Annotated in this window: 51 protein-coding genes, 1 pseudogene and 1 riboswitch (1 of these 53 running past the window's edge); of the genes and pseudogenes, 39 read left to right on the forward strand and 13 right to left on the reverse strand. The window is 44.9% G+C overall.

What is annotated here, in order from left to right:
* Positions 1-92 precede the first annotated feature (92 nt).
* The 3 genes from C4S39_RS07645 to C4S39_RS07660 all read right to left on the reverse strand — a co-directional run bounded on the left by C4S39_RS07645 (position 93) and on the right by C4S39_RS07660 (position 3226).
* Positions 93-794 carry a hypothetical protein gene (locus C4S39_RS07645; RefSeq protein WP_103966437.1) on the reverse strand — a complete coding sequence of 234 codons (702 nt, stop codon included), beginning with the start codon at positions 792-794 and terminating at the stop codon, positions 93-95.
* A gap of 167 nt (positions 795-961) precedes the next feature.
* The gene (locus tag C4S39_RS15770; RefSeq protein WP_258039346.1) at positions 962-1090 is read right to left on the reverse strand and encodes a hypothetical protein; all 129 of its coding nucleotides are present in this window, start codon (positions 1088-1090) and stop codon (positions 962-964) included.
* A gap of 420 nt (positions 1091-1510) precedes the next feature.
* On the reverse strand, positions 1511-3226 hold the full coding sequence (locus C4S39_RS07660; protein ID WP_103966439.1) for a PQQ-dependent sugar dehydrogenase: 1716 nt from the start codon (positions 3224-3226) through the stop codon (positions 1511-1513).
* 343 nt (positions 3227-3569) lie between these two features.
* On the opposite strand from C4S39_RS07660, the gene C4S39_RS07665 reads away from it, so the two are divergent.
* The gene (locus C4S39_RS07665; RefSeq protein WP_103966440.1) at positions 3570-4994 is read left to right on the forward strand and encodes a glutamate--cysteine ligase; all 1425 of its coding nucleotides are present in this window, start codon (positions 3570-3572) and stop codon (positions 4992-4994) included.
* A 2-nt stretch (positions 4995-4996) separates the two neighbouring features.
* A complete protein-coding gene (locus C4S39_RS07670) occupies positions 4997-6016 on the forward strand; it encodes a M14 family metallopeptidase (RefSeq protein ID WP_103966441.1) in 1020 nt (339 codons plus the stop codon).
* A gap of 65 nt (positions 6017-6081) precedes the next feature.
* Here C4S39_RS07670 and C4S39_RS07675 read toward each other — a convergent pair whose 3' ends face one another.
* Positions 6082-7197 (reverse strand): transglutaminase-like domain-containing protein, encoded by a 1116-nt coding sequence (locus tag C4S39_RS07675; protein WP_103966442.1) that lies wholly within the window; start codon positions 7195-7197, stop codon positions 6082-6084.
* Positions 7198-7299: 102 nt separating this feature from the next.
* On the opposite strand from C4S39_RS07675, the gene C4S39_RS07680 reads away from it, so the two are divergent.
* From C4S39_RS07680 to rnk, 16 genes are all read left to right on the forward strand, one after another.
* Entirely contained in the window at positions 7300-7992 is a 693-nt protein-coding gene (locus C4S39_RS07680) for an alpha/beta hydrolase (protein ID WP_103966443.1), read from the forward strand.
* Between the two features lie 273 nt (positions 7993-8265).
* Complete coding sequence (gene metK, locus C4S39_RS07685) at positions 8266-9429, forward strand: methionine adenosyltransferase (RefSeq protein WP_103966444.1); 1164 nt, start codon at positions 8266-8268, stop codon at positions 9427-9429.
* A 55-nt stretch (positions 9430-9484) separates the two neighbouring features.
* Positions 9485-9562, forward strand: a riboswitch (S-adenosyl-L-homocysteine riboswitch).
* Positions 9563-9578: 16 nt separating this feature from the next.
* Positions 9579-11012: an adenosylhomocysteinase gene (gene ahcY / locus C4S39_RS07690; protein WP_103966445.1), complete on the forward strand. Its 1434-nt coding sequence runs from the start codon at positions 9579-9581 to the stop codon at positions 11010-11012.
* 137 nt (positions 11013-11149) lie between these two features.
* Positions 11150-12010 (forward strand): methylenetetrahydrofolate reductase [NAD(P)H], encoded by an 861-nt coding sequence (metF, locus tag C4S39_RS07695; RefSeq protein ID WP_103966446.1) that lies wholly within the window; start codon positions 11150-11152, stop codon positions 12008-12010.
* A 167-nt stretch (positions 12011-12177) separates the two neighbouring features.
* Positions 12178-12867 carry a hypothetical protein gene (locus C4S39_RS07700; protein ID WP_103966447.1) on the forward strand — a complete coding sequence of 230 codons (690 nt, stop codon included), beginning with the start codon at positions 12178-12180 and terminating at the stop codon, positions 12865-12867.
* A 92-nt stretch (positions 12868-12959) separates the two neighbouring features.
* Positions 12960-13826, forward strand: a complete 867-nt coding sequence (gene folD / locus C4S39_RS07705) for a bifunctional methylenetetrahydrofolate dehydrogenase/methenyltetrahydrofolate cyclohydrolase FolD (protein ID WP_103966448.1) — start codon at positions 12960-12962, stop codon at positions 13824-13826.
* A 33-nt stretch (positions 13827-13859) separates the two neighbouring features.
* On the forward strand, positions 13860-16520 hold the full coding sequence (gene aceE, locus C4S39_RS07710) for a pyruvate dehydrogenase (acetyl-transferring), homodimeric type (RefSeq protein WP_103966514.1): 2661 nt from the start codon (positions 13860-13862) through the stop codon (positions 16518-16520).
* Between the two features lie 84 nt (positions 16521-16604).
* Positions 16605-17915, forward strand: a complete 1311-nt coding sequence (aceF, locus tag C4S39_RS07715; RefSeq protein ID WP_103966449.1) for a dihydrolipoyllysine-residue acetyltransferase — start codon at positions 16605-16607, stop codon at positions 17913-17915.
* Between the two features lie 19 nt (positions 17916-17934).
* On the forward strand, positions 17935-18621 hold the full coding sequence (gene nadD, locus C4S39_RS07720; RefSeq protein ID WP_258039347.1) for a nicotinate-nucleotide adenylyltransferase: 687 nt from the start codon (positions 17935-17937) through the stop codon (positions 18619-18621).
* A complete protein-coding gene (rsfS, locus tag C4S39_RS07725; protein WP_103966450.1) occupies positions 18618-18965 on the forward strand; it encodes a ribosome silencing factor in 348 nt (115 codons plus the stop codon). Before nadD ends, rsfS begins: the two co-directional genes overlap by 4 nt.
* 12 nt (positions 18966-18977) lie before the next feature.
* On the forward strand, positions 18978-19448 hold the full coding sequence (gene rlmH / locus C4S39_RS07730) for a 23S rRNA (pseudouridine(1915)-N(3))-methyltransferase RlmH (protein ID WP_103966451.1): 471 nt from the start codon (positions 18978-18980) through the stop codon (positions 19446-19448).
* A gap of 107 nt (positions 19449-19555) precedes the next feature.
* On the forward strand, positions 19556-20173 hold the full coding sequence (locus C4S39_RS07735; protein WP_103966452.1) for a Maf family protein: 618 nt from the start codon (positions 19556-19558) through the stop codon (positions 20171-20173).
* A gap of 111 nt (positions 20174-20284) precedes the next feature.
* Positions 20285-21739 (forward strand): ribonuclease G, encoded by a 1455-nt coding sequence (gene rng, locus C4S39_RS07740; protein ID WP_103966453.1) that lies wholly within the window; start codon positions 20285-20287, stop codon positions 21737-21739.
* A 187-nt stretch (positions 21740-21926) separates the two neighbouring features.
* Positions 21927-23144: a beta-ketoacyl-ACP synthase II gene (fabF, locus tag C4S39_RS07745; protein ID WP_103966454.1), complete on the forward strand. Its 1218-nt coding sequence runs from the start codon at positions 21927-21929 to the stop codon at positions 23142-23144.
* A 15-nt stretch (positions 23145-23159) separates the two neighbouring features.
* Positions 23160-23414 (forward strand): phosphopantetheine-binding protein, encoded by a 255-nt coding sequence (locus C4S39_RS07750; RefSeq protein WP_103966455.1) that lies wholly within the window; start codon positions 23160-23162, stop codon positions 23412-23414.
* A 428-nt stretch (positions 23415-23842) separates the two neighbouring features.
* Positions 23843-24253 carry a nucleoside diphosphate kinase regulator gene (gene rnk / locus C4S39_RS07755; RefSeq protein ID WP_103966456.1) on the forward strand — a complete coding sequence of 137 codons (411 nt, stop codon included), beginning with the start codon at positions 23843-23845 and terminating at the stop codon, positions 24251-24253.
* A gap of 15 nt (positions 24254-24268) precedes the next feature.
* On the opposite strand, the gene C4S39_RS07760 is transcribed toward rnk, so the two are convergent.
* Together C4S39_RS07760 and msrB are read right to left on the reverse strand one after the other, a co-directional pair.
* The gene (locus C4S39_RS07760; protein WP_103966457.1) at positions 24269-25456 is read right to left on the reverse strand and encodes a hypothetical protein; all 1188 of its coding nucleotides are present in this window, start codon (positions 25454-25456) and stop codon (positions 24269-24271) included.
* Between the two features lie 47 nt (positions 25457-25503).
* Positions 25504-26025, reverse strand: coding sequence for a peptide-methionine (R)-S-oxide reductase MsrB (gene msrB / locus C4S39_RS07765; RefSeq protein ID WP_103966516.1), 522 nt, complete (start codon positions 26023-26025; stop codon positions 25504-25506).
* 492 nt (positions 26026-26517) lie between these two features.
* Between msrB and C4S39_RS07770 the strand changes: the two genes are divergently transcribed.
* The 3 genes from C4S39_RS07770 to C4S39_RS07780 all read left to right on the forward strand — a co-directional run bounded on the left by C4S39_RS07770 (position 26518) and on the right by C4S39_RS07780 (position 28141).
* Positions 26518-27033 carry a hypothetical protein gene (locus C4S39_RS07770; protein ID WP_258039348.1) on the forward strand — a complete coding sequence of 172 codons (516 nt, stop codon included), beginning with the start codon at positions 26518-26520 and terminating at the stop codon, positions 27031-27033.
* A gap of 139 nt (positions 27034-27172) precedes the next feature.
* Positions 27173-27376 (forward strand): YjfB family protein, encoded by a 204-nt coding sequence (locus C4S39_RS07775; protein WP_103966517.1) that lies wholly within the window; start codon positions 27173-27175, stop codon positions 27374-27376.
* A 360-nt stretch (positions 27377-27736) separates the two neighbouring features.
* The gene (locus C4S39_RS07780; protein WP_103966459.1) at positions 27737-28141 is read left to right on the forward strand and encodes a DoxX family protein; all 405 of its coding nucleotides are present in this window, start codon (positions 27737-27739) and stop codon (positions 28139-28141) included.
* Between the two features lie 83 nt (positions 28142-28224).
* Here C4S39_RS07780 and C4S39_RS07785 read toward each other — a convergent pair whose 3' ends face one another.
* Positions 28225-28824 carry a hypothetical protein gene (locus C4S39_RS07785; protein ID WP_103966460.1) on the reverse strand — a complete coding sequence of 200 codons (600 nt, stop codon included), beginning with the start codon at positions 28822-28824 and terminating at the stop codon, positions 28225-28227.
* 293 nt (positions 28825-29117) lie between these two features.
* On the opposite strand from C4S39_RS07785, the gene C4S39_RS07790 reads away from it, so the two are divergent.
* A complete protein-coding gene (locus tag C4S39_RS07790) occupies positions 29118-29417 on the forward strand; it encodes a hypothetical protein (RefSeq protein ID WP_103966461.1) in 300 nt (99 codons plus the stop codon).
* Between the two features lie 153 nt (positions 29418-29570).
* Here the strand turns inward: C4S39_RS07790 and C4S39_RS07800 are convergent, their stop codons facing one another.
* Positions 29571-29957 (reverse strand): hypothetical protein, encoded by a 387-nt coding sequence (locus C4S39_RS07800; RefSeq protein ID WP_258039349.1) that lies wholly within the window; start codon positions 29955-29957, stop codon positions 29571-29573.
* A gap of 412 nt (positions 29958-30369) precedes the next feature.
* Here C4S39_RS07800 and C4S39_RS07805 point away from each other — a divergent pair, with 412 nt between their 5' ends.
* From C4S39_RS07805 to C4S39_RS07835, 7 genes are all read left to right on the forward strand, one after another.
* The gene (locus tag C4S39_RS07805) at positions 30370-32112 is read left to right on the forward strand and encodes a type I restriction-modification system subunit M (RefSeq protein WP_103966464.1); all 1743 of its coding nucleotides are present in this window, start codon (positions 30370-30372) and stop codon (positions 32110-32112) included.
* Between the two features lie 140 nt (positions 32113-32252).
* On the forward strand, positions 32253-32534 hold the full coding sequence (locus tag C4S39_RS07810; RefSeq protein ID WP_103966465.1) for a hypothetical protein: 282 nt from the start codon (positions 32253-32255) through the stop codon (positions 32532-32534).
* Complete coding sequence (locus C4S39_RS07815) at positions 32524-32946, forward strand: PIN domain-containing protein (protein WP_181023785.1); 423 nt, start codon at positions 32524-32526, stop codon at positions 32944-32946. Before C4S39_RS07810 ends, C4S39_RS07815 begins: the two co-directional genes overlap by 11 nt.
* Positions 32943-34226 carry a restriction endonuclease subunit S gene (locus tag C4S39_RS07820; protein ID WP_103966467.1) on the forward strand — a complete coding sequence of 428 codons (1284 nt, stop codon included), beginning with the start codon at positions 32943-32945 and terminating at the stop codon, positions 34224-34226. Before C4S39_RS07815 ends, C4S39_RS07820 begins: the two co-directional genes overlap by 4 nt.
* 84 nt (positions 34227-34310) lie before the next feature.
* Positions 34311-34586 carry a type II toxin-antitoxin system Phd/YefM family antitoxin gene (locus tag C4S39_RS07825; protein ID WP_103966468.1) on the forward strand — a complete coding sequence of 92 codons (276 nt, stop codon included), beginning with the start codon at positions 34311-34313 and terminating at the stop codon, positions 34584-34586.
* On the forward strand, positions 34573-34995 hold the full coding sequence (locus C4S39_RS07830) for a putative toxin-antitoxin system toxin component, PIN family (protein WP_103966469.1): 423 nt from the start codon (positions 34573-34575) through the stop codon (positions 34993-34995). The genes C4S39_RS07825 and C4S39_RS07830 overlap by 14 nt, the downstream gene beginning before the upstream one ends.
* Positions 34992-38114 (forward strand): type I restriction endonuclease subunit R, encoded by a 3123-nt coding sequence (locus C4S39_RS07835; RefSeq protein WP_103966470.1) that lies wholly within the window; start codon positions 34992-34994, stop codon positions 38112-38114. The genes C4S39_RS07830 and C4S39_RS07835 overlap by 4 nt, the downstream gene beginning before the upstream one ends.
* A gap of 139 nt (positions 38115-38253) precedes the next feature.
* On the opposite strand, the gene C4S39_RS07840 is transcribed toward C4S39_RS07835, so the two are convergent.
* The 3 genes from C4S39_RS07840 to C4S39_RS15295 form a co-directional block, all read right to left on the reverse strand.
* Positions 38254-38673, reverse strand: a complete 420-nt coding sequence (locus C4S39_RS07840) for an NUDIX hydrolase (RefSeq protein WP_103966471.1) — start codon at positions 38671-38673, stop codon at positions 38254-38256.
* 142 nt (positions 38674-38815) lie between these two features.
* Positions 38816-39568: a ParA family protein gene (locus tag C4S39_RS07845; protein ID WP_103966472.1), complete on the reverse strand. Its 753-nt coding sequence runs from the start codon at positions 39566-39568 to the stop codon at positions 38816-38818.
* Complete coding sequence (locus C4S39_RS15295) at positions 39565-40548, reverse strand: CHAD domain-containing protein (protein ID WP_181023786.1); 984 nt, start codon at positions 40546-40548, stop codon at positions 39565-39567. The genes C4S39_RS07845 and C4S39_RS15295 overlap by 4 nt, the downstream gene beginning before the upstream one ends.
* Positions 40549-41460: 912 nt before the next feature.
* Between C4S39_RS15295 and C4S39_RS07855 the strand changes: the two genes are divergently transcribed.
* The 3 genes and pseudogenes from C4S39_RS07855 to C4S39_RS15775 all read left to right on the forward strand — a co-directional run.
* The gene (locus C4S39_RS07855) at positions 41461-42168 is read left to right on the forward strand and encodes a septal ring lytic transglycosylase RlpA family protein (protein WP_103966474.1); all 708 of its coding nucleotides are present in this window, start codon (positions 41461-41463) and stop codon (positions 42166-42168) included.
* Between the two features lie 140 nt (positions 42169-42308).
* Positions 42309-44681 (forward strand): hypothetical protein, encoded by a 2373-nt coding sequence (locus tag C4S39_RS07860; RefSeq protein WP_103966475.1) that lies wholly within the window; start codon positions 42309-42311, stop codon positions 44679-44681.
* A gap of 216 nt (positions 44682-44897) precedes the next feature.
* Positions 44898-45189: pseudogene (locus C4S39_RS15775) on the forward strand (hypothetical protein); the annotation flags it as partial.
* Between the two features lie 19 nt (positions 45190-45208).
* Here C4S39_RS15775 and C4S39_RS07865 read toward each other — a convergent pair.
* Entirely contained in the window at positions 45209-46459 is a 1251-nt protein-coding gene (locus C4S39_RS07865) for a PepSY-associated TM helix domain-containing protein (RefSeq protein ID WP_103966476.1), read from the reverse strand.
* Positions 46460-46463: 4 nt separating this feature from the next.
* Positions 46464-48134, reverse strand: a complete 1671-nt coding sequence (locus C4S39_RS07870) for a cyclic peptide export ABC transporter (RefSeq protein WP_103966477.1) — start codon at positions 48132-48134, stop codon at positions 46464-46466.
* A 296-nt stretch (positions 48135-48430) separates the two neighbouring features.
* Between C4S39_RS07870 and C4S39_RS07875 the strand changes: the two genes are divergently transcribed.
* The 7 genes from C4S39_RS07875 to C4S39_RS07905 all read left to right on the forward strand — a co-directional run.
* Positions 48431-49537 carry a GNAT family N-acetyltransferase gene (locus C4S39_RS07875; protein ID WP_103966478.1) on the forward strand — a complete coding sequence of 369 codons (1107 nt, stop codon included), beginning with the start codon at positions 48431-48433 and terminating at the stop codon, positions 49535-49537.
* A gap of 7 nt (positions 49538-49544) precedes the next feature.
* Positions 49545-50849 carry a lysine N(6)-hydroxylase/L-ornithine N(5)-oxygenase family protein gene (locus C4S39_RS07880; RefSeq protein WP_258039350.1) on the forward strand — a complete coding sequence of 435 codons (1305 nt, stop codon included), beginning with the start codon at positions 49545-49547 and terminating at the stop codon, positions 50847-50849.
* 110 nt (positions 50850-50959) lie between these two features.
* On the forward strand, positions 50960-53155 hold the full coding sequence (locus tag C4S39_RS07885; RefSeq protein ID WP_258039351.1) for a TonB-dependent siderophore receptor: 2196 nt from the start codon (positions 50960-50962) through the stop codon (positions 53153-53155).
* Between the two features lie 51 nt (positions 53156-53206).
* The gene (locus tag C4S39_RS07890; RefSeq protein ID WP_103966481.1) at positions 53207-54172 is read left to right on the forward strand and encodes an alpha/beta hydrolase; all 966 of its coding nucleotides are present in this window, start codon (positions 53207-53209) and stop codon (positions 54170-54172) included.
* Positions 54173-54225: 53 nt separating this feature from the next.
* On the forward strand, positions 54226-55596 hold the full coding sequence (locus C4S39_RS07895) for an efflux transporter outer membrane subunit (RefSeq protein WP_103966482.1): 1371 nt from the start codon (positions 54226-54228) through the stop codon (positions 55594-55596).
* 54 nt (positions 55597-55650) lie between these two features.
* On the forward strand, positions 55651-56835 hold the full coding sequence (locus C4S39_RS07900) for an efflux RND transporter periplasmic adaptor subunit (RefSeq protein ID WP_181023787.1): 1185 nt from the start codon (positions 55651-55653) through the stop codon (positions 56833-56835).
* Positions 56832-57671, forward strand: the 5' portion of a protein-coding gene (locus tag C4S39_RS07905) for an efflux RND transporter permease subunit (protein WP_103966484.1). It continues 2295 nt past the right edge of the window; the window shows 840 of its 3135 coding nt (coding positions 1-840); it begins with the start codon at positions 56832-56834; its stop codon lies off the right edge, out of view. Before C4S39_RS07900 ends, C4S39_RS07905 begins: the two co-directional genes overlap by 4 nt.

Consider the following 57671-nt stretch of genomic DNA (forward strand, 5'->3'; position numbering starts at 1 on the left):
CAGAGTTGGAAAGAGCGTATTATTCGCAACTGAAAGTGTCAGGCATCACAGCTTGACTCAAACTAACGAGTCTCCGGAAAAATCGGGGCGGTTCAGACTGCACTGCGTCTGATTCTCTTTGTGTGAGCACCACCGGCTACGTCTTGTCCAAGCTTGGCCTTTGATTCACGAGGCGAATTCCAAATTTTTCCTAGCTCCTCGTGCGATCGGCTTCGTAATGCCTCAAAACCAAGGTACCAAGACTGTAGATTGCGCCGTAACATCTCAATCGCATCGGTTGAGACTGGTTGAAGTGCGTATGCCAATGTTCCAGCCTCTTTCGAGAATTCTGCTTCAACTAAATCAGGTGCAAAAGCACATAGTGCTGCAAGAGGTGCTAGTTCGTGGTCTTCCCAATCAATGATTTCTACCGGCACTCCTTCTTTCTCACCTTTTTGCATAAGTTCTTGCCGGAGTTGCTCAGGAACATTGCGAGTTGCAATAAGAAACCACGCTTCTAATGCAATGTCTCGAGCCAGTGCTTGGTCTATTTCACCTAGTAATTCCCGGCCACTCAGACTAGTGGTATCGCTGTACTTCTTACATTCCAACCGGAAACGTCGTCCTTGACGACCTGTTGGACCGGCATCACCGCCATGTTGAAAGCCAGATTTTGCGACCGAAATCGGTACACCGAGAAACCGACTTATTAGAGCTGCTGCCAATTTCTCTAGTTTGGAGTGCTTCTTCGGATCATTCTGCAGCTCGTTTTTTAAATCATTTTGATTTTTCTGGTCTGTTGCGCTTAGGGGCATAAGTTCTTGCTAAAAATTAAATATATCGAGCTTGCATCTTTCACGTTGCCACTTGTAATCAAATCACTGCGGCACGATCTGCTCGTCAAATGCATAAAACTTCCCTGAGTCTTCCAATTTCAAGCCGTGGATATCAACGTACCTAGTCCTCTCATGTCGGTCTTGACCTATCCGGCGTGCAGCAGCTCGGCGTTAATTTGATGTGAATTTAAATCAATAGCCAGACTTTTCATCGCAATATTGACTGTCGACTTGCTGGAACGGTAGATATAAAAACGCGCCACTATTCGCGGCATATTACCCTACAAATTCGAATCCGATGCCGCAGTTTGCGCCTGTAATTAATGTCGTTTTTATGGTTATTCCTCATCTGATTGGATTTGCACTGTTCTCCGGGCTTGCCGAACTTGAAGCTGATTCATGCCGTAATGATAGCGCGGTCCTGTCTGTTTGGTTGCAAACTGTAAAATGCCTTGAATATTGTCAGTACTACACCAGCTATAGTTTTTTGTAATAAGTCTCCGGCTCTGCTAGAGGTGATTTAATTTTATATCTCGGTACCAAGTTTTAGTATTTGAAAAAAGATTGTATGACAATGAATCATAGCCATATTCTAATTTATCGTTCAACAGGTTATGCTGAAACTTGTTATACCAATTAAGGCAGAATCGAGCTGCAGTACTTGTTCTCTCATTAATGGGATAGCATAGTTATTTTTACTTAACTCGTTCAAATTGCTTGAGTTCGAATGTCAGGTTTGACAGCTCCGGTACTTGCTGCAGCTCAACGGAATAGGTGAATATTTGTCCGTTGGTATCCGCAACATTAATAAAAGAAAGATTCAGGGCGCCAGTAGATTGATCGAAGGTGGCGCTGTCATCGCGAAAACGATCGGCTAATGTCTCAGCATCCATCAGTTCAAAACGCATTGGATCGCTTCCCGGAAGATGCTGCAAACGAGCGTGATAAATAGTATTCTCTCCACTCGTTAATGTGACTTTGACTGCTGGTATTTCAAGTAAATTACCTTCAAAGCTGGCATTGGGAACCAGTTTGTATACCGCGCCGGTGGTTCCAAATGGCGTGCCTGTAGTGTTGCCAAGTACATAAAGTTCGCCATCGCCATCTTGCCCGAAGCCAAGTATCCAGAAACCAGGTTGATCACGATCGGCCAAGTCTAATTCAAGAATTTCACTACCATCGGAATAAAAAATCCGGCCATCGGCATTACCGGTTCTGGCGGTATCGCCAAATACATATTTCCCTTGTAATGCCGGGATAGCATTACCACGATAGACAAACCCGCCAATAATGGCGATGCCTTCGTCATGATCATATTGAATCACCGGATCGATGAAGTTCCCTGCAACAGTGCCATCAGTTACAAATCCAGGGTCGTTACCATTAGGTTCAAAACGAAAACTGCCTTCTTTCAATCCCCAGCCATAATTTCCTCCGGATTGGATCAGGTTAACTTCTTCAATATCGTTTTGCCCGACATCGGCAAGCACCAGTGCACCCGTCTGCGAATCGAAAGAAAATCGGAATGGATTGCGAAAGCCATAAGCATAAGTTTCCGGCAGTATGGCACTCGAGCCTACAAAAGGATTATCAGCCGGTATGCCGTACTTTCCATTACTTGAATTATTACCTAATGGATCGATTCTGAGTAAGCTGCCCAAGGGATTGCCAGGATTTTGCCCGTTACCGTCAACACCGTGACCGATCATGGAATTCTGCCCATCACGATCGTCGGCTCCGCCGCCATCGCCAAGCGCAATATATAACATACCATCCGGACCAAAATTCAGCGCTCCGCCATTATGATTGAATTGGGGCTGATCAATGGTCAGCAAATCTCGAACCCGCTCTATTGCTGCTGGAGGATCATTTAAACTGGGAGAGACGAATCGCCACTCGGCAATGACAGAACGATGATCGGCAGTGGCGTCTGGAGGGATGGTGAAAAAATCGCTAGTATTAATTGCAATTTCTGAATCATAAGTATAAAACAATCCATTGTCGGTGTACTGAGGATGAAATGCAAAACCAAGAAAACCGCGTTCATCGTAGGATTCGTCGCCAAATGCTCCCAGCGGTACTTGATTCGAAGAAAAGAAATCGATAAGAATTTCTTTGTTGTTTGTAGTCAGATCGATACGCCATAATTTACGATCTTGATCGCTGACGTATAAATGTTCCGTCGCACCAGGAATGGGAACCGCCCAGTTGGGTGCAGTCAAACCGGCCGCAATTTGTTTCAATCGTAAGCGAATGGAACCTTTCTGAATCGGCTCCGGGATAGGGTCGTCTACACGATTTCCTGCAGAATTTACAGAAGCTTCAGCAGTATTTTGAATTGCATTGATTGCTAATCCGTCGGTTGCGATACCCAGCAACAATAAAGTTAATACTGAATAATGGAGTTTCATTTTGAGACCTCCCGTGAGTGGAATTCGGTCTTACATGTTTTTTAAATAGTCATTTTTCGAATGCCTTTAGGTTAATATGAAAACAGCAGTTTTATTATAAAAGAAAATGATTGTTACTGAGAAGCTATCGCGATCAGGTAAGAGCCTACAGCTGCAATGATGTAATTGTTAGAAGCTATCACGGATTAGAACTATGGAAGCTTCGGTTATCAAGCGGAATTACAATAAAGTGACCGTTTTTGACCTGATTGATAATCTTTGCTACATTGCCTTCAGGTGATGAAATCGTCATCTTGCTGGTATTGGTACCCGATGGATTTTCACCCTTTTATAGATTCCACATATGGGACAAGAAATTAACCAAACGCATTTTAATGAACAGGCCTTTAAAGAATATAATCGCCGTTTACTTAATGAAGCGGAATTGTTGCAAACCCAGCTAACAAAAAGATGCTTTTCGGATATTGGTGAAGTTTGCGGATATGAACTGGAGTTCTGGCTGATTGATCACAATTATTTTCCGTCTCCGATTAACCAAGCTTTTTTGACTCGCCTTAACAATCCTCTGGTGGTGCCGGAGCTTTCATGTTTCAATGCGGAACTCAATGGGATTCCTTTGCCGTTAAGGGGGGATGTGTTGATGGCAATCTCCAAGGAATTAAACCAGAACTGGTTGCAATGCCAGGAAGCTGCGCACGAAATGGATAGCGTGCTAATGATGATTGGGATCTTGCCCACTGTGCGGCAAAAGGATCTTTGTCTCAGCAATATGTCCGATCTCAAACGTTATCGTGCGTTAAACGAACAAGTGGTAATGCAGCGGATTGGCCGGCCACTTCGTATCCGCATTCAGGGGCGTGAAAATCTGGATATCAATCATCCGGATGTGATGATGGAAGCTGCTGCAACATCGTTTCAGATTCACTTACAAAGCGCTCAACGCGACGCGGTTCGTTACTTCAATGCCTCGATCATAGCAGCAGGGCCTTTGCTGGCGGCGTCAGGAAATTCTCCTTTCTTGTTTGATACCGATCTATGGGATGAAACACGCGTGCCATTGTTTGAGCAGTCGGTAGAAATCGTGGATGAAGCAAATTTGGAAAATCATCGTGTCAGCTTTGGGCAAGGCTACGCGCGAGAATCCTTGTTTGAGTGCTTTGCACACAACATCGCAACCCACCCGGTCTTGCTTCCTACGTTAATGGATACTCCGCCACAGCAGTTTGAACACCTTAGATTGCACAATGGAACCATCTGGCGCTGGATCAGACCTTTGATTGGTTTCGATCATGATGGTACTCCGCATTTGCGGATTGAACAGCGTGTATTACCCTCCGGTCCGACTATTGTCGATATGGTGGCAAATGCAGCTTTATATTTTGGCTTGGTTCGTTTCCTTGCAGATATGGGCGATGCCCCTGAATCCAGGCTCAGTTTTGAGCAGGCGCGCAATAATTTTTATGCTGCGGCACGCGAAGGATTGCATGCCCGGATGGTGTGGTGGGATGAGAGTGTAATTGATGCAAAGACATTGTTTCTAGAAGAAATTTTACCTATGGCACGACAGGGCCTAAAAGATCTTAAAATTAACAAGGTAGATATTGATCATTATCTGGGTATTATCGAAATGCGCGTTCAGTCTGGCCAGACTGGTGCCGTTTGGCAGCGGGCTTACCGTGAGAAACACCAGGCGAATAATCTACAACTTGTAGCCGCTTATCTTGAAAAACAGCGTAGCGGCGCGCCCGTGTATGAGTGGGAAATATAAGCATGCTGACCGAATTGGAAAATTTACCGGATGGCTTGCTGCAAGTTGAAGCTACAGATCTGCATACAGTTTTAGCCGGCCCCACCTTGATTCACCTTCCTGGGCGCCGGGATGCGCCATTATTTGTATCTGTTTTGCTTCATGGCAATGAAGATACCGGTTTAAAAGCGGTACAGGAAGTATTGAAGAAATATCAAAATGCCGCATTGCCACGCGCACTTTCGCTTTTTGTTGGCAATGTTGACGCTGCGCGCCAAGGCGTACGGCGCCTGGAAAGACAATTGGACTATAACCGGATCTGGTCAGCAGGAAGCGATGATATGGTTCCGGAACATCACATGACGCGAAAGGTGACTGAAATAATGGCGCAACGCGGCGTATTTGCGAGTATAGATATCCATAATAACAGCGGATTAAATCCCCACTATGCTTGTATTAATCGCTTGGATAATGCTTTTCTGCACTTGGCTACTATGTTTTCACGCATTGTTGTATATTTCACTTCTCCTAAGGGCGTGCAATCCGAAGCCTTTGCCGGTCTTTGCCCTGCCGTGACCTTAGAGTGTGGAAAACCCGGGGGGAAAAGTGGAGTGGATCATGCCGCAGTTTTTGTCGATGGTGCATTGCATCTATCCAATTTTCCAACGCATCCTGTGGCCAAACACGACCTCGATTTATTTCGTAGTGTCGCTGTAGTTACCGTGCCGGAGGCGGTGAGTTTAAGCATTGGCGCTGGTTCGTCGGATTTGTGTTTGGAAGAGTGCATTGATCAATACAATTTCCGCGAATTAAAGACAGGCACCCGATTGGGACGTGTGGCGAATGAAAGTCTAATACCACTTTGCACTCGCAACGCAACTGATCACGATATCAGCAATTATTATTTTGAGATTAAAGCAGGAGAGTTAATAACCCGGCGTCCTGTCATGCCCGCTATGCTTACGCGGAACACCAGGATCATCCGCCAGGATTGCTTGTGTTATTTGATGGAACGTTTGGAAACGCTATCCACTGAAATTTGATGTGATTTCTGTTGCGGGATCTGATCATCGAGATCGAATGCCAGCAATAAGTGATGATAAATTATCTAGAACTTGATACCCGTTCCAACAAGCTCCGCAGAAATGATTTTGTATGAAAAATTCTCAGGATCGAGATTATCCAGTGAATTTCCATCAATTTCTGCATGAGGATACATGAAGAAAGGGAATTTGCGGGAACTATTGGGGTTTATCGCTATATCTTCGGCATGATTAAATGTCAGCCAATTCATTTCCCAAGCGCCAAAGAATTTTTCTCTGAGCTGGATGATTTTTGCATCATCCAGCGTCAGGCCGCCCAATTTTAATACTTGCAGGACATCGGACGGATTGACCGGTATCCAGCCTCGCCCTGCCAGAAAGAATTCTGCACGGCAATGCTGAGATTGACTGATATCGCCGTATTGTCCGATACTCTGATGCAAATCCGAATCGTTGATGCGAATACCATACTGGTTTCTTGCCGGAATACCGGCTGCTTTTAGAAGTGCAACCAACAATGAATTGAGATCAACACATTTGCCGCTTAACTCGTTATTTTCAAGCATATATGTGACATTTCCTTCACCGCGTCCACGAGTATTTTCATCATATTGTGTATTATTGATAATCCAGTCGTAGATAGCTCTCGCTTGTTCCAATGGCGTAGAGGCATTTTTCTCCTTGATGATTGCGTGCGCGGTTTCGCGCACAATGCCATTGGTTGGCTTCAACTGGGTCGGATTAATATAATTCCTGATACTATTGGGCAATGCCTGGTTTTTATTTTCCGGATAAAGCGTCGGATCAATGGCATGATGAATGGTTTTGATAATGCAGTTGACTGTGACATGCCGCCGATCGCTTGGTTCTTTACCGTGCCATTCGGCTTTAAAAATAGGGAATGGGTCTTTACCTAAGGTAGAGAATGAAGCTTTAGTCGCATTGCCATGCCAGTTGTTACCTTGAGTAAATTGGAAAATAGTGTCAGCGTCATTGCCGTCGGGCAACGGAAGCCATAAGTGTGCGGATTTACCATGAGCCGGAAGAGCAACTTGGTAAGTTATACGATAACTGGTCCAGTTACTGTGATCGGAAGATAGTAATCGCGTCGCGATAGAAGGTGAAGCAGAAAGGGACAAAGCACTGGTGCCGAATAGTTTTATAAAGTCTCTGCGTCTCATAGCCTTCCTTTGTACTTTGTATTTTCTAATACTTAAATTTAAGTTGAACAGATTTTATCCTATCAATTTATTATGTCAACGTGATGAGGGTTATGGCTATATATGATGACAACAACTAAATTTTTACCCGCCGTTGAAATTGAAACAGCTCCTAATCCAGTCTACGCCATTATTTGGTTACATGGATTGGGTGCCGATGGGAACGACTTTGTACCCATTGTCAATGAACTAGAGCTATCAGCCGGAAAGCCGACTCGATTTGTTTTTCCACATGCACCCGAGCGCCCAATCAGCATCAATAATGGATACATTATGCGTGCCTGGTATGATATTTTTTCTTCTGATTTTAATGATCATCAAGATGAATCAGGTATCCGCAGTTCACAGGTTGCGATAACTGCTTTGATTGAAAGGGAAATGCAGCGTGGAATGCCAGCAAAAAATATTTTCTTGGCGGGATTTTCTCAAGGAGGGGCTCTGGCATTGCATGTTGGGCTGCGTCATCCTTTGCGGCTGGGTGGAGTTGTTGCTTTATCATGCTATTTGCCGCTTGCCGAAACTTTTGCAGCAGAGGTCAATGCAATGAATGCTGCGATACCGATATTTATGGCGCATGGCAGTTTTGATACGGTAATCCCTATCGCAAACGCCGTGGTTTCGAGAGAAAAGTTGTTTGCCGCTGATTATCGAATCGAATGGCATGAGTATCCAATGACGCACTCCGTGTGTGGACAGGAAATAGCTGATATCAGCGATTGGCTCCAGCGAACCATGAATGATAGTGTCGGAATATAGCTCAAAGCTAAGCTTTATTGCGCTAGTAAAACCACACCCGGATTGTCATTGTGACTGACTGAATCCAAGAGTGCAATCAGGTATACTTGGCAGGTTGTTGAAAAATATTTTCAGGAAAATCGATATTCAACAAGAGCGGGTATGAGGATTTGATAAATGCGTGTATCTTGTGATCGTTTCTAACGTTGTATCGATAATGCAGGCAGTTCTTCAATTATCCATTTTACTCAAGAAACATTTCACTATTTTTCAAAATTTTTAATTATTATAAATATGAGCGAATATCTTTTTACGTCTGAATCTGTTTCTGAAGGGCATCCTGATAAGGTTGCCGATCAAATTTCAGATGCTGTGCTGGATGCGATTCTAAGTCAGGATGCTAATGCCCGGGTTGCGTGTGAAACGCTATGCAGTACCGGCTTAATTGTATTATCGGGTGAGATAACAACGCATGCTTCCGTGGATTATAATATTATTGCCCGTGAGACGGTCAAGAATATCGGTTATACCAGTTCAAACATAGGCTTTGATTCCACAACTTGTGCGGTTTTGACCGCCTTTAACAAACAATCTCCGGATATTGCTCAAGGGGTCAATCGGTCAAAAGAAGAAGAAATGGAACAAGGCGCAGGCGATCAAGGTTTGATGTTTGGATTTGCTTGCGATGAAACCCCGCAATTAATGCCGATGCCTATTTTTTATGCACATCGTTTGGTTGAACGTCAAGCAGAGCTAAGAAAAAAAGGGCAATTGGCGTGGTTGCGCCCGGATGCTAAATCGCAAGTATCTGTAAGATATCATGATGGGAAGCCCCAGAGTATTGAAACGGTCGTAATTTCAACTCAGCATGATCCGGATGTTTCATACCAGGCATTGACTGAGGCAGTGATTGAAGAAATTATCAAACCGGTATTGCCGTCTGAATTGATCAGTAAGCAGATCAAGTATTTGGTCAATCCAACCGGACGTTTTGTAGTGGGTGGCCCGATGGGGGATTGCGGATTGACCGGACGAAAAATCATTGTGGATAGTTATGGCGGCTCGGCACCTCACGGCGGCGGCGCTTTTTCCGGGAAGGATCCGTCCAAAGTGGATCGGTCAGCAACTTATGCCGGGCGGTATGTCGCAAAGAATATCGTGGCTGCCGGAATTGCCAGTAAATGTGAAGTGCAGGTCGCCTATGCTATCGGTGTCGCGCGGCCTGTTTCGTTAATGGTCAATACATTTGGTACGGGCAAGATTGCGGATGAAAAGATTGTGCAATTGATAGAAAAGCATTTTGATTTGCGTCCTCGCGGTATTATCCATTCGCTCCATCTGCTGCGTCCAATTTACGCAAAGACCGCGGCTTATGGGCATTTTGGCCGTGAATTCCCCGAATTTACCTGGGAAGCCACGGATAAAGCCGCTCAATTACGTATTGATGCCGGGTTATAAATTTAGTTATGTTCTCTTCCCTATTGATTAATAGGTCTTAAATAGATTTTCCCCCTGTGGTGAGGAGCGCTGCAACGGTTTGTTCCGTGAGGCTCATCATGAGCGGGTATAGTTACAACGGCGCTCGTTCATATTTTTAGGAGATAATTATGAACGCTGTGCTTGATTCCGACGGTAATTCCTTTGCCGATTATAAAATTACCGACATTTCATTGGCGGAATGGGGGCGTAAAGAAATTGCGATTGCCGAGACGGAAATGCCCGGCTTAATGGCGTTACGCAAAGAGTATGCCAATCAGAAACCACTGGCAGGCGCATGCATTGCAGGTTCTTTGCATATGACAATTCAAACCGCTGTATTGATCGAAACATTGGTAGCGTTGGGTGCGGAAGTGCGCTGGGCATCCTGTAATATTTTTTCCACTCAGGATCATGCCGCTGCCGCCATTGCCGCCAGAAATATTCCAGTATTTGCCTATAAAGGTGAATCTCTGGATGACTATTGGGAATATGCGCATCAGATCTTTGAGTGGTCGGTTGATGGGCAATCGCAGGGTGCCAATATGATCCTGGATGACGGTGGTGATGCCACATTGTTGCTCATTCTGGGCGCAAAAGCCGAGAAAGATCCTACAGTAATTGCAAATCCGAATAACGAAGAAGAAATCGCTTTGTTCGCTTCGATTAAAAACAAATTGGCTTCACAACCTAATTGGTACTCAACGAATCTTGCCAGAATACGGGGGGTGACGGAAGAAACCACGACCGGCGTGCACCGATTATACGAAATGCATAAGAACGGCGAGTTGCCGTTTCCGGCATTTAATGTGAACGATTCTGTCACCAAATCAAAATTTGATAATCTTTACGGTTGCAGAGAGTCTTTGGTTGACGGAATCAAGCGCGCAACGGATGTAATGATTGCCGGGAAAATCGCCGTGGTTTGCGGTTATGGAGATGTCGGCAAAGGGTGTGCACAATCGCTGCGTGGTTTGGGTGCAACAGTATGGATCACCGAGATTGATCCGATTTGTGCCTTACAAGCGGCAATGGAGGGTTATCGCGTCGTTACGATGAACGATGCCTGTGAGCAAGCGGATATTTTTGTGACTGCAACGGGAAATTTGCGCGTGATCACGCATGATCATATGGTAAAAATGAAAGATCAGGCGATAATCTGCAATATTGGCCATTTTGATTCGGAGATCGACATCGCTTCCATTCAGAAATATCAATGGGAGAATATCAAGCCGCAAGTTGATCATGTCATTTTTCCGACGGGGCGGCGGATCATTGTGTTAGCGCAAGGTAGATTGGTCAATTTGGGGTGCGCTACTGGACATCCTTCTTTTGTTATGTCCAGTTCATTTACTAATCAGGTATTAGCGCAAATGGAGTTATGGCAGAATGGGGCGAATTACCCAAAGAATGTTTATGTTTTGCCGAAACGATTGGATGAAAAAGTTGCGCGATTGCATATAGGAAAGCTTGGAGTAAAACTTACAGAACTAACGGATGAGCAGGCGAAGTATTTGGGCTTGGATAAGGATGGCCCGTATAAGCCAGAGATGTATCGATACTAATCATTTAAGATATTGAGAGGAACAATTGAATTTTTTTGATTCGATTGTTCCTCTCTGATTGATAGAATCCTGTCAAAATCAGAATAATAACGATCGGTATCAATGGTGATCATCTTATAATCTAAAGATTTGCATCGATGGACTCACAGAAAAAATTTTCTCCGACTTTCAGTTTTGAGCTTTTCCCACCGCAAACCCCGCAGGGTATCGAAAAATTAAGGTTTACGCGCCAGCAGCTGGCCCAATTTAATCCCAAATTTTTTTCTGTAACTTTCGGTGCGGGTGGATCGACTCGTGAGCGAACGTTTGAGACGGTACTTGAAATTCAATCGGAAAAGCATGTGGTTGCGCCTCATTTATCTTGCATCGGATCAACGCAACAAAACATTCGCATCATTCTGGAAAAATATTATGAGATAGGCATCCGGCGCATTGTTGCCTTACGTGGCGATCTGCCGTCGGGTATGGCGCAAGCTGGAGAGTTTCGTTATGCCAGCGAACTGGTCGCTTTCATCCGCAAAGAATTTGGTTCGTCATTTCATATTGAGGTGGCTGCATACCCGGAATACCACCCGCAAGCCAGATCCGCACAAGCGGATTTTGAGAATTTTAAGCGTAAAATTGAAACGGGTGCAAATTCGGCAATTACCCAGTATTTTTATAACACCGAGGCCTATTTTCATTTCGTTGATTCTTGCGAATCAGCGGGTTTGAATATTCCGATAGTGCCTGGAATCATGCCGATTAACAAATTTTCTCAGCTTGTCAGATTTTCAGATACTTGCGGTGCTGAAATTCCCCGATGGATCCGCAAAAAACTGGAAGGGTATAGCGATGATAGCGCATCCATCCAGGCGTTCGGTTTGGATGTGGTAACGGATCTCTGCGAGCGTTTATTAAAAGCCGGCGCACCCGGGTTACATTTTTATACATTAAATTCAGCCAACCTAACCTCTGTCATTTGGCAACGGCTTAATCTTCAAGAATATGTTCAATAATTAACACGCCTTTACCCGATTTTGCCCATGATCAAATGCTTCCCCGGAGAAGCAGGCGTGGATTTTGCATCAGTAGTGTTTCGGCATGATCTTTTTCCTGATCGTGCAAGCCGGTATATAATAGACATCAATGTTTTGATTAAAATAAAAAAGCACGGGGTTATGAGATGAAAGAGAAAAATACCACTGCCGACAAGGCAATTGTGGACCAACCAGTGTCAGAAACCATGGCTTCAGATATTCCGACTGTGGATGCATGTATCGCACATGCCAGAGAAGTAAAGGCTGCACAGCTTGAGCTGATCGCAAGTAAGAATTATGATTTTGCGCCAGAATTTTACGAAATGACAATTCAACTGTACTTGTTCGGCGCGATGTGGAAATTTGCAGAAAATCTGGGGAATGTGGAGGGTGCGCGTGAATTGGCGTTTGCAGCTTTACTAGGGATGTTAATTCAAGACGGGCTGCATAAACAGAAGGCGCTCAAACGCATCGATTTTCTGAGGAAGATGTCCAAACTGGAAGATGATCACAATGCCTTGGCAGTGGCCATTGGTTATGAATCTGAAATGGGTGACAATAGTTTGGCTGAAATATTTGATCATTATGTTGACGATATGCAGGTTTCTGGCGCTTTCTGGCGATTGTATGACCGCGGCCGAAAAATAATGCTTTATGGCGGCTTGCTCATAGCCTTTCTGGTCATTTGGTTCGTAACCTTATTCATGCCAGGAAATAGTACGATTGCGATTCTTGCGGCGGGACTTATTGCAGCGGCGCTTTTTGTGATACCGGTATTCTTGATCGGTATCTTTATATACCGTACAAAAATTAGAAAGGCAAAACAAGCCCATTAATTGTAGAGCAGAGGTATTAATAACCTGCTTTAGGTTTTTCAATATAAAGCGTTAAATTCACCGTAATGAACCAAATTGGCTGTTGAAATTAGATGAGCGCTCAAATTCTTGATGGCAAGAAAATAGCTGAGTTGGTGCGTTCTGAATGGAAAGCCCGTGCTGACAAGCTGGCCCAGTCAGGCATCAAACCAGGTCTGGCCGTGATTATCGTCGGCAATAATGCGGCATCTGCAATTTATGTCAGGAATAAAATCAAGGCCTGTAGCGATATTGGCATTTATTCGGAGGTACATAGCTTTCCAGAGCATGCAACACAAGATGAAGTGCTGGATTGCATTCAATCGCTCAATGAGAATTCGCATATTCATGGTATTTTAGTGCAGCTGCCGCTCCCGGCGCATTTTGAGAATAATTGTGTTATAACTTCTATTGCCAGTGAGAAGGATGTGGATGGTTTTCATCTGTATAACGTAGGGGCATTGGTTACCGGGAACACGGTCTTTTCACCCTGCACTCCCTATGGTGTAATGGTGATGCTGGAAAGAAACCATATTCCAATAGAAGGCCAGCATGGCGTAGTGGTCGGGCGCAGTAATATTGTTGGGAAACCAATGGCATTCATGTTGTTAGAGCAAGGAGCTACGGTTACTATCTGTACTTCGAAAACAGCTGACTTATCGCAATTTACCAGGAGCGCCGATATTCTGGTAGTTGCAACAGGAAAGCCACGCATGATTACTGCTAAAATGGTAAAACCAGGGGCTGTGGTCGTCGATGTGGGTATTAATCGATTACCGGACGGCAGGCTCTGTGGCGACGTCGATTTTGAATCCGTCAAAGAGGTTGCCAGTTATATTACGCCAGTTCCTGGCGGCGTGGGGCCCATGACAATTACCATGTTGCTATGCAATACCATCCTGGCCGCAGAGCGAGCCCAAGCCAGCGTTAAGCAGTTTTAAGTCAATTAATAATCTTTGAAAGTGCCCTTGGAAATGGAATTACAACCTGATATTGATCCGCAGGAAACGCAAGAGTGGTTGGATGCACTGGATTCAGTGATTGCCAGTTCCGGTGGAGAACGCGCCCATTTTTTGTTGGAAAAATTGATTGAAAAAGCGCGTCGTTCGGGTGCTTATTTACCTTATAGCGCCAGAACCGCTTATATCAACACGATTCCTACAGGTAAAGAAGCACGTTCACCGGGTAATAACGCAATCGAACACAAAGTTCGTTCGTATGTTCGTTGGAACGCCATGGCGATGGTATTGCGTGCTAATAAAGAAACTAATGTTGGTGGGCACATAGCAAGTTTTGCATCCGCAGCAACCCTCTATGATGTTGGTTACAATCATTTCTGGCATGCGCCGAGCGAAACTCACGGCGGAGATTTGGTTTATGTGCAAGGACATTCCTCCCCGGGTATTTATGCGTATGCATTCTTGTGGGAAGAATTAAGCCAGGATCAATTGGATAATTTTCGTCAAGAAACGGACGGGAATGGCTTGTCTTCTTATCCGCATCCCTGGCTAATGCCTACTTTCTGGAAATTCCCAACGGTTTCAATGGGATTGGGGCCGTTAATGGCGATTTATCAAGCGCGATTCATGAAATATCTCGGCAGCCGGGGAATGGTCAACACCGAAGGGCGGAAAATATGGGCATTCATGGGTGATGGCGAAATGGACGAGCCTGAGTCGCTCGGTGCAATTTCACTGGCATCGCGTGAAAATTTGGATAATCTCATTTTTGTAGTGAACTGTAATCTTCAGCGTCTGGATGGTCCAGTACGAGGAAATGGAAAAATCATCCAGGAGTTGGAAGGTGCTTTCCGGGGTGCCGGATGGAATGTGATCAAAGTGATTTGGGGATCCTATTGGGACCCCTTATTAGCTAAAGATACTAAAGGGTTATTGCAGAAACGCATGATGGAATGCGTGGATGGCGAATATCAGAACTTTAAATCGAGAGACGGGGCATATGTGCGTGAGCACTTTTTTGGAAAGTACCCTGAATTATTGGAAATGGTTGCCAATATGTCGGATGACGATATCTGGCGGTTAAACCGGGGTGGGCACGATCCTTATAAAGTATTTGCGGCTTATGCAGCGGCGGTAAAACATACTGGTCAACCTACGGTGATACTCGCTAAAACCATTAAGGGATATGGTATGGGGGAGGCCGGAGAAGCACAGAACATTACACATCAGCAGAAAAAAATGGGAACCACCTCGTTAAAGGCATTTCGTAACCGTTTTGGTTTGGATATTCCGGATGACAAGATAGACGAAGTGCCTTATCTGACTTTTGCCAAAGATTCTCCGGAATTTACCTACATGAAAGAGCGGCGTAAAGCACTGGGGGGGGCTTTTCATCGCCGTGCAACCAAGGCGCAGCCATTGCAGGTGCCGCCATTGTCTGCTTTTGAAGCGTTATTGAAAGCCAGCGCAGAGGGGCATGAGTCGTCAACTACCATGGCTTATGTACGCATTCTGAGTCTTCTGGTCAAGGACAAAAAAATTAATAAGCATATCGTCCCCATAGTCGCCGATGAGTCGCGCACATTTGGAATGGAAGGTATGTTCCGGCAACTGGGGATCTGGTCTTCGGTAGGTCAATTGTACACGCCGCAAGATGCTGATCAATTGATGTACTACAAAGAAGACAAGAATGGGCAGATTCTTCAGGAAGGCATTAACGAGGCGGGAGCGATGTCATCCTGGATAGCGGCTGCGACAGCTTATAGTACCCATGGAATTCAGATGATTCCATTCTTTATTTTTTATTCCATGTTTGGTTTTCAGCGTATCGGTGATTTAGCTTGGGCAGCAGGGGACATGCGTTGCCGTGGTTTTTTGCTGGGAGGGACGGCGGGTCGTACAACATTGAATGGTGAAGGGCTGCAGCATGAAGATGGACATAGTCATATCGTTGCATCAACGATTCCAAATTGCGTATCGTATGATCCGGCATTTGCCTATGAGCTGGCTGTTATTATCCAGGATGGATTGCGCCGGATGTATCAGGAACAAGAGGACATTTATTATTATATTACGGTAATGAATGAAAACTACTCTCATCCTGGAATGCCCGCTGGCGCTGAAAGAGACATTCTGCAAGGAATGTATCTGTTTAAACCAGGAAGTAAGAACAGCAAAGAGCCGCACGTTCAGTTACTAGGGGCGGGAACAATATTGCGCGAGGTGATTGCAGCTGCCGAAATACTTAAGCAAGAATATAATGTTAGCGCGGCTATCTGGAGCGTCACCAGCTTCAATGAATTGAGGCGTGAGGCGCTGGGGGTTATGCGTTGGAATATGTTGCATCCTACGCAACCGGCTAAACTGTCTCATGTACAAAATTGCCTTAAAGGACACATAGGACCGGTAGTTGCTGCAACCGATTATATGAAAATTTATGCCGATCAAATCCGTGAATTTATTCCAGGACGATATTATGTTCTCGGAACGGATGGTTTTGGACGCTCCGATACGCGCGAGAAATTGCGCCGTTTTTTTGAGGTCGACCGCTTCTATATTACCGTTGCAGCACTTAAGGCATTGGCGGAAGAAGGAAAAATTCCACATCAACAGGTTGCGGATGCGATACAAAAATACGGTATTGACCCTGAGAAGCCGAATCCTGCAATAAGCTAGATTTGCAGGAAAATAGCATTAATCGTTTAAGAAGAAATACTTGCATCATTATTTCTTTCTAGTGGAGCAATTTGAGGAAAACATGTGGCTGAATTAAGAAAAGTCTTTATTCCGGATATCGGGGATTTCAAAGATGTGCCTGTGATTGAGATCCTGGTTAAAGCGGGCGATGCTGTTAAAGCAGAGGATTCGCTTATTACATTGGAATCCGACAAGGCCGCAATCGAGATTCCATCGCCTTTCAGTGGTCTGATCAAGGAAATTCTTGTCAAATCCGGGGATAAAGTATCGGAGGGCACGGCAATCTTAACCATCGAAGATTCTGGCGATACCCAAATTGAACCACCGCCTCAAGCCGCAGCAGAAGAAAATGCCCACAAGAATGTTGTCGAAGTTACGCCTGAGGTTGAGGTCAAACCGAATAATGTTCAGTCAGCGCAAAACACGCCACAACCGATATCCACTAGAGACGATATTTCTTCCAGGGCGCATGCCAGTCCATCGATTCGCCGCTTTGCACGGGAGCTGGGCGTTAATCTGGAGCTAGTCACAGGAAGTGGTCCTAAACAGCGTATCCTGAAAGAAGATGTGCAAGCCTATGTAAAAGTGGAATTATCGAAATCTGAAAATAGAAATTCAGGAACGGTATTTGATTTACCGCCATGGCCTGAAGTCAATTTCGCTAAATACGGCTCCATTGAGTCAAGAAGCCTGACACGGATTAAACAAATCTCTGGCGCCAATTTACATCGCAACTGGGTAATGATTCCACACGTAACCCAGTTCGATGAGGCGGATATTACTGATTTGGAAGCGTTGCGAAAGAAATCCAACGAGAATCAGAATAACAATAAGGTGAAATTGACTTTGCTGGCATTTGTGCTAAAGGCATTGATCTCATCATTAAAGAAATTTCCGGAATTTAATGCATCACTCGATAATCGTACAGGAAGCGAGGCCAGTTTAATCATCAAGCATTATTATCATATCGGCTTCGCAGTGGATACGGTCAATGGACTAGTTGTGCCCGTAATCAAAGACGTGGATCAGAAAGGAGTTATTGCGATTGCCGAAGAACTAACCCGGTTATCTTCATTGGCGCGCGAAGGCAAACTGAAACCCACCGATATGCAAGGCGCCAGTTTTACCATATCAAGCTTGGGTGGAATTGGCGGAACAGCATTTACACCTATTATCAATGCCCCCGAAGTCGCTATTCTGGGAATTTCAAAGGCCGATATTAAGCCGGTTTATCAAGATCACCAGTTTGTTCCGCGTTTAATACTCCCCCTGTCGCTTTCCTACGATCATCGCGTCATTGATGGCGCCACTGCAGCGCGTTTCACTGTACATTTGTCAGGGGTGTTAACAGATATGCGGCTTGCTTTACTATGATGTATCCTAAATCTTTAGATTGAGAAAGGGGGGAATTATCGATAAGTTTCCTCTAACCGGGATCTATGGCGGTACATTTGATCCTATTCATTATGGTCACCTACGTATCGCTGAAGAATTGCTCGATAATGCCGGTTTGAAGCGTATTCTTTTTATTCCTTCAGGCGTGCCTCGATTGCGGGTTGCTCCGGCTGCATCGAGAGGCCACCGTTCAGCCATGGTGCGTTTGGCCATTCAAGACAACACCAGGTTTTCTCTTGACGAACGTGAAGTTAATCGTCCCGGCATTAGCACAACGATTCAATCGCTACGTGAGTTCAGGTGCGAACTTGGTGATCATGCGGCACTTTGTTTTATCCTGGGGATTGATGCGTTTGTTAAAATAGATCACTGGGTGGAATGGAAGGAGTTATTTGCTTTGTGCCATATCATTTTGGTTGTCCGCCCGGGTTATGTTCCGATTGGCAAGAACAAGGCGTTATCTCCAGAAATAAAAAAGGAATTTTTGTCTCGTTCTGTCACCTATGCGAGCGATCTCGAATCACAATCCAATGGTTTTATTTATACCGCCCGGACATCATTACTGGAAATTTCGGCGTCGCATATACGATCATTGATAAAAAACAATAAAAGCATACGCTATTTATTACCTGAGAATGTCATTGATTATATTCAAACCAATCGGTTATACACTGGAAATTTATGAATTCTGAAAAGCTTATTACGGTCATAATCGATGCACTGGAGGAAATTAAAGCGCACGATATCGATGTAATCAATGTCACAAAAATAACTTCGATGTTTGAATACATCATTATTGCCAGCGCGGATTCAACGCGCCAGACAAAGTCTCTGGCAAGCAATGTGCAAGAAAAGGTGAAAGCTGCTGGAGGAAATGTTTTCAGTGTGGAAGGAGAGCAATCAGGTGACTGGCTTCTGGTTGACTTGGGTGATGTGATCGTGCACATCATGCTACCGGCAGTTCGCGAATACTACAATTTAAAAGCGTTATGGTGCGAGAGGAATGAATCTTCACCGGATCATGCATGATTTCTTCAGATTATGAAATGTTTTATACTCGCGGTCGGGCATAAGATACCAGACTGGGTCAATACGGGTTATCTTGAATATATCAAACGCATACCGCGGGAAATATCGGTGAATTTGATTGAAATAAAGCCGGAAAAACGTGTTGCCGGAAAACCGGTTGAACAGCTTCTTTTGGCAGAATCTCACCGTATTCGTGCAGTTCTGCCGCATCATTGCCGGATTCAGGTCTTGGATGAAAGTGGTCAACAATGGACAACGAAACGATTTGCCAATGAAATGCAAGGATGGATGGATAGCGGCGATGCGATCGCCTTTGTTATTGGGGGAGCAGATGGTTTGCATGGTGATATCAAACACACTGCCAACGAATTGATCGCTGTATCGAAGTTTACGCTGCCCCATGGGCTTGCCCGTGTAGTGCTGGCAGAGCAACTCTATCGAGCCATATCAATTATAAAAAAGCATCCTTACCACAGGGATTGAAAAACGAGAATGCATTCACTCACTTTTCTGCTGCATTTTAGATACGATGAGTAAACTGTTATTGATATCGAATTCTGCGTTTACTGATTAAAACCATATTGACTGAAATGTTTCCAGAGAACCAAATATATCTTGCCTCAAGAAGCCCTAGAAGACGTGAATTATTAAGACAGGTTGGCGTGCGATTTAATCTTCTGATGATGCGCGAAGCCTTAGGCCGCGCTATCGATATCGATGAACAGTCATTTGAAAATGAAGCGCCTACTGATTATATTTACCGGATTACACAGTATAAAGCTAGCGAAAGCTGGAAAAGGCTATTGCAACGTCGGCTGCCGGTATTGCCTGTCCTGGCCGCAGATACGATTGTTACGATTGACGGCACCATATTGGGTAAACCCAGAGATAAAATGCACGCAACTGATATGCTAAAAACTTTATCCGGGCGGTCACATCAGGTATTAACCGCTATCAGTGTTGGAATCAGAGATAATATTCAAGTAAAGCTATCGACTTCAACCGTACGATTTCGTGAAATTACCGAGCAGGAAATACACCGATACCTGGAAAACAATAATGTTCTGGACAAAGCGGGCGCTTATGCAATTCAGGGTATGGCGGCCGCATTTATTGCTGAAATATCAGGGAGCTATAGTGGAATTATGGGCTTGCCGCTGTATGAAACCATACAATTGCTAGAGGAAACTGGCATACAGGTTGTATAGTTGAAATGCCAGGATTGAATTTATCCTGCGATATTTTGCGAGGAATGCTGTAACGATCTCTGGCTTTAGAATTCAATTGACTGATTTCAATAAGAATAATATGTATCGGATATGAGTAACGAAATTCTAGTCAATATCACGCCGCAAGAAACCAGGGTAGCTATACTCGAACAAGGCGTAACACAAGAACTGCATATCGAGCGCACCAGTGGACGCGGTATCGTAGGAAATATTTATAACGGCCGGGTGAGCCGTGTGCTGCCAGGTATGCAATCGGCGTTTGTAGATATTGGCCTTGACCGGGCGGCTTTCCTACATGTGGCTGATATTCGGGATCCCAAGCCGGAAGGGGATGCTATGAAACCGATCGAGAAGCTGCTTTACGAAGGCAATAGTATCGTGGTTCAAGTGATCAAGGATGCAATAAGCACCAAGGGCGCTCGTCTTTCCACTCAGATAAGCCTGGCGGGCCGTTTATTGGTTTATCTTCCGCAAGAATCCCATATTGGTATCTCGCAGCGCATTGAAGATGACAGCGAGCGTGAGTTATTACGTGAAAAGTTGCGGCAGATTCTTCCTGAAGATGAAGAGGGTGGTTATATCATCCGGACCATGGCAGAAACTGCGGATGAAAATGATCTGCGCGCTGATTTAGCGTATTTGCATCGATTATGGCGCGACATTCAACAAAAGTCAGCGACCATTTCTGCGCCAGTATTGCTTTATCAGGATTTGGATCTTAGCCATCGCGTATTACGCGATTTTATTGATGAAGATACAGCCCGCATTCTGGTCGATTCACGTGAGAATTATCAGAAGCTGGTGAAATTTTCACAAAGCTACATGACGTGTATCGCGGAGCGTATAACTTTGTATACCGGCGATCGACCATTATTTGATTTGTATGCCGTAGAAGAAGAAATTGAAAGATCTCTGGCCAAGCGGGTTAATTTAAAATCCGGCGGATATTTAATCATTGATCAAACTGAAGCGCTCACCACAATGGATGTCAATACCGGTGGTTTTATTGGTGTGCGCAATTTCGACGATACTGTATTTAAAACCAATCTCGAGGCGGCGCAGGTCATTGCCAGACAACTGCGCATGCGTAATCTGGGAGGAATTATCATCATTGACTTCATCGATATGGAGTCTGAGGATCACAAAAATGCGGTTCTGGCTGAATTCAATAAAGCATTGTCAAAAGATCGTACACGCATAACCGTCAATGGTTTCAGTACATTAGGCCTGGTTGAAATGACGCGTAAGCGTACCCGCGAAAGTTTGGCGCATGTGCTCTGTGAAATTTGCCCAACTTGCCAAGGGCGCGGCGAAGTCAGGACGGCGCAAACCATCTGCTATGAGATTTTGCGGGAGCTACTTCGGGAATCGAGGCAGTTTGATGCAAATGAATTTAGAATTCTGGCATCACAGCAAGTTATCGATTTGTTTCTTGATGAGGAATCGCAAAGTTTGGCTCAGTTGGGTGACTTCATAGCCAAGCCCATAAGCCTGCAAATTGAGGAGTCCTACTCACAAGAACAATACGATGTGATATTGATGTAACGAATCTTTGGGTGAGAGGTTCGGGGTTTTCGATCAAATATCAAATGAGCTGTAAAATCCGGGGAAGAGTGTATTGCTGGTTTAACCCTGTTAGCGTCATATTTGACAGCCTATCAGGCTTTCAGTATATTTAATAAAACATCAAAGTATTTTGATTTCTGCCTTAAATTTTTTTGTTTGATCTTGTATGCGTATCGTTGTTACTGGAATGGGGGTTGTTTCACCGATCGGTACCGGCATCGATCAGTTCTGGAATGCAGCGATTAGAGGTACGAGCGGAATCAGTGGTATTCAGTGTTTTGATGCATCCGGCCTAAGATCCCGCATAGCCGGTCAAATTACAGAATTCAATCCAGCCATTTTTCTGACAGCAAAACAGTTGGAACAGACTGATCGGTTTGCACAATTAGCATTATGCGCGGCAATCCAAGCACTGGCGGATGCAGGCAGTATGGAAAATTATGAGCCACGGCGTCTGGCTGTAAGTCTGGGTTCCGGCATGGGCGGATTTTCAACCTTTGAATCTTCAGCAGCACGCAAGTTTCAGAACAAATCCATGCCACCGTTTACCGTACCTCGCATTATGGCCAATTCCGCGGCCGCCTGGATTGCCACAAAATATGGATTTAAAGGTACCAATCTGACGTGCAGCACAGCCTGTTCGTCTGGTGCGAATGCCATCGGCATGGGGTTGGATTTGTTGCGCACTGGAAAAGCAGATGCCGTTGTTGCGGGTGGTACGGAAGCATGCGTATTGCCCTTGACTATAGCAGGTTTCGAAGCGTTGCATGCATTATCCACCGGATTTAACACCGATCCGGCGCATGCATCACGCCCATTTGCCCAAAGACGTGACGGCTTTGTCATTGGAGAAGGTGCAGGTATATTAGTTCTGGAAAAAGAAGAACAGGCACAACAACGCGGAGCCAAAATTTATGCACAAATCGCCGGGTATGGTTGTGCTTGTGATGCGGCGCATATCGTTGCGCCTGACATGAACGGACAAGTGGCGGCAATGCAGGCTGCGATCGAGGATGCCGGAATAGCCCCTGACCAGGTGGATTACATAAACGCGCATGCAACTTCCACGCCACTGGGTGATGTGATTGAGACCAAGGCGATCAAGCAGCTTTTCGGTGTACATGCAGAGGAAATCTCCATCAGCGCGACTAAGTCGATGATCGGTCATACCATCGGTGCATCGGCAGCAATCGGCAGCATCGCCACCATCATGACACTGCATACCGGCATGATCCATCCGACGATAAATCTGGATGAGGCTGATCCTGAATGTGATCTTGACTATACGCCCAATCATGCAGTGCAAAGACAAGTACAGGCAGGTATGTGTAATGCATTTGGTTTTGGGGGCAATAATGCCAGTATCGTCTTTACAATTCCTTGATATGGGTACCGATATATGGATACAGCAGAACTTGAAAAAAAAGTGATCCGCTTTATTACGGAAAAAGTTGAGAATGCGAACGCTTTAACGATTACTGGTGCATCAAAATTTGAAGAACTTGGACTCGATTCGATGGATACGATCCAACTCCTGTTTGATGCGGAAGATGCTTTTGGCATTAGTTTTGAAGGTGAAGAAACCAAAGGATTCCGCAGCGTAGGGGATATTATCGACTATATTAGCAAGCATCCGCCGGAATCGAAACGTTGATAGAGAATTTTGTTACATGTTGATTTAATTTGAACTTCAATAAATGGCGGGAATGTCTGGTTCTGAGTTTTCTCCGTCCCTGATAAAAATACTTCCCTGTTTCTGATTTTTGCAGATCTAACCTAAGCCGATTATGATGATGGTTAATCGATTTGAAACAAGTTGAAAACTTTTTGATATTGCCGGTGCGGCTTAGGTTGGTGCGCGGGACAAATGCCGCCTTTAAGCCGGATAACTTATTGGACAGTGCCGCTTACCAGGAACGAGGGCTTCTTTTTCTACAACGATACATTCCGATTCAAAAGATTCAGTACGATAAACCTGATAATTCATTCTGATCGTCCATTGTAAAGCGGCACGGCTTAACTCAAGCGCCGGGCAATGGCCTCGGCATAATTTTTTTGTTTACAATTCAAGAGGATAAAACCATGCAGAACATGCCACCTATCATTATAACCAGCCTGGATCAGGCGCGTCTTGAGCGCTTGTTCAGTTCCAGGAACTATAGTCAACTTCCCGGAATTGATGCGCTCATTGATGAAATTGATCGCGCATCAGTCGTAGAACCCACCGAAGTTCCGCCTGATGTGATTACCATGAATTCGACGATTCGTTTTGTTGATGATACGAATGGTTCGGAGTATCAGCTTACGCTCGTTTATCCTGACGAGGCAGGCGCGCAAGATACAATCTCTATCGCAGCCCCTGTCGGAAGCGCCTTGCTCGGATTGTCTGTAGGCCAATCAATCATGTGGCAAGTTCCAGGAGGGCGGGAGCTGAATCTGCGTGTACTTGAGGTCATTCGACAGCCGGAAGCAATGGGAGAGTATCTCCGTTGAACCCGGTATTTTCATTTAAATGGAAGTCAATAAATACTCCAGTCCGGTTTGGGATAATTCCGCAAGATTAATGTTTTCCTCATTGAGAACAGTATCTGCAGCCATAATTCCAATAGAGGCAACGGTATGAATGCCTGAATCCAGCAAACCTACATAGTAGGCCTCGTCTGCCGCAGAAGGTGCAAGGCCGACCACATTCTCATATAACAGATTCACAACAGCCGTATGATTTTTTACGTTGTCGCCAAGTGCGGCATTGATTGCAAATTGCATTAAGGCTTCGTAACTCATGTCGTCATCAAGCAAGCTCAAGCCAATACCGGAAAAGGTTTCGTTTGACACTGATTCCCGGCCAAAAACAGCGCCCAGCGTTTTGGCCGTGATGCCGGCCTTGCCGTCAAGATCAAGTGCTAATGAAATATCAGCGTATTGAATGCGTTCGATTTGATTGAGTGTGTCTGTTCCGTCTATTCCCCCATTCTTGTGGATAACCGTCCAGCTTCCATCAGCATTATGATGGATGTCGTAATCACTAAAGCGGCCACGGTAAATGGCGGTGTCAGTATTTTCATTTCCATTTAACGTGTCATTACCTCCAAACCCGGTCAATGTATCCTTTCCTGTTCCTCCCGCAATCGATTCGGTTTTGTTATGATCGGCAGCGAAAGGCGTTTGGAAGCCCGCGAAAGAAATCATAAAGGTATTGGCTGTGGTTCCATTTCCATCCGCCTTGCTGAAAATCGCTCCCGACTGCAGATAGCCTTTCAAACCAGCTGTTTCAGATGAGGTGCTTCCTGCACCGACAAGATGTGCAGCTGCCAGAATTCCGGAGATTGTTACTTGATTGCCATTAAGGATCTGTCCTTCGTATTTATCAAGCTCCAGAAACTTTATTCTTTCCCATAAAATATCGTGCCAGTCCCGGATGATTATTTCCTGTATGGCGCCATTGCTGAAGTAATCCTGCTTGCTATGGATTCCATTCTTGCCTGACCAGTTGCCAACCCAATCGTTTCTGAATAAATTGTGGTCACTATGATCAATGCCATAGTATCCGAGATCAAAAAGAGCCGCTTCCCCGAATTGATATTTTCCGATATAACCAAATGGATTTTCAGTGCCATAGTTTTGCGCACCACCGGGAATACTGGACGATTCTTTGAAACCCAATTCATCAAAATAATCTTGATAGGTTTTAGTCATGATTATTTCTCGTTAAGTAAAATAGCATTGATAACACAAACAACCGATCAGCCTCTGAGCGCTGGCAATTGCTCTTCTTTTGGTACGAAATTAAGCGCAATACCATTATTACACCAGCGTTCTCCGCGAGGAGGCGGGCCATCCGTGAATACATGGCCTTGATGACCTCCGCAGCGTGTGCAGTGGTATTCCGTGCGCGGCCAGATCATCTTGAAGTCGATTCTGGTTGCTATATGCCCGGCTATCGGCTGGGTAAAACTGGGCCAACCGGTCCAACTCTCATATTTATGGGCGCTTTCAAACAACGGAAGATAACAGGCGGCGCAAATAAAGGTGCCTTCACGATCCTCATAAACCAGATTACTCGATTCCGGACGTTCGGTTGCTTCCTCAAACAGGATCTGATAGGCCTTGGGCGAGACCAGTTCACGCCATTCCTTACGAGGTTTGTTGATGGACGGAATGGGGCTGGCTGCCTCGCCAACCATCGGCGTGCGCAAACATGCCGGCATTAGGGGAAGCACGGTTGCGACAGTCAGCGTTTTAAATAAAAAGGTGCGTCGTTTCATAAAATTTCTCCAATTCAACAGAATCATCGTGCGCTCAATTATGTGCCGATGCGTTCCTTTTTCAGCCTGAAAACCCGGTTGAGCACAAATAGCATGATTACGATTTGATCGTGTTACAGCAGGAAATCATATGTTTTAATTATAATTAATAACAGAAAAAGCGTGATCAAATGAATTAAGGTTTAGTTCCTACTAAAAAAGCATTAAATTAAACATATTGATGTGGTTGCATTAAACCGGACACATTCTTTAAGCTGTTTTTTCATCACGGAACAATGTAGGTACGTCCGAACAACTTATCACCAAGGTACCAATAATAATCTCCTGCGGCAAGCGCAGTTGTCTTACTATGACGCGGTGTTGGTTGATATAATTCTCCGTTATTCCTATTCGTCAGTAAAAAATACTATGTTTATCCGTTCAAGATTTTCATCCCATAAATTTATGTTTGTAATTTTGATCGGAATCATATTTTCCGTCCTGGCATTTGGCATGTTCTATGGTACAAGTTCACAAGGCGATTCAGCCGAAACTTATCCAAAAGGTTTTCGCGGCGGTGCCTGCACCATAGAAACCGAGAATCTAATCATTGGCTATTCAGGATATTATCTCCCGGAAGGCTACGAGTCACCTGAAGATACCCTGCGGTCACCCCATGTTCCTGTTCAATGCGGGAAAGTACCCGAACCGTCGGCAGTAAATATTTCGATCGACTTGCTGTATCCGGAATCGGCACGAAATTTTCTGTTATCTCAACGCCTGGTTAGGATAGTAACTGTTGATGACATGGAAAAAGAACTCGAAATATTGTCTGCGCCCATGCAGCAGCACCCATCGGGCGTAATCACCCAGGCCTTTAAACTGAGTGAAGCGGGGCAATATATTTTGTATTTGGAAGGAAAAAATACCGAGAATGCAAGCATTCAAGTGAAAGTGCCATTAAAAGTCGGACTGGATTGGCAAGATCATTTCAAAAAGCTTTTCTCAACATTTCTAAAAAAAGATTAATCCTCGCAACCTCAAGAAATGATTCATGCCGCTATGAGCAATAAGCAATTTTAATCTGGAAGAATGAAAATCCTGAGGACTCCTAAAAGATAGAACAATACCTGCCGTAATGATCTTTATAAAAATTGGGAGAAATTTCATGGACGTAACCGGTATAGCAAGAATAGCAACTGAAATGGCGAACTTTAATACCAAAGAAGCCGTTGGTATTGCAGTCCTTAAAAAGGCCATGGATATTAACGCTGCAAGTGCTCTCGCATTAATTGAGGCCATTCCTGATAATTCTCAATCTGCACCAAACCTGCCTTTAAATCTCGGGCGAAATATAAATACGACCGCCTAATTTCGTATCCATTTCCAATGCCAGGTTGATTGGATCAAATTTGTATTCCTTTGTGTATTGCTTTCTCGTTACCATTTCTTCCTCCAGTTAATGCTATTTTCTCTTAACTGGACTGTACGGATTCATTAGACCAGGCAATCTGTCTCCTTAATTTGAGTTGGCTCATCAGCCTAGCATGCAAACGAATGGTTATTTCAGGTGCCTGCAAATTCTTCGACGGCTAAAACGCAGGGCCTGATAGGCGATTGAAAACCGTCATGTCACTTTTCAACTGAGACGCTACCGGATTCCCATCAATGTTTCTTTTTAATTATTGGTTTAATATAATTGACGATCACAAAGCTTAAGGAGAAAAATATAATGAATATTCCATTCCAAAATGATGCATTGGGGAAATTAACATTACGGCTTACCGTTGGCGTACTAATGCTATTTCATGGTGTGTATAAGGTGCTCAATCCAGGTTCTCTCGATTTTATCGGCAAACAGCTTGCCAGCGTGGATTTACCTCAGGCTTTAGTTTACGGTGTATATTTGGGAGAAGTTGTCGCAGCGCTTATGATCATTCTTGGAATTTTTTCCCGGATTGGCGGGTTGCTTGTGTTCGGCAATATGATATTTGCAATCGTGCTGGCACATCGCAGTCAATTATTCACATTAGCCGATCACGGCGGATATGCTTTGGAATTGCAGGTTTTCTTCATGCTTACAGGACTTGCAGTATTCTTTCTTGGAAGTGGCAGATTTGCCGTTAAACCTGATTAGATTTACCCCTGTCCTTCAGAACAGGTGTTCAACGAAAGTATTAAATGCTTGCCAGTCAGTTCAATAATCCTTTGAGGAAAAGGCTATTTTCTTTCAGTAGAGTTAGCTTTCTCCAATTGATGACGAAATTCATCCAATTGCCGTATTAGTTCATCACTAAAAGATTTAACCTGGTTTTCAAAAAGCGGTATTTGCTGCTCCAGCTTCTTGTTAATGACATCGCCAATTGCCCGTAAACTATTAATAACCTCTCCGAAAGGCAGGATTGAGAGATTATTGAGGGTTTTCTGATAATCTACTTTCCATACATCGTCTTCTTTCAATAAAACAGTATCGAAAGTTAACGTCTTATTGTTTTCGTGATTTTTCAGCATAACGACAGTTGCCACCTTTGCATTAGGACCATCAATGACGATCATGCCGGTCTTTTCCAGTGACGCTCCCATAATATTTTCTTGTTTAACCACAAGAGCTTGAGTTTCTCGTGCTGTGTATTTTTTGGCGGATTCGAGTTCACCATTTACCATTGCCTTCCAGAATGCTGTAGTGGTTTGTTCAGGGCTTAACGTCGTTTGACAACCGTTGAGTATGAATAATAGACCGAGAACGCCTATCAATCTTGGCGTCTTATGATTTGTGCAATACTGGCGCAAAATCTGTAATAGGCTTTTATATTTTATCATTGGAACCTCCAGGGTTACTCAAGCAACAATCTTTCGCACAGGGAATAATCTTATAACGCCACGCTATTAATAATTTTCAATTATTCTGAAGCATAGACCTGGCTAATGTTAACAGCATCACAGCAAAATATCTGTCTCATTTTATTCCACCAAAAGTAATGCCGGATGCGTGTCGTCAGCGTAAGCTGTGTCGATCACCGTTAAGAATCTGCCTGGCAATATTGGCAACATGCTTTCAGAACTTTCCACCGCAGAAAATATTTTTATCCTGAATCAGTGCGGGTATAAAAATCATGGAAGCAAAGAGACTCATTGAATATCCTAGAGGAAATAACTTCACTGTTAAAGCTGATGGTGACTATCTTGAATTATCGCCATCTGAGAAAGTAACTGATGAATTGATTAACCGTTTACGAAAATACAAACCGGCAATTGTCAACGGAAATATAACTGGATCGTTATTGGAAGTGTTTCGTTCGTTGTCTCATCAGAATACCGGTTACCTAAGCCATGTTAGCTGGTATCTGACTCATACCAGCGCGCACCTTTGGCATTCCAAAAGTCATGCGTGCTGGTTTTTTATTATGGGTTGAGTTGGCCTTACAAGCAGAACCATTAATTGCTGCCAAGGCTAAAGAACAACAAATTAGAAAGCCTGGATCTGATTTGGCAAATTTGCCCGAACAAAATCCTGTAAATACCCGTCTAGCCACAATGCCTGGCGTATCGGCATACCGGAATTTCGTTCATTTTGATTCCGCATATTCAATAGAATAATCCCAGACTACCTTATTCTCGACATTCTGGTTTGAGTATAGATAGATTTCCTTTTTAAAATCTCTGGCTTGTCCGGGAGGTATGGAAATATAAATATATTCATTGGTCTCTGAGAAAATCACGCAGTTATCTTCATTATTTACACAATCTTTCGCGATAATTTTTAACTGTACGCCACTCAAATTATATTTTTCTGAGTTATTGTAAATGCGCCCTGTCATTTGATAGTTATTTCCGATGGGATCAAAAGATATTTTTCTTAAAACTACCTCTGACGGAAGAATTCGGGTTTTGGATTTGCTCTCTTCATATTCCTGGTATTGCCAAACCATGAGACCTATAGTCAAGGAAATCATAGCAAGATATCCTGCAAATATTCTGAAACGTACAGAAACTATCAATAAGATCAATATGATAATTACTAGAAACACTTTCATAAATAATTTCTCATGAAGTAGAGCGGAGAGTTAAGGCAAACTCAAGGGTAACACTATTTCTTAAAGAAAAAACCCCAAAGTAACCACATCACCGCTAGCCGAGATTGATGCGACTGAAGGATCAGTAATTCCTCATATTTTGTTTGATCTGGTTGATGAGATAGTTGTAGGCATTAATAAGGTCTACCGTATGATTTTATTAATTCGGAAATTAAGTGTGTAGTCCTTGGATATTCTTATTTCAGTATTTTTATGTTACCTATACCATTAGGGTAAAGAGAATACCAATCAGCAGCAAAAATAATAAAAATCGGAATTAAGGAAAGGATGTATGAATCATCAATCTCTCTCAGCCTTCATTTGGTCGGTCGCCGATCTGTTGCGTGGCGATTACAAGCAATCCGATTATGGCAAGATCATCCTGCCGTTTACCGTGTTGCGCCGTTTGGATTGCGTTTTGGAATCTACCAAAGCTGCCGTGCTGGCGGAACATGAAGAAAAGAAAAAACTCGGCTTAAACGCCGATCCCTTCCTGCTCCGCAAAGCCAGGCAAAGTTTCTATAACATTTCGCCCCTGGATATGAAGAAGCTGATGGGCGACCAGGACCATATCAAGGAAAACCTGTTTTCTTATATCCACGGGTTTTCTGAAGCGGTGCGGGATATTTTCGAGCGTTTTGAGTTTTATGCCCAGATCGACAAACTGGCTAAATCTGGGCTTCTGTATCAAATCACTGAAAAGTTCGTCAATGTCGACTTGCACCCCGGTAAAGTCAGTAACAGCCAAATGGGGCTGGTGTTTGAAGAACTTATCCGCAAGTTTGCTGAAATCTCCAACGAAACCGCAGGAGAGCATTTCACCCCGCGTGAAGTGATCCGCCTGATGGTCAATCTGCTGTTTATCGAAGATGATCAAGTGCTGGCAAAAGCGGGGGTCGTCCGCACCATTTACGACCCCACCGCAGGAACGGGCGGGATGCTGTCGGTCGCGGGTGAATATCTGGAAGAACACAATCCCGAGGCCCGCCTCACCATGTTTGGGCAGGAGTTGAACCCGGAATCCTATGCCATCTGCAAAGCCGATATGCTGATAAAAGGGCAGAATGTCGCCAATATCGTGTTCGGCAATACTTTTTCAGAAGACGGCCACCCGCATAAGAAGTTTGACTATATGCTGTCCAATCCGCCCTTTGGTGTGGAATGGAAGAAGGTCGAAAAAGAAGTCCGTAAGGAATATGAGCAGCAAGGATTCAATGGCCGATTCGGGGCGGGCTTGCCGCGTGTGTCTGACGGTTCGCTGCTGTTTCTCATGCACCTGATCAGCAAAATGCGTCCGGCCAACGATGGCGGTAGTCGCTTTGGCATTGTCCTCAACGGTTCGCCACTGTTCACGGGTGGTGCGGGTTCGGGCGAAAGTGAAATCCGCCGCTATGTGCTGGAGAACGACCTTGTGGAAGCCATTATTGGCTTGCCGACCGATATGTTTTATAACACGGGCATTAGCACTTATGTCTGGATACTCAGCAATCGCAAGCTGGCGCATCGCAAAGGCACAGTGCAATTGATTGATGCGAGTGGCTTCTGGCAGAAGATGCGAAAAAGCCTTGGCTCGAAGCGTAAAGAATTATCGGATGACCATATTACCGGGATTACCCGCCTGTTCGGGCAATTCATCGAGGCCAGCGAGGGTAAAAAGCCGATTTCCAGAATCTTCAAGAACAGTGATTTTGGTTATCGCACCATCACCGTTGAACGTCCGTTAAAAGACGGGAACGGCAAAATCATTCTCGGTGAAAAAGGCAAGCTGAAAGGCAAACCGCAACCGGATTCCAGTCTACGCGATACTGAAAACGTGCCGCTCAATCAAGACGTGGAAACCTATTTCAAGCGCGAAGTGCTGCCCCATGCGCCGGATGCGTGGATAGACCATGACAAAACCAAAGTCGGCTATGAAATCCCGTTCAACCGGCATTTCTATGTGTTCGAGCCGCCGCGTGAACTGGCGGCGATTGATGCGGACTTGAAGCAATGCACGGATCGTATTCTGGCCATGATTAAAGGGCTGACGGCATGAGCGTGGCGCGGCAGTTTTGCGAAACTTGCAAGATGATGGAAAGTCTCACCACTGGTGAGACAATAACTTGTAACAACATTAATTGCGCCAGTACCGAATACACACTTTTTTAAAACTTTTCTAACTATCATGAGACATCCATGCAAACCGTCTACAAACTAAATGCCGATGAACTGAATAATGAGTTTTTGGAATCAATCAAAACCCTATTCCCTCATAAAACCATCGAAGTTGTCATTCATGAAATTGATGATGTAGACCAGAGCCCACCGAGGGTTGGCCTGCAACATGCAAAATTCTCCCCGCTTCCGGCCCGCTTGAAATTGACCCACGATGAGTTACATGACAGAAAGCCGGATTATCTGACCCTACCAGTCGATGAAATCATCATGCCATCCAGAGATGAGCGTTATGAACGCTAGGCTATTTGCAGATACCAATGTTTGGATATACGCCCATCTGCAACGGGCAAACGATCCGCGCTGCCAACGGGCTGCCGAGATGGTGAAGGTATTGCCGTTAATTATCAGCAATCAAGTAATTAACGAGTATTACAGTGTCATGCTCAAAAACAAGGCCAGCGATGCTTTTATTCAGGTCAATATCAAAAACATGCTTTGGCATTGTGATGTGTTTTGTCTCAACTTGGAAACCTTGGCTGCCGCCTTTGAGATACGGGAGCGTTACCGCTTTTCATGGTGGGATAGCCTGATTGTGGCTTCTGCTTTAGAAACCGAATGCGAGCAGTTATATACCGAAGACCTGCAACACGGACAAATAATCGAAGACCGGTTGCGGATCGTCAATCCATTTTTAGAAACGACGCAAACATGAGTTTTCCGCGTTACGAAAGTTACAAAGATAGTGGTGTTGAATGGCTGGGAGAGGTGCCGGAGCATTGGGAAATAGCATCACTATCGAGATTGTTTAGTATAAAAGCGGGAGGGGATGTTAAAACGGAGTTCTTTTCCGAATTCCAAACCGAGAATCATCCTTATCCCATTTATACTAACGCTAATAACGAAAATGCAGTTTATGGCTATACAAGCAAATGTAATTATTCTCCAAACACTATTACCGTAAGTGGTCGTGGTGAAGTTGGTTTTGCCGTATACAGAGATCATCCGTATGATGCAATTATTCGCTTGCTAGTATTGTCTCCATTTGGAACTGGCAATTGTAAATTTTTTTCGTATTTTATTAACGTTGTAATAAATTTTAGCGTTCAAAGTTCAGCGATAGGACAGCTTTCAACGCAGCAAATATCCCCTTATAAAGTAGCGTTTCCATCCTTTGAGGAACAACAATCCATCACCAATTTCCTCGACTGCGAAACCGTGAAAATTGATGCACTAATTGCCGAACAACAAAGGCTGATCGAATTGCTCAAGGAAAAGCGTCAGTCAGTTATTTCCCACGCCGTCACCAAAGGCCTAAACCCCAACGCACCGATGAAGGATTCGGGTATCGAATGCCTGGGCAAAGTGCCGGAGCATTGGGAAGTCTGTGCAATAAAACGGATGACGCTTTTAATTACTGATGGGGCGCACATATCTCCTGAAACTGGAGGTGGTGTATACGACTTTATTTCGACTAAAGATATTAGCGATAAAGGTATTGATTTTGAAGGATGCCTCAAAACAACATCCTCAAGTTATGAATACCTTGTGCGGACTGGTTGCCAGCCAATTTGCGGAGATATTTTATTTAGCAAAGATGGCACAATTGGAAGAACAGTAGTCATCAAAGAACAACGTGATTTTGTTGTAGCTTCGTCGTTAATAATTATTCGACCGGATAGCGATATTTTAGATTCCAGTTACTTCAACTATCTTTGTCAGTCATCTATTGTAGTTCAGCAAGTTGAAGGCTTTGTTAAAGGCGCAGGTTTGCCTCGTCTTTCGATTCAGAATCTACTTAAAGTATTTGGTGTGTTTCCATCATTTGTTGAACAACACTCTATCGTCACATTTCTCGACAATGAAACCGCCAAACTCGATACCCTAACCACGGAAGCCAAAACCGCCATTACCCTGCTCCAGGAACGCCGCACCGCCCTGATTTCCGCCACCGTGACCGGGAAAATTGACGTGCGTGGGGCTGGTCTCAGCTAAAACGGAAGTAAAAGCGGAAACCGTGCCTTGTTAATTTAGCCGTATTAGCTATAATACCTGTATTAGCTAATTGGAGAAAAAACCATGCGTACTATGACCTCTGTTGAAGCCCAAAACCATTTTGGCGAATTGCTGGATACAGCGCAACGCGAACCGATAACCATTACTCGCCGTGGACGTCCTGTGGCGTTTATGGTTTCCTGCCTGGATATGGAGGAACTCATGGAAATCCGTAAGCAGCGTTCCAAAGCGGTGGCGGCTTTCGAAAGTTTTTTCGCTGAAACCGATAAAAAATTAACGCCGGAAGCGGATGCCTTAACCGTTGAAGCTGTCAAGCAGTTGGTCAATGAGCTTCGCTAAACGAATTGTCATTGATACCAGCACGTTGATCAGTACATTGTTAAAACCGCAGTCAGTTCCCAGGCAAGCCTTCAATTATGCCTTGGCAACCGGAACGCTTTGCGTTTCGCCTGCTATGCTGGCTGAGTTGGAAAACGTTTTGTTGCCCGATAAGTTTGATCGTTACGTTGATCGGGAAAGCCGCCTGGGTTTTTTACAGCTTTATCATGCTGCAAGCGCTCTATTCCCGGTCACTCTTGACGAGGAAAAAATCCTGACACCGCCATGCCGGGATTCTCGCGACAACAAGTTTTTGGCTTTGGCATTGCATTGTTCGGCACAGACTGTGATTTCAAGCGATGAGGATTTGCTTATCCTGAACCCTTGGCATGAAATTGCAATTGTTAGCCCTGCCCGATTTTTGTCATGAGCGATTTACATAAGGAAATCAATTTCGAGGTTGAAATCTGTGATCATCTGGCCGCTAACGGCTGGCTGACTGCGCAAGGCGATGCGGCAAACTATGACCGCACACGGGCATTATTTCCGGCAGATGTGCTGGCTTGGGTGCAGGATACCCAACCGAAGGCATGGGAAGCACTGGTGAAGAACCACGGCGCACAGGCGGCGGATGTGTTGCTGGGGCGGTTGCGGGATTCACTCAACCAGCGCGGCACGTTAGACGTTTTACGCCACGGAATTGAACTGCTTGGGCTTAGGCAACCGCTCATGCTTGCCCAATTCAAACCCGCCTTGGCTATGAACCCGGATATTCTCGTCAAATACGCCGCTAATCGGCTGCGGGTTGTGCGGCAATTGCGCTATTCGCTGCACAATGAGAATTCGCTTGATTTGGGTTTGTTTCTGAACGGGATTCCGGTTGCTACGTCGGAATTAAAAACCAACTTCACTCAGTCGGTGGAGGATGCGATTGATCAATATCGCTTCGATCGCGAACCGCGCCCGAAGGGGCAGGGCAGTGCTGAACCGTTATTGTCTTTCCCCAATGGCGCATTGGTGCATTTCGCGGTGAGTAATAGCGAAGTGCATATGACCACGCGGCTGGAAGGAGCAGCAACGCGCTTTTTGCCATTCAACCGGGGCGATAACGGCGCGGCGGGCAATCCACCCAACGAACAAGGGTATCGCACCGCTTATTTATGGGAAGAAATCTGGGCGCGGAATAGCTGGCTGGAGATTTTGGGCCGGTATCTGGTGACGCAGAAGGACGAGAAAAAACAGATTAAGAAAATCATCTTCCCGCGTTTTCATCAGTTGGATGCAACGCGCAAGCTGCTGGCGGCGGTGTTGCAGGAAGGCGCGGGCGGTAAATACCTGATCCAGCATTCGGCGGGCTCAGGCAAAACCAATTCAATTGCATGGTCGGCGCATTTTCTGGCCGATTTGCACAATGCCGGCCATGAAAAACTGTTTGATACCGTGTTGGTGGTTTCTGACCGCACTGTGCTGGATGATCAGTTACAGGAAGCGATTTTCGATTTTGAGCGCACCGCTGGCGTGGTCGCCACGATCAAAGGGGAGGGCGCTAGTAAAAGTGCGGAATTGGCGGCGGCGCTGTCCGGCGGCAAGAAAATTGTGGTTTGCACCATCCAGACTTTCCCTTTCGCGCTTAAGGCCGTGCAGGAATTGGCTGCAACGCACGGTAAGCGCTTTGCTGTAATTGCGGATGAAGCGCATTCGTCGCAAACCGGAGAGGCTGCGGCCAAACTGAAAGCCGTGCTATCGGCGGAAGAATTGCAAGAACTGGCCGACGGCGGGGAAATCAGCACCGAAGACATACTGGCCGTGCAAATGGAAAACAGGGCGGCGGAAAGCGGCATTACCTATGTGGCTTTTACCGCGACACCCAAAGCCAAAACCCTTGAACTGTTTGGACGATTGCCCAATCCTGATTTGCCAGCCGGTGCGGACAATCTGCCTGCGCCGTTTCATGTCTATTCGATGCGGCAAGCCATTGAAGAAGGCTTCATCCTCGATGTGCTGCAAAACTATACCCCTTATAAATTAGCGTTCAAACTCGCGCATGATGGCAAAGAACTGGATGATAAAGAAGTCGAGCGTAACGAAGCCCTGAAAGGCATTATGCGCTGGGTCAGGCTGCATCCTTACAATATCAGCCAGAAAGTGCAGGTGGTGGTCGAACATTTCCGCGAAAATGTAGCCCTTTTGCTGAATGGCAAAGCAAAAGCCATGGTGGTGGTCGGAAGCCGCATTGAAGCGGTGCGCTGGCGGCTGGCGATTGATGTCTATATCAAAGCCCAAGGCTACAAAATCGGCACGCTGGTGGCGTTTTCCGGTGAGGTCAACGATAGCCAGTCAGGCAGCGAGCCGTTCAGCGAAACCAGCAGGACCATGAACCCGAACCTGAAAGGGCAGGGTATCCGTGAGGCTTTCAATACAGAAGACTATCAAATCCTGCTGGTTGCCAACAAATTTCAAACCGGATTCGATCAGCCCCTGTTGTGCGGGATGTATGTCGATAAACGGCTGGCAGGCATTACGGCGGTGCAAACCTTATCTCGCCTCAATCGCGCCCATCAGGGCAAAGATACTACTTATGTGGTGGACTTCGTGAATGACCCGGAAGAAATTCTGACCGCCTTCCTTGCCTATTACGAAACCGCAGAATTAGCCAACGTCACCGACCCGCACCTGGTTTATGATTTACGCATGAAGCTGGACGCGGCGGGTTTTTATGATGAGTTTGAGGTCAATCGTGTGGTTGAGGTGGAGTTTAACCCGAAGGCCAGGCAAAGCGATCTGGCCGGAGCGGTAGAGCCAGTCGTCGCCCGGATTTTGCATCGTTACAAAGCGGCTCAGGAAAAGCTGAAAGCGGCCAATGCCAGGGAAGATGGCAAAGCAGCCGAAGATGCCGAGAACGAAATGAACGCGCTTATCCTGTTCAAACATGATATGGGCGCATTCCAGCGTATGTATGCGTTCCTTTCCCAGATATTCGATTATGGCAACACCGCCATTGAGAAACGTTTTATCTTCTACAAAAGATTGATTCCACTGCTGGAGTTCGGACGGGAACGAGAAGGGCTTGACCTCTCCAAGGTCATGCTGACGCACCATAACCTGAAAGTTGAGGGAAAGCGGACATTAGCCCTGGTCGATGGCGAATATCCAAAACTGATGCCAATGGAAGGCGCAGGTACCGGGCAAGTTCGGGAAAAAGAAACAGCATATCTGGTGGAAATTATTGCCAGGGTGAACGATTTGTTTGAAGGTGAATTGTCCGATGACGACCAGCTTATTTATGTTAACAATGTCATCAAAGGTAAGTTGCTGGAATCGAAAACACTGGTTCAGCAAGCTGCCAACAACACCAAACAGCAGTTTGCCAACTCGCCTGACCTGTCCAACGAGTTGATGAATGCCATTATGGATGCCTTGGCCGCCCATAGCACCATGAGCAAACAAGCCCTGGAGTCAGAAAAAGTGCGCAGCGGATTGCGGGATATTTTGCTCGGCCCGGCACAACTTTATGAGGCGCTTAGGGAAAAATCGGAAGGACATCCGTGAATATTCTTATTGATACCATCCGGGTTGCTGGTTTTAGAGGCATTAAAAATCTTGAGATTTCATTACCGCGTAAACTGTGTTGATTGGTGCCAATAATTCAGGCAAGACCTCGTTAATAATGGTGCGCTTGGCATAAATTCTAAGCATGTATATTTTTTGTTAATTTTCGTTTTAGCTTTTTATTGGAAATTGACTTTAAATATTTTTTCAAACTTACCAGCTTACGTTTGCGGTCATGAATTTCCGGCCAGAACTTCAATGTACGTTTGACGTAGAGCAAAAAGATCGTTGTTTTACGCTTGTTCTTGCCACTGGGGCTTTGCAGTAACACCTGTTCTCTGAAATGTTTGTCAAGCTTGCCGAGAATGCCGGCTTCTTCAAACGCTTCCAGTGCCGCTACCTGCCGGTTACTGAGTTTTTTCTCCAGTTTCCCAGTGGGGATAATCCATTGGCGTTCCTGCCGGCTGGTAATCAGATATACCTTAAGCTTTGTTTTGCTCATGACGACAGGTACTACCGCGATGCGCTTTTTCTTATGATGTTGTTTCTTGCTAGTCATAACCCCGCTTACTTTCTGCCGCTAGATGGGCGTTTTGATAGCGTTTATTATCAGCCACAGCTATCAATACAAATCAAATAGAATTCTATCGTTATATCGAACCCATAATTCCCGATCCGGTTTCATATTTCAAGCGCTACATTTATGCTAGCTTTTTGGCGGTTTCTGAAACCTCTTCCCAAAGTTCGTGATAGGCGTAGCTAGCTTGCCTGGACTTAGCAAAAGTATCAACAGGTGCTTTGTGCACGCCCATTTTCTCGATATCCGATGAATAAGGAATGACCGTATTCAAAAATATTTTATATCTCGCAGACATGGCTTCCATTGTTGCTTTATGCAGAGATTTTTGCGCCTGAACCATCGAGAAAAAAGGAATGATCTTATCTTGCGGATAATCATTATCCTTAAAAAAAGCCATCAGTTGCTCAAAAGTCCGTTCTGAAAGCGTAGTGGGTATAACGGGAACCAGTACCATATCGGATGCAATAAATATGGATTCCGACAGATGGCTAATAGATGGAGGACAATCCAATACCACTAAGTCATATTCTTTGTTGAAGCCTTTTAATACGCGTTTCAAACGATTCTTGCGTTTATTGAAACCGGCCAGTAGCGTGTCAAAGTTACGGAAACTCAAGTGTGCCGGAATAATATCCAGATTTTCAAAGTCACTTGCTTTAATGTGTTTTACCAGGTTTTCATAAGCTTTAAAAAAGCGCTTAGCCCATTTCTTTGAGGATGGTTGGACTCTGAAATAAAAGGACGATGCACCCTGAGGATCCAAGTCGATGAGTAATGTTTTTGCCCCGGATTTGGCAGCCCAATAGGCAAGATTGACTGAAGTAGCCGTTTTTCCAACACCTCCCTTCATGCTATAGCAAGCAATCACTTTCATTTTGAATCTCCTGTTTTTGCCGCCTCAAATACCAGATCAAACTCAATGGTCATGTTTTCCGTGAAAAAATCCGCTAATGCATTCTCAACTTTAGGGCGCTCTTCTAATTTTTTTTGATGCAAGATTGCTACCAAACCACTCAACGCTTTAGACATTTCGATCCGGGTATCATCAACATAGCTGCTTAAAAATTCTATTTGGATGCAATAATCATTGTAGTTACCTAATATTGTTTGTATCTTTTTAATTTTACCGGCTATTTTTCCTGTACGTCTCTTTGGTAATAAATCAGCAAAAAATTCGATCAAGTAGCGTAGCTTCTTAAATTCAATACGTAATTCATGAATTTTTTCATCGGCTGACTGACTATCAATAGCCGCACTCATTGCCAGCATTTTATGATAGCGCTTTAACAATAATTTTTTTACCACTTGCAATACTGGTGTTGATGCCATTGGTGTCTGATAAGCGGAGTGCTGGGATAATTCTGCGGTACAGATAGCCAGATCGGCCCTGTAGTTGTCAGAAGACAAATATCCCGCCACTTTATTTTTTTCTTGTTTACGCTGTTTCTTAATTAAACTATAAAGCTCGGTTAAGCCACTTCCAAAATTTTCTGGCAACATCGCACGATAATTGTCCTGGGCCAGTAAAAATACGTCCAGATCCCGCAGCTTATTCGTTTTGCTTGCAATTGAAGAGAGTCTGGGTCTTAGCGCATCAATCATTGTTGCCGGCAATGCTTTTTTTAACAGACTGATTAATGATCTTAATTTTCGAATGTTCACTCGAAATTGATGCAAAAACTCGGTATCGGTATCTGCAATTACGCCGCCAACATGAAGTCTTGCCTGATCAAGCATCGCAACAGCCATTGCTCGCACCGCTGGTTCTGTTTGCATATCCTCGGTCAAGGGCGGCAGACTATATTGTTTTGGTTCAAGGGCATGGATAGCTTGCCCCATTAATAAAAATCTCAATCCGAAATCATTAACTTTTGCTTTAATGCAAGGTCTGAGTAACCGTACAGCGCTGGTGTAATATTTTGCATACCCGCGCAATGCCTGGAGTGTGAAATAACAGGTAATTTTGCCGCCAACCGCCGATTGTGTTAAACGACCCTTCACCACGATTTTTTGATTGTCATTGCGCAGTGAAAAATCCGTTTCAAGCAAGTTTAGAGATGCGATCGGTAATACTGCGCGTAAACCAATTAATTTTTGCAATTTATTCTTAACCGGACTCTCTGAAAATTCCCACCAGAATCTAACATCGCTTGTTGCTTTTACTTCGTCAATGCAACCAGAGTGGTCAAGGAGTTGAAACTTCTGCTTATCCACTTGGTAAAGCAAATAACCCGCGTGCCATAGATGAGCATCAAAATCATCGTAAAATTGCAGCGTCGACGCTGTAGCCGGATTAGCATCAGTATCAAATTCAGATGATATTGCCGTGAGGATGTCGGTGTTCTTGATCGCCTCGTTTAATTCCCAGGTATTTACCGGTAAAGAATTCATTTTTTAATTTCTAAATGTCCTTATATATCATTGTCAGTTTCAATTTGGATGGAAGTCAAATTGAGGTTGTAATCCTATTCAGGAAATTCATTTCCACGATGATAACGGTTTTTAAGATAAGAGGTAACTATTCCAACCTGATGATTCTTTTTATTAGAAATTAGCTGGTTACAATTCCTATGGTTGCGTGATTAATACCTGGCGAGAAAGAGTTTGGATTATCTTTTCAGGTTTGTATGCTTATAGCGCCTCATCTGTATTCCTTCTATTTGATCGTTCGAGATGTTTAAATGGTAACGCAGCTTGCCTTCTGCTAATCTTACAAAAGTTGCACTTCAAACTTGAATTCGTCGAACAATAAGCGATCGTAATATCATGAAAATAAAGTGTATCTACAGTCTTCTCACCTTACTTCTCTGCGGATGCGCAACAACGTCATGGCAGAGCGATACTTTACCTTCACCACTATCTGGCGATGAAATAGCGGTTAATCACAGTACTGAACGAATACTCGAAGCACGTGAGCAGATATTAAACGAACCTAAGCAAACAAAAGTTTCAGCCCCATCGGTTATTAGCCAGGGAAAAACAGAAGACTCGGCACAAAAGCCTCTGTGGCCATCTGAAACAGGCATCGCAACTTACTATGCCCATGATATGGAAGGGCGCACCACTGCAAGTGGCGAACCTTATGACCCTGAGCAATTGACAGCAGCTCATCGCACAATACCCATCGGCAGCAGTGTGCGGGTGATTAATCTGAAAACCAGGCAGCAAGCCATAGTACGTATTAATGATCGTTGGGGCGGCGGTGGGGACCGAATTATTAACCTATCAAAGCAGGCCTCAATTCAACTTGGTTTTGGCTCTGCTGGTACCGTGCCTGTGCAGCTTGATGTGGAATCACTTCCATCCGGTGCCCAACCAAGAGCCAGAATTCAAACATTACCGTCCCGCATCGAAGAGAGCAGTGCAAAAAATCAATCGAGATTAAAAATTTGTCAAAATGAAGCAGATATCCTTGGGTTAACCGAAAATTTCTATCGCAATCATGTGACAGCCTGTTTATCACGTCGTGAATAGAATTTTCAAAAAATCAGTTCACCCAATAATTGAAATTAGCATATATTCGTTTTATCACTAAGAGGCATGTCTGGGGCTAGCTTGATTCAACAGTGGATGCATCACATTTATTAATCAACCGATATCACAAAAAGGAAATTATGGATACTTCACATAAATGGCGTTTTTTTCGTTCCGGTGGCTTTGATCAGGTCCGCCTAGAAACGGAAGGAGATTTAAAATCTCTCGGTGAGCTTGATCCAAAGCTCTGGGCAGCACTGAGTTGCCCAACTAGCAATCTTGAATTCGATAGCAAAACACTTGAATTCATCGATGCCGATGCTGATGGTCATATCCGTGTACCCGAAATTATTGCAGCCGCTAATTGGGCGACATCATTGCTTAAAAATCCTGAAGATCTTACTCATGGATCGGATACCCTGCCCCTGAATTCTATTGATGATAGTTCTCCAGAAGGAGCTGCGTTGCTTGCTTCAGCAAGACAAATTTTGCTGAACATTGGCAAAAACGATGAACTTGCCATCTCAATTGAAGATACTGCCGATTTGAATAAGATTTATGCGAGCACAAAATTCAATGGTGACGGCATTATTCCGTCCAGCGCAGCCACCGACGCTGATACACAAACAGTCATTGAAGAAATCATTACTTGTGTAGGTGCGGAAGAAGATCGTTCGGGATTAGCCGGTGTTTCGGAAGAGAAGATCATTCAATTCTTTACGGAAGCTAATGCTCATTCGGAATGGTGGCAATTAGCCGAACATCATGCAGCCAACATTCTTCCGTTAGGAGAAGAGACTCAAGCTGCTAAGAAAGCTTTTGATAGCGTCAAAGCCAAAATTGACGATTATTTTACGCGTTGTCGGCTTGCAGAATTCGATCAACGGGCCGGTGAGCCACTCAATCCCGCAATCACAGAATATGAAGCGCTGGCCAATAAAAATTTATCTGCTGAATCCGAACAAGTCGTCTCCTTACCTGTAGCAAAAATTGAAGCGAATAAACCGCTGCCGCTTGCCGCAGGAATTAATCCTGCGTGGATACATGCGATCACTGAATTTAGAGATAAAGTTATCAGTCCGCTTCTGGGCAGTAAAGAAAATCTGAGTAGTGAAGAATGGCAACAATTGTGCAATAAGTTTTCAACTCATCAAGCATGGTTGGATGTTAAACGAGGGGCTATCGTTGAATCGTTAGGAATCAAACGCATTCGCACCATTCTGGCTGGTGGCTTTCAAGAGAAAATCATGTCTCTGATCCATAAGGATAAATCTCTTGCTTATGCATGGGATGCCATTAATTCTGTTGAAAAATTGATTCGCTACCACCGCGATCTTTTTCAGTTATTGAATAATTTTGTATCGTTCCGCGATTTTTATACGGCTCAGCACAAGGCCATATTTCAGGCAGGATCATTATATTTGGATGGCCGCAGCTGTGATTTTTGCCTGCGTGTGACGGATATCAATAAGCATAGCGGCATGGCCAATTTAAGTGGCACTTACCTTGCCTATTGTGATTGTCAACGCCGAGGTGGCGATGAGAAAATGAGCATTGCTGCGGCTTTTACCAATGGGGATGCGGATAATCTTATGGTTGGTCGTAATGGTGTATTTTATGACCGCAAAGGACAGGACTGGGACGCGACCATCGTCAAAATTATCGAACACCCGATTAGCGTGCGCCAAGCCTTCTGGTATCCGTACAAGCGGATTGGCAAGATGATTGGAGAGCAAATCGAAAAAATGGCAAGTGCGCGAGAGAAATCAGTTCAAGACCAGGCAACATCAGGTATCGCAAACACTGCACAAGCTACCGAAGCTGGTAAAGCACCTCCTGCTCCATTCGACGTCGGCAAGTTCGCAGGGATTTTTGCGGCGATTGGTCTGGCCATTGGAGCCATTGGCACCGCGATCGCAGCCGTCGTAACAGGTTTTATCAGTTTAATCTGGTGGCAAATGCCATTGGCTATTGTTGGATTATTCCTATTAATCTCTGGTCCATCAGTTCTCCTTGCTTTTCTCAAGCTACGTAAGCGTAACCTGGCTCCATTACTGGATGGCAATGGCTGGGCTGTCAATACTCGCGCTATTATTAATATTCCGTTTGGTGCGTCACTGACACAAATGGCTACCTTACCACCCGGCGCTCAGCGTTCACTCACCGATCCTTATGCGGAAAAGAAAAGTCCATGGAAGTCTTATTTCTTTATTTTGTTACTGTTAGGGAGTATCGCTTATCTCTGGCATAGCGGTTACCTGAATCACGACGTTCTGGAAACAGTACGCAAGCAATTTTCAACGAATAAAAGTGAAGCAACAATCGAAAATAAAGTTAAACCTGATACAGATATTCCGGCCGTGCCTCAATCAGATGCTGCTCCAAGTGATCATAAGCCAGCTACAAAAGATGAACCACAATCTAGTGCAGAATTTTCAGAAGTTTTACCTGATATACAGCCAACATCAGTACCAATATTAACTGCACCAGCATCTAAGCCAGTTAATCGCTGAACTTATACACGTTAACGGGATTTTTCAAGTTTATGGAGAGCAGATTGGCGCAATCTTTATAAAACTAGTTTTTTCGGGATTGCGCCAATCTTTTCATTCCACAAACTGAGGAGTGTTGTCAAATATGTAGCTTATTGTATTAGGCGGCGAGTGGGTTTTTACATGCTATGGTAATCCTCCCATTTTTAATAGGGGCTTGCAGTAGAGAGTTTTAGTTTAAAAGCTTCTGTTGGCAGTGCCGGAGATTCTTATGACAATGCGCTGGCCGAAAAATTAACGGATTATACAAGCCGGGGTCATAAGGTATCGCGGCCCCTGGCGCAATATTGACGATGTGGAGTGTGCTACCTTGGAATAGGTAGATTGGTTTAACAATCACCGGTTACTGGAGCCGATCGGAAATATTCCATCAGTGGAATTTGAAATGGCATATTATCGGCAACTAAGGGAGTCAGTTCAAACCCGGGGCGATTCACTTATCTTTCAGCTGGTTTTCAATTCCGGTTAACCAGGAGGATTCGGGTTGATCATTTTTGAGCGCGCGCCCAGCGTTTTCTTTGCCAGATAATAACGCCTGTTACTGAAAGCATAGCAACGAGTAATCCCAGCACGGAGATCATGATGCGTCCGGGCAGACCAAGGATTCGGCCGGAGTGTAGCGGAAATTGAGCGTCCAGAAAGATATCGCCTGCACTTCCGGTTCCAGGTATTTTTTCTCCTAATAAAGAGCCATCCTGGCCGTCGAAATAAAGCCACGGATTACCAAGGCCGAATTCTGCATGGTCTTGTCCCGGTTCATGAAATGTAACGCCATAGACACCATATTCCGGATTATAAAACATGCCTCCAGGCGGCGTGCTCCAATTTCTTTTTTGGGATTCCGTATTGGCCAATTCGATGATTTCGTTACGGCCGATCATGGGTTCTATGGGCTCATCATGTGGGTTGGGGGTACGTATTGCAAAGGGATCGGGGGCAAGTGTGGAAAAAATTGAAACAATGGGGCGCGTGATTTCAAGTTTAAGATTCATCGAAACTGCAGTCACGGCAAGTATCAATAATAATCCCCATAGCCATACTCCACCGGAGCGGTGCAGGTCAAAATTCAGCTTATAATTGCCTTGCCGCCAGCGGAAAGCAAATGATTTTCGCCAGACTTCAAAGTTAGGAAATGAAATCCATAATGCAATGAAGCAATCGATGGACCACACAATTGCTAAAATGCCCATTAGTACAATGCCTAATTCAATATCGAAAGCATCCGGAATATGCATGCTATAGTGCAGTTTATACAGGAAGGGGATGAAATTTTCACGAGCGAGCGAGATTTCTCCCCACATGCGGGAGCCGCGTAATTCTCCACTCGCAGGGTCCAGCGCGATTTGATTGAACCTCAAATCAAATGCCCTGCCTGTACTCGGATCTATGCGCCCTGTTACACCCAACCCCAGGTTCTGATCAGGCTCGATAGTTAACGGTAGCCATGTGATGAGTATTCTGGGATCAGCTGCTTCAAGTTGATCCGCAAGCATGGTTGGAGGAAGAGGATCCTCCTGGCCCTGTCTGTCGAATAATTGCGGATTTAACCATTCATCGAGTTCATGATCCCAGGAGATGATTGCGCCGGTTAGGCCTGAAACAAACAGGAAGAGTGCCAGAAAAAGACCGGCCCAGCGATGTAGCAGTGTAAGAATCTGACGACCTATTCTGGATTTTCCGGATTGAGTGTCTTGTTGCCCAATCGCAGCTGGTATTGCAGATTCAATGTATTTTTTCATAATGTTAAGCTGCGCTATGGGCTGTTATCAGCGATGAGGTGATTGTTTCAGATTCGGTTTCTGATGGTTGTGCATTAATATGGGTCAAACGACCGTTTTCCATGCGTATAAGACGATCAGCCAAGTGAAAATAACGATCATCGTGGGAAATCACTAATATTGTTTTGCCCATTGCACGTAACTCGGGAAGCAATTCATGATAGAAGATTTCCTTAAAAACAGGATCCTGATCAGCTGCCCATTCATCAAATACCAGAAATGGGCGATTCTCAAGATAAGTGATCGCAAGAGCCAGGCGTTTGCGTTGTCCTTGCGATAACGTAAGCGTGGTAAAGGCGCCATCTTGAACTTTTACTTTATGCTGCAGATGCAATTTTGTTAAAAGTTCGTTCCCTTTTTTATCCAAATCTGTTTCATGGTTTGTTTCAAGTAATCGATCAAAAAGATGGAAATCGGAAAAAATTGTCGAAAAAAATTGTCTGTAATAATCACGATTCACATCATCGATAATTGTTTCATTAAGGATGATCTTTCCTTCTTCCGGAGGATAAAGACCTACCAGCAATTTTGCTAAAGTTGTTTTGCCGCTGCCATTACCTCCAACCAGGAAAATAATTTCTCCAGGATGAAATTGCAAATCTATTGGACCTAGTGTAAACATTTCATCTTTCTGTTCGTGATAATAGCGGTGTAACACACTCTCCAGCCTAATGGATTGCAGTGGTGGCAATTCAATTTTATGGGTTTGCGATTCGGAAGAGGACATGGAACGCGTAATTTCATCGATGCGCTCAGCCGAAACTTGTGCCAGATTTGCACGGGGAATATTCAATAACAGAGCTTCAAGCGGCCCCAACATATAAACAAATACCAGCGCATATCCCGTCATGATCAATGTTCGATCGGGAACGTCGCCAACCAGCATGAACAGCACCATGCCAATAAATGCATAAATCAGAAAATTCCCCCAGCCTGCTGAAGCCACAAAAATGGACATGCCAAGCGTTCGTTCTTTACGTACTTTCTCGATTGATTGCCCGAGTACATCATTATAGAAAGCAGTGCGCTTGCCTCGATTGAGACGTAATTCCTTTGCGCCGTCCGTGAGTGAACGAAAATAGGCGAATAAGTTATCCTGTTCCTCAGCGGCAATATCCAGGTGCTGTATGGCGCGAAGGTGGGCAAGATGATATCCAAGCGAACCAAATCCGATGACAAGGAGCGCTAATAAGAAAACCTGCCATGATAGAAAAGCCATGTAAACCAAGCAGCCGGCAACTACGACGGCATTTGTCAGAATTACAGGAAAGCTAACGAAAAATTCGGCTACACGGGTGCAATGTTCGGAAAGAGCGGACTGTATACGCGCTGCGCCCAGTAATTCGAGTTGCCGGTAATCGGCCACAATGACGCGTTTTGCGATAAAACCGCGAAGCTCGGCGTGTGCGCGTTGTCCTAATCGCTCAAATAAAATAGCAGCTACCACATAACTTACCATGACGCAGGATGCTGTTGCTGCGAATATGAGTGCCATTTTTCCGTTATCCGATTCGGCGGTTGTCAGTGCGGCGCTGATTTGTGCAAGCAGAAGAACACTGCAAATTCCATGCACTATGCTGGCAATCGACGCGCTTAAAAGTAGAGGCTTGGATTGTTTAATAAGATATTTCAACATGGTTTATCTATTTCGAAAAAGATATCAATAGTGACGAATGGTGAAAGCAAATGTTTACTCTCTTGGGCTAACGTATGCGGTAGTTTTGGGTAGCTTAACGATTAACTGAAGAAGTATTTGTGGCCGGTCATTTCTCGCTATTTGTCAATAGCATGGCCATTTTCTAATTTTATTGAGATGTCACTGAAAGTGAGGGGAATGGTCATCAAAAATAATAAATAATAAATAATAATACTTCTCATTCGTCTTCAAAAACAGATAAAGAAATTACAAAAATAATCTCTCATTGGAAATGAATGAAACAGTTTCAATTAAATGATCGGTCGAGTGAATTATTGGTGGAGCAAGCGACGCTTCCGGTTCACTTGATATCTCGTCCGGATCAAATTTGCTATGGCGTCACGTATGAAGATGAAACTTTACGCGTGAAAGAAAATGAAAATGGGAGAGAAACGGTCTGGCATTTATATAAACAATCTGACCAATTAAGATTGGAATGGACAGATTGTTCTTATGAATATCCTGAAGCGACTGAATTGTTGGCGGCAATAGAGGCTTCGGTGGTGAACTATCCGCATCAGAAAAAATTATCTCTTTTGATTCCAAGCGACCACCTCAAGGCGTTATTTGATTCAGGTGTTTTGATTAAGGGTGCGGATAATCAGATTTCTGTTTATGTAGATATTTTTTGGCAGCAAGCCAGAGTATGGCGTCTTTCAACGTCTGTTCAGGTTTTTCCCATTCACTATGTCGTTAGTCATGGGCGGAGCCATCCGCTTCGCCCGCCCAAACCCATCGGTAAAGTTTATCAGCGGTATATTTCGTGGTTGGGCCGTACCTTGATTTTCCGGGCAATCGATCCAGCAACTGATCTGAGCTGCTTCAACCGCTGGATGAATGATCCAGTCGTAGCGGAGTTCTGGCAGGAAGAAGGGGATTTATCCAAACATCATGCTTATCTTGCTGCCATCGAAGTTGATCCTCATGCAATGGGTTTGATGGGTTGTTTTGATGATGAGCCATTCGGTTATTTCGAAATTTATTGGGCACAGGAAGACCGGATTTCTCCTCATTACGATGCAAATGATTTTGATCGTGGCTGGCACGTGTTGATCGGGGAGCCGCATATGCGCGGCAAGCCTTTTGTTACAGCCTGGCTACCCTCCATTTCGCATTATTTGTTTCTTGATGATGATAGAACACAACGTGTTGTGATCGAGCCGCGCATTGATAACCATAAGATGATACGGAATCTTGCGCAGTGCGGCTATGCAAGCATCAAGGAATTTGATTTTCCTCACAAGCGCGCGATGCTTGGCATGTTGTCACGTAAACGTTTTTTTGCTGAACAACTATGGGTGCCGCGTCGCGTTTCGTTACCCCAGTCTGTCGCCTTATCTTAAGGATTTCATGATGAAAATTTTTGATTTGATCGGTATTGGTTTTGGCCCGTCCAATATAGCGCTTGCCATTACGCTCGAAGAGAAAAAACAGGCTGGTTATCCCACCGAGTCCTTTTTTATTGAGAAGCAGCCCGGTTTTGCGTGGCATGCAAACATGATGCTGGATAACGCACATATGCAGGTCTCTTTTCTTAAAGATTTAGCCACGATGCGCAATCCGGCCAGTCATTTCACATTTATCAATTACTTACACGAGAAGAGCAGATTGCAGGATTTTATCAATCTGAAAACTTTCTTTCCGAGTCGTCGTGAATTTAATGATTATCTTGCGTGGGCCGCGGGGCATTTTGATCATTGCTGCGCATATGGTGAAGAGGTGATTGAAGTGTTACCGGAAAAATTCAGTGGTGAGATTTCATTGTTGCGAGTCCGGTCCCGCGATAAAAGGCAAATTGTTCATGAGCGATTAACTCGAAGCCTGGTGATCAGCATCGGTGGTCAACCCAGGATTCCGGAAAGTTTTGTGCAAATAAAAGATGATCCGAGGGTTTTTCATTCAAATGATTATCTGAAGCAGATTAAACAGCATGCGCATGCCATAAAAATAGCTGTAGTTGGAGCAGGGCAGAGCGCCTCAGAAATTTTTATGGATTTACATCATCGTTCTCACGCCACGCAAATTGATTTGATCATGCGCGCCCGTTCAATCAAACCATCGGATGATAGTCCATTTGTCAATGAAATTTTTAATACCGATTTTACCAATTTTGTTTTTAATACCCCAGAACAGGAGCGGGGAAGAATACTCGGTGAATTTTGGCATACCAACTATGCAGCACCCGATCTGGTTCTGATAGAACAAATTTATAACGTGTTGTATCAGCAAAAAGTTGCTGATACAAAGCGGCATCGTTTTTTACGACGCCATGTAGTCAGAAAAGCCATCGCCCAATCAGATGGGATTCAATTCACTCTCCAGGACTTGAATAACGATTGCGAGAAAACCTCAATCTATGACGCGGTGGTATTGGCAACAGGGTATCACCGCGATCATTACAAATCGTTACTAGCGCCGCTCATGCCTTATTTGCAGGATTGTTCAGTTAATCGCCAATACCGGATAAGCAGCGTGCCGTCATTTAAGCCGGCAATTTTTCTTCAAGGTGCTTGTGAGAGCAGCCATGGCTTAAGCGATACCTTGTTGTCAGTAACAGCGGTGCGTACTGATGAAATAGCACAAGAATTGATGAACATCATCAATCAATCAAACAGTACACAACCTCAGCGTACAGTAACTTCCGCGTTGGCTTAGTTAGTGTATGAAAAATAAGTAGCTAATTTTTTGTGAAATTTAAGATGAAACTCCAGAACAATATTAAAATTATTCCGAAATACGCATTAATGTTTTTCGCTTCGCAGTTGATGACTTTTTTACTATCTATTGATAGCTATGCGCAATCCAAACAAGAGTCTTCAGGACAATCTGCTGCATCAGGCAACCCGCAACCCGCATCGGTTTCTGAACCTAAAACCGAATCTGAAAAAGCCGATCCACCTGTTTTTCCTATGGTTACAGTCGAAGGGAAGGCCGCTGATGAAATTGCCGGGTATGTAGCCAAGCGTAGTATCACCGCAACAAAGACGGATACGCCGATTCTGGAGATTCCACAATCAATTTCTGTGGTAACGCGCCATGAAATGGATATGCGAAGTGTGCAGAATTTTACCGAAGCCTTACGCTATGTTCCTGGTGTTACTGTTGATCAGTTTGGATTTGATGGCCGTGGCTTCGAGTATGTGCTGATGCGTGGTTTCAACGGCAATCCGAATGCAAATTTTCGTGATGGATTGAGTAATGCAGCGCAAGGGTTATTTTTTAATTCTTTCATCACGGAAACCTATGGCTTAGAGCGAATTGATGTGCTGCGCGGTCCTTCTTCAGTTATGTTTGGTCGCGGCGATGCCGGCGGTATCATCAATCGCGTTACTAAGAGGCCCAATGCTAATCCAGTGCGTGAAATTGAGTTTCAGTACGGAAATTTTGACCGTAAGCGGATTGCGGCTGATGTGGGTGCTGTCAGTAAGGATGGAACTATAATGTTTCGATTAGTCACAACGGCACTAGAGACTGATACGCAAGTCAGATATCCCAACACCGGTGGTGAACGTGCGCAGAATGAACGTTTTTATATTGCTCCATCAATAACCTGGCGTCCTACAAATGCTACATCCATTACACTGATGGGTGACATACTTCATAATCGTAGTGGTTCATCGCCTTTTTACATTGCCGCGCCCGATGGCGGCTTCTCAAATGTACTGCAAAGCGATCCGAAATTCGCACGATACAATACCAATCAATCCTCGTTCAGTTATCAAATTGAACATCATTTCAATGAATTTCTTACCGCACGTCAGAATTTTCGCTATACACAGCAAACGGGGCGTTTCCAGGATTTGTTTTCTACCGGATTCAATACGGTTGACCAACCTGCATTGGCTGACAGGGATGCTTATGCTACCAATGAGAGGTTGAGTCAGATTGTTCTTGATACGCATTTGCAAGCAAAACTTAATACCGGTCCGTTTAATCATACCGTGTTATTGGGGGCGGATTGGAATCAAACCAATGCCACTCTCAAATATTTCCAAGGTTACAACAATGGGTTTATTCCGCCTAGCATTGATATTTTGAATCCTGTTTATGGCGTACCGATTCCGCGCCCGGATGTGCTTGGGATAAATGCAAAACAAAGAATTGATCAACTGGGTTTTTATATTCAAGATCAAATACGTTATAACGAAAATTGGATTCTGACGCTAAGCGGACGGTATGACAGAATTCATTCCAGGGATAATGATTTTTTAAGTGTTTCAACCACTAAAGTCAAAGATAGCGCATTTACCGGGCGGGCTGGTTTGACCTATCTGTTTTCAAATGGCATTGCGCCTTATTTCAGTTATTCACAATCTTTCTTGCCTCAAGCCGGGTTTGATTCCAGTGATAAACCTTTTGATCCAACACGCGGTGAACAATTTGAGGCGGGCATCAAGTACCAACCTGTGGGAGGAAGGAGTTTATACACAGTTGCATTTTTTGATCTTTCCAAAACAAATGTTTTATCACGGGATCCAGCCGATGAAACGGGTTTTCGTTTTATGCAATTGGGCAAAGTAAGATCACGCGGGGTTGAACTGGAAGCCCGTGCTGAATTGTTGCGTGGTTTGAATATGATCGGTTCTTTTACTTATCATGATGTGGAAAACGTCAAGGATACCGATTTCAAAGGCAAGATGCCCGTGCAAGTGCCAACGACTATGACATCCGGGTGGCTGGACTATTCCTTTGGAGCATTGGGCATCGACTGGTTGCGGGGATTTGGATTGGGTGGCGGGGTGCGTTATATCGGTAGAGTCTTTAATGAAGAACAAAATATAAGCTCAACGCCAGCATTTACATTATTCGATGCAACGCTACGCTATGAAAGAGGCCCCATGCTTTTTACCGTCAATGCCAGCAATATCTTTGATAATAGATATATCGCCTCGACATTTTTCGGTAGGCACTATCTAGGTACCGAACGCACGGTGATCGGTACGTTGGCTTTTAGATTCTAGGTAACGTGCGCTGGATTCGTATCATCGTCCCCCATTCTTTGGAGAATATTCATGCCACTTGATGAGGATTTGGCGGCATTTCTTGAGCTTGTTGAGAAAAGCATAATTTGCGGGGAAAAAACCGTGATGCCTATGTTGGGACCTGAAAAGGCGCGATTGGATTACGACCTTTCAACACAGATACTGGATGCTTCCGGACCGGCCGTTGCGAGTGTGGCGGAAATTTCTATTCCGTGCCGTGACGGAGAATCAATTGATGCGCGGCTATATAAGCCAATCGAGTTTACGCAAGTTACAGATCCCCGTCCGGTGTTACTCTATTTTCACGGGGGCGGGTACTGCATTGGCGGGCTTGAGTCGCACGATTCGCTGTGCCGGTCTTTGGCGGCATTGACACCTTGTTATGTGCTGAATGTGGCTTATCGCTTGGCACCAGAACATCGTTTTCCTACAGCAGTACATGATGCACAGGACGCCTATCAATGGATAATATCAACCGGAGCCGAATATTCTTTGGATCCAGTACGGTTGGCAGTGGGGGGCGATAGTGCCGGCGGAACATTGGCCACCGGATTGACGATTACCGCTCGGGAAGAAATGTGGCCACGACCAGTTTGTCAGATATTGCTCTATCCTTGTACAAGTGCTTGGCAGGATACCGAATCCCATCGGCGTTATGCGCAAGGGTATTTGCTTGAAGAAGCGACGTTGCAATGGATGTTTATGAATTACCTTCGCGATGAAGCCGATCGAACCGATTGGCGTTTTGCACCGCTGCAAGCGAGTAGTTTATGTAACCTTGCTCCCGTATTTTTGCTTCTGGCGGAATTCGATCCTTTACTGGACGAAGGAATCGAATATGCGAATAAAATGAAAGCCGCGGGTGTTTCTACTCGTGTCAAAATTTATCCTGGAATGATTCACGATTTCGCCCGCCTTGGAAACATTGTGAATGAGGCCCATCAAGTGCGAAAGGATATTGCGGATGTCCTCGCGAGTACATTCTATTCAAAATAGAAGTAAAACTGATGAAGAAGCATATTTTCTATTTAAAGATTGGATTAATTTAGGTGATTGGGGTATTTATTCGTTTGGCATTATTTCTCATCTTGACGGGGTGCAATACTCTACCTCAGCGAGACCAGCAAGAAGTAGGCGCGAAGCTTCCGGATCAATGGAGTGAGGGACAACCAGGGATCAGTCAAGCGATACCCGAACAATGGGTGGAAGTTTTTGATGATTTACAACTACGGGGTTTGATTAAAGCCGCTCTGGCCAATAATTATGAACTGAAGGCGGCTGCGGCACGAGTGGATGCGGCTATTGCGCAGGCAAGGATTGATGGATCAGGGCGCTGGCCGCAAATCTTCTTTAGCGCCGATCACCAGCAGGTGCAGATACGCGAGGCGGGTTTTGGTTCGTCGAGATTTGGTGTATTTGAAGCGCTGTTTGGTGTTAGCTGGGAAGTGGATGTATGGGGGCGGATACGCGATTTCCAGCAAGCGGCGATGTCGGAAGCCGATGCCACCCATACCGATTTCTATGGCGTACGATTGTCTCTGGCAGCGCGAGTGACACAAAGCTATTTCGAATTAATTGAAGCGAAATTGCAGGCGGCAGTGGTCGAGCAATCGATCAAAGACCGTACCGTCATTGCCGACCTGGTGCGCGGGCGCTTCCAACGCGGCTTGGTGCGTGGCTTGGATCTGCGTTTGGCACTGACTGATCTGGCCAATGCGGAAGCAGAACTGAAAAGAACTCGTAACCGGATTCAAGCCACTGCGCGCCGTTTGGAAATTTTGCTGGGCCGTTATCCGCAAGGAGACGAGCTGCAAGCAACTACTTTGCCTTCTTTGCCTGGCGTTATTGCAGCGGGATTGCCCGCCGAGCTACTGGAACGCAGGCCTGATGTGGCCGCTGCATTCAGCCGCTTGCAAGCAGCGGATTTTCGTGCTTCAAGCTCAAGAAAATTACGCCTGCCGCGCATTACACTCACTGCGGCAGGTGGCACACGCAGTACGGATCTAACCGAACTGGTTGACCCCAGATCAGTGGCTTGGAACGTGTTTGCGGGGCTTATGCAACCCCTGTTCACGGGCGGGCGGATCGAAGGCGAAATCTTCCGTAATCAAGCACGTGCAGAGGAAGCTTTGAATCTCTACAAAAATACCGCGCTCAATGCTTTCCGCGAAGTAGAACAGGCTCTGGCAGCTGAAGAATGGTTGCGGGAGCAAGAAGTCTCGCTCAGGAAGGCAGTTGAACAAACCGAAGCGAGCCAGAAGCTGGCGGTTTATTCCTATCGCAATGGCCTGATTCAAATCCTTACGCTGCTCGATAGTTACCGCAGCACCCTTATCGCGCAAAGCGCGTATCTGTCGATTACCCGGCAGCTACTCAGTAACCGCATTAATCTTTACCTGGCATTAGGTGGAAATGTATAAAAGGCATGATACGGTGATCGCACGGCGCAATTTTATGACTACCGGCGTATGAGGATGCGGAGCCAATTGCTCATCGCACTTTTGCTTGCGATTGCCGGGGTATTGACTGCCATTGCTATTGTCAGCTTTCCTCCTCAAGTCGATCAACAGGAAAATATTGTTAAACCTCCTCCGGTGCAGTTTATTAAGATAAAGCCGCAACGATTGCAGATGGACGTGCGTTCGCAAGGCCGTGTAATGGCGCAAACTGAAATAGATCTGGTGACGGGTGTCTCGGGTAATATCATTAAGGTTTCACCGGTATTTGTCAGTGGCGGATTTTTTAGCAAGGGCGATTTACTGGTTGCAATCGATCCGGCGGAATATGACTTACGCGTAGCCCAAGCGCAAGCCAGAGTGATGGAGGCGCAATATCAGTTGACACGGGAAGAGGCCGAGGCAGAGCAAGCCCATGATGAGTGGCAACAGTTGGGGCAGGGGGATCCGAATCCGCTGAGCTTGAGGATTCCGCAGCTGAAGGAAAAAAAAGCTAAGCTTGCGGCCGAACAAGAAGAATTGAGAAATGCTCGTTTGTTACGCCAACGTACAGACATAAAGGCGCCTTTTAACGGCCGGGTACGCAGCAAGGAAATCGGGCTGGGGCAATATATTGATGATGGCACTATCCTGGGCAGGATTTACAGCAGTGATATCGTTGAAGTGCGGTTGCCTATCAGTACGCACGAATTGGCTTTTATTGATTTCCCTGACTTACCTCAGCACAAACCATCCGCACAGCCGGCAATCGTGAAATTGGCGGCTAACTATCAAGGTCAACAGCAAATTTGGTCAGGAAAGATTGTGCGCAGCGAAGGTGTTATTGATCAAGACACCGGAATGATCATCATCATTGCGCAGGTCACTGATCCTTTTGGGTTGGCAGTCAGGAAGAATCAATCTGCCGGGGAAAAATCACTTACCTCCATCTTGCCGGTGGGTTTATTTGTAGAAGCAATTATTGAAGGACGCTGGTTTGATGATTTAGTCGTTATACCTGCCAATGCATTGTACAAGGAACAACGCGTTGCGATCATTGATTCCGGGAATCGATTGCGATTCCGCAGTGTGGAGGTATTCAAGCGGGAGCGGGAACAGGTGATCATCAAAACCGGATTGAATGAAGGTGAGCGAGTACTGATAGCCGGACTTCATCACCCGGTTGAAGGGATGGAAGTTGTACCGGCTGAGTTTATTCCATGAAATTGATCGTCTGGTTTGCCAAGAATCCGATAGCCGCCAATTTCCTGATGCTGATCATTATCGCGGGTGGCGTGCTGGGTTTAACGATTTCTAAACGATATACGATTCCTCCTGCACCTCAGAATCAATTGAAGATAGAAATTGCTTATCCTGGTGCGAGTCCTGCAGAAATAGAGCAGGCGTTATGTATTCCGATTGAAGCGGCTGTGAATGATTTGGAAGGCATCCGGCATATCAATTCGGTTGCTGATCAGACAGAATGCGAAGTGATTGTAGAGTTTGATCCGGAGATTGACGCGGCACGCTTCCAGGCAAATGTACAAGCCAGAATGGATCGCATCGCGGTTTTTCCGAAAGGAACCGAGAAATTAAAAATCGAGGAATTGAGTACTGAAAAAATTGCAGTGACAATCATGGTGCATGGCGAAGTCGATAAACGTACTCTGATGCATCAACGCGATAAATTGCAGGCCATGCTGAGCAGACATCCAGATATTGGAAAACTAGTCGTTTGGCCAGTGTTACCTTATGAAATTTCGATTGAAATTACGGAATCCGATTTACGTCGTTATGGGTTAAGTTTTGAAGATATCGCTCAAGCTATTCGAGCTGCTTCCAATAATATCCCTGCAGGAGAGCTTAAAAAATCGGATGGTAAATTATTATTAAGAAGTAAAAACCAAGCAGTGACGGTGGCTGATTTTGCTGCGATTAATCTGCGATCCGATCAGAATGGTGTGCGTTTGCTGCTTGGGGATATTGCGCAGATCCGTGAAACAGTGGACGAACAAGATGTTCTGGCAAGAATCGACGGTAAGTCGGCCGCGCCAATATAC

This window comes from Nitrosomonas ureae (genome assembly GCF_900108305.1).
Taxonomy (GTDB): Bacteria; Pseudomonadota; Gammaproteobacteria; order Burkholderiales; family Nitrosomonadaceae; genus Nitrosomonas; species Nitrosomonas ureae_B.

Coding starts and splice junctions, on each gene's coding strand:
- C4S39_RS07645 (WP_103966437.1), bottom strand. CDS start 794: ATGCCCCTAAGCGCAACAGACCAGAAAAATCAAAATGATTTAAAAAAC.
- C4S39_RS15770 (WP_258039346.1), bottom strand. CDS start 1,090: ATGCCGCGAATAGTGGCGCGTTTTTATATCTACCGTTCCAGCAAGTCG.
- C4S39_RS07660 (WP_103966439.1), bottom strand. CDS start 3,226: ATGAAACTCCATTATTCAGTATTAACTTTATTGTTGCTGGGTATCGCA.
- C4S39_RS07665 (WP_103966440.1), top strand. CDS start 3,570: ATGGGACAAGAAATTAACCAAACGCATTTTAATGAACAGGCCTTTAAA.
- C4S39_RS07670 (WP_103966441.1), top strand. CDS start 4,997: ATGCTGACCGAATTGGAAAATTTACCGGATGGCTTGCTGCAAGTTGAA.
- C4S39_RS07675 (WP_103966442.1), bottom strand. CDS start 7,197: ATGAGACGCAGAGACTTTATAAAACTATTCGGCACCAGTGCTTTGTCC.
- C4S39_RS07680 (WP_103966443.1), top strand. CDS start 7,300: ATGATGACAACAACTAAATTTTTACCCGCCGTTGAAATTGAAACAGCT.
- metK (WP_103966444.1), top strand. CDS start 8,266: ATGAGCGAATATCTTTTTACGTCTGAATCTGTTTCTGAAGGGCATCCT.
- ahcY (WP_103966445.1), top strand. CDS start 9,579: ATGAACGCTGTGCTTGATTCCGACGGTAATTCCTTTGCCGATTATAAA.
- metF (WP_103966446.1), top strand. CDS start 11,150: ATGGACTCACAGAAAAAATTTTCTCCGACTTTCAGTTTTGAGCTTTTC.
- C4S39_RS07700 (WP_103966447.1), top strand. CDS start 12,178: ATGAAAGAGAAAAATACCACTGCCGACAAGGCAATTGTGGACCAACCA.
- folD (WP_103966448.1), top strand. CDS start 12,960: ATGAGCGCTCAAATTCTTGATGGCAAGAAAATAGCTGAGTTGGTGCGT.
- aceE (WP_103966514.1), top strand. CDS start 13,860: ATGGAATTACAACCTGATATTGATCCGCAGGAAACGCAAGAGTGGTTG.
- rsfS (WP_103966450.1), top strand. CDS start 18,618: ATGAATTCTGAAAAGCTTATTACGGTCATAATCGATGCACTGGAGGAA.
- rlmH (WP_103966451.1), top strand. CDS start 18,978: ATGAAATGTTTTATACTCGCGGTCGGGCATAAGATACCAGACTGGGTC.
- C4S39_RS07735 (WP_103966452.1), top strand. CDS start 19,556: ATGTTTCCAGAGAACCAAATATATCTTGCCTCAAGAAGCCCTAGAAGA.
- rng (WP_103966453.1), top strand. CDS start 20,285: ATGAGTAACGAAATTCTAGTCAATATCACGCCGCAAGAAACCAGGGTA.
- fabF (WP_103966454.1), top strand. CDS start 21,927: ATGCGTATCGTTGTTACTGGAATGGGGGTTGTTTCACCGATCGGTACC.
- C4S39_RS07750 (WP_103966455.1), top strand. CDS start 23,160: ATGGATACAGCAGAACTTGAAAAAAAAGTGATCCGCTTTATTACGGAA.
- rnk (WP_103966456.1), top strand. CDS start 23,843: ATGCAGAACATGCCACCTATCATTATAACCAGCCTGGATCAGGCGCGT.
- C4S39_RS07760 (WP_103966457.1), bottom strand. CDS start 25,456: ATGACTAAAACCTATCAAGATTATTTTGATGAATTGGGTTTCAAAGAA.
- msrB (WP_103966516.1), bottom strand. CDS start 26,025: ATGAAACGACGCACCTTTTTATTTAAAACGCTGACTGTCGCAACCGTG.
- C4S39_RS07770 (WP_258039348.1), top strand. CDS start 26,518: ATGTTCTATGGTACAAGTTCACAAGGCGATTCAGCCGAAACTTATCCA.
- C4S39_RS07775 (WP_103966517.1), top strand. CDS start 27,173: ATGGACGTAACCGGTATAGCAAGAATAGCAACTGAAATGGCGAACTTT.
- C4S39_RS07780 (WP_103966459.1), top strand. CDS start 27,737: ATGAATATTCCATTCCAAAATGATGCATTGGGGAAATTAACATTACGG.
- C4S39_RS07785 (WP_103966460.1), bottom strand. CDS start 28,824: ATGATAAAATATAAAAGCCTATTACAGATTTTGCGCCAGTATTGCACA.
- C4S39_RS07790 (WP_103966461.1), top strand. CDS start 29,118: ATGGAAGCAAAGAGACTCATTGAATATCCTAGAGGAAATAACTTCACT.
- C4S39_RS07800 (WP_258039349.1), bottom strand. CDS start 29,957: ATGATTTCCTTGACTATAGGTCTCATGGTTTGGCAATACCAGGAATAT.
- C4S39_RS07805 (WP_103966464.1), top strand. CDS start 30,370: ATGAATCATCAATCTCTCTCAGCCTTCATTTGGTCGGTCGCCGATCTG.
- C4S39_RS07810 (WP_103966465.1), top strand. CDS start 32,253: ATGCAAACCGTCTACAAACTAAATGCCGATGAACTGAATAATGAGTTT.
- C4S39_RS07815 (WP_181023785.1), top strand. CDS start 32,524: ATGAACGCTAGGCTATTTGCAGATACCAATGTTTGGATATACGCCCAT.
- C4S39_RS07820 (WP_103966467.1), top strand. CDS start 32,943: ATGAGTTTTCCGCGTTACGAAAGTTACAAAGATAGTGGTGTTGAATGG.
- C4S39_RS07825 (WP_103966468.1), top strand. CDS start 34,311: ATGCGTACTATGACCTCTGTTGAAGCCCAAAACCATTTTGGCGAATTG.
- C4S39_RS07830 (WP_103966469.1), top strand. CDS start 34,573: ATGAGCTTCGCTAAACGAATTGTCATTGATACCAGCACGTTGATCAGT.
- C4S39_RS07835 (WP_103966470.1), top strand. CDS start 34,992: ATGAGCGATTTACATAAGGAAATCAATTTCGAGGTTGAAATCTGTGAT.
- C4S39_RS07840 (WP_103966471.1), bottom strand. CDS start 38,673: ATGACTAGCAAGAAACAACATCATAAGAAAAAGCGCATCGCGGTAGTA.
- C4S39_RS07845 (WP_103966472.1), bottom strand. CDS start 39,568: ATGAAAGTGATTGCTTGCTATAGCATGAAGGGAGGTGTTGGAAAAACG.
- C4S39_RS07855 (WP_103966474.1), top strand. CDS start 41,461: ATGAAAATAAAGTGTATCTACAGTCTTCTCACCTTACTTCTCTGCGGA.
- C4S39_RS07860 (WP_103966475.1), top strand. CDS start 42,309: ATGGATACTTCACATAAATGGCGTTTTTTTCGTTCCGGTGGCTTTGAT.
- C4S39_RS07865 (WP_103966476.1), bottom strand. CDS start 46,459: ATGAAAAAATACATTGAATCTGCAATACCAGCTGCGATTGGGCAACAA.
- C4S39_RS07870 (WP_103966477.1), bottom strand. CDS start 48,134: ATGTTGAAATATCTTATTAAACAATCCAAGCCTCTACTTTTAAGCGCG.
- C4S39_RS07875 (WP_103966478.1), top strand. CDS start 48,431: ATGAAACAGTTTCAATTAAATGATCGGTCGAGTGAATTATTGGTGGAG.
- C4S39_RS07880 (WP_258039350.1), top strand. CDS start 49,545: ATGATGAAAATTTTTGATTTGATCGGTATTGGTTTTGGCCCGTCCAAT.
- C4S39_RS07885 (WP_258039351.1), top strand. CDS start 50,960: ATGACTTTTTTACTATCTATTGATAGCTATGCGCAATCCAAACAAGAG.
- C4S39_RS07890 (WP_103966481.1), top strand. CDS start 53,207: ATGCCACTTGATGAGGATTTGGCGGCATTTCTTGAGCTTGTTGAGAAA.
- C4S39_RS07900 (WP_181023787.1), top strand. CDS start 55,651: ATGCGGAGCCAATTGCTCATCGCACTTTTGCTTGCGATTGCCGGGGTA.